The 45386-nt window shown below is 67.0% G+C and carries 35 protein-coding genes and 2 pseudogenes; 25 read left to right on the forward strand and 12 right to left on the reverse strand.

From position 1 onward, the window contains the following. Nucleotides 1–224 precede the first annotated feature (224 nt). From ACAH41_RS08770 to ACAH41_RS08795, 6 genes and pseudogenes are all read left to right on the forward strand, one after another. Nucleotides 225–523, forward strand: a pseudogene (locus ACAH41_RS08770) (cyclic-phosphate processing receiver domain-containing protein). 132 nt (nucleotides 524–655) lie between these two features. Next, nucleotides 656–1459 carry a DUF2971 domain-containing protein gene (locus tag ACAH41_RS08775; RefSeq protein WP_325648137.1) on the forward strand — a complete coding sequence of 268 codons (804 nt, stop codon included), beginning with the start codon at nucleotides 656–658 and terminating at the stop codon, nucleotides 1457–1459. Between the two features lie 291 nt (nucleotides 1460–1750). Beyond that, nucleotides 1751–2431: a hypothetical protein gene (locus ACAH41_RS08780; RefSeq protein WP_325648136.1), complete on the forward strand. Its 681-nt coding sequence runs from the start codon at nucleotides 1751–1753 to the stop codon at nucleotides 2429–2431. Between the two features lie 215 nt (nucleotides 2432–2646). After that, a complete protein-coding gene (locus ACAH41_RS08785; RefSeq protein ID WP_325648135.1) occupies nucleotides 2647–3024 on the forward strand; it encodes a hypothetical protein in 378 nt (125 codons plus the stop codon). Between the two features lie 98 nt (nucleotides 3025–3122). Then, nucleotides 3123–3656 carry a GNAT family N-acetyltransferase gene (locus ACAH41_RS08790; RefSeq protein ID WP_325648134.1) on the forward strand — a complete coding sequence of 178 codons (534 nt, stop codon included), beginning with the start codon at nucleotides 3123–3125 and terminating at the stop codon, nucleotides 3654–3656. 237 nt (nucleotides 3657–3893) lie between these two features. Continuing rightward, nucleotides 3894–5462 (forward strand): hypothetical protein, encoded by a 1569-nt coding sequence (locus ACAH41_RS08795; protein WP_325648133.1) that lies wholly within the window; start codon nucleotides 3894–3896, stop codon nucleotides 5460–5462. Between the two features lie 49 nt (nucleotides 5463–5511). Here the strand turns inward: ACAH41_RS08795 and ACAH41_RS08800 are convergent, their stop codons facing one another. After that, nucleotides 5512–6546 carry a helix-turn-helix transcriptional regulator gene (locus tag ACAH41_RS08800; protein WP_325648132.1) on the reverse strand — a complete coding sequence of 345 codons (1035 nt, stop codon included), beginning with the start codon at nucleotides 6544–6546 and terminating at the stop codon, nucleotides 5512–5514. Between the two features lie 153 nt (nucleotides 6547–6699). Here ACAH41_RS08800 and ACAH41_RS08805 point away from each other — a divergent pair, with 153 nt between their 5' ends. After that, the gene (locus tag ACAH41_RS08805) at nucleotides 6700–7662 is read left to right on the forward strand and encodes an NYN domain-containing protein (protein WP_325648131.1); all 963 of its coding nucleotides are present in this window, start codon (nucleotides 6700–6702) and stop codon (nucleotides 7660–7662) included. On the opposite strand, the gene ACAH41_RS08810 is transcribed toward ACAH41_RS08805, so the two are convergent. After that, the gene (locus tag ACAH41_RS08810; RefSeq protein ID WP_325648130.1) at nucleotides 7663–8916 is read right to left on the reverse strand and encodes a DUF445 domain-containing protein; all 1254 of its coding nucleotides are present in this window, start codon (nucleotides 8914–8916) and stop codon (nucleotides 7663–7665) included. It lies immediately after the preceding gene. Nucleotides 8917–9105: 189 nt separating this feature from the next. Continuing rightward, nucleotides 9106–12399: a fused isobutyryl-CoA mutase/GTPase IcmF gene (gene icmF / locus ACAH41_RS08815; RefSeq protein ID WP_325648129.1), complete on the reverse strand. Its 3294-nt coding sequence runs from the start codon at nucleotides 12397–12399 to the stop codon at nucleotides 9106–9108. 177 nt (nucleotides 12400–12576) lie between these two features. Between icmF and ACAH41_RS08820 the strand changes: the two genes are divergently transcribed. Then, complete coding sequence (locus ACAH41_RS08820; RefSeq protein WP_325648128.1) at nucleotides 12577–13347, forward strand: type III pantothenate kinase; 771 nt, start codon at nucleotides 12577–12579, stop codon at nucleotides 13345–13347. Between the two features lie 129 nt (nucleotides 13348–13476). Here the strand turns inward: ACAH41_RS08820 and hslU are convergent, their stop codons facing one another. The 5 genes from hslU to ACAH41_RS08845 all read right to left on the reverse strand — a co-directional run bounded on the left by hslU (nucleotide 13477) and on the right by ACAH41_RS08845 (nucleotide 19583). Further along, on the reverse strand, nucleotides 13477–14829 hold the full coding sequence (gene hslU / locus ACAH41_RS08825) for an ATP-dependent protease ATPase subunit HslU (protein WP_370538258.1): 1353 nt from the start codon (nucleotides 14827–14829) through the stop codon (nucleotides 13477–13479). 106 nt (nucleotides 14830–14935) lie between these two features. Then, the gene (gene hslV / locus ACAH41_RS08830; protein ID WP_325655856.1) at nucleotides 14936–15487 is read right to left on the reverse strand and encodes an ATP-dependent protease subunit HslV; all 552 of its coding nucleotides are present in this window, start codon (nucleotides 15485–15487) and stop codon (nucleotides 14936–14938) included. Nucleotides 15488–15692: 205 nt separating this feature from the next. After that, entirely contained in the window at nucleotides 15693–17513 is a 1821-nt protein-coding gene (locus tag ACAH41_RS08835; RefSeq protein ID WP_325655857.1) for an STAS domain-containing protein, read from the reverse strand. Between the two features lie 69 nt (nucleotides 17514–17582). Then, entirely contained in the window at nucleotides 17583–18326 is a 744-nt protein-coding gene (gene dksA / locus ACAH41_RS08840) for an RNA polymerase-binding protein DksA (protein ID WP_370538259.1), read from the reverse strand. A 207-nt stretch (nucleotides 18327–18533) separates the two neighbouring features. Then, entirely contained in the window at nucleotides 18534–19583 is a 1050-nt protein-coding gene (locus ACAH41_RS08845; protein WP_141290148.1) for a GTP-binding protein, read from the reverse strand. Nucleotides 19584–19843: 260 nt separating this feature from the next. Here ACAH41_RS08845 and ACAH41_RS08850 point away from each other — a divergent pair, with 260 nt between their 5' ends. The 7 genes from ACAH41_RS08850 to ACAH41_RS08880 all read left to right on the forward strand — a co-directional run bounded on the left by ACAH41_RS08850 (nucleotide 19844) and on the right by ACAH41_RS08880 (nucleotide 27942). Beyond that, nucleotides 19844–20758 (forward strand): HlyC/CorC family transporter, encoded by a 915-nt coding sequence (locus ACAH41_RS08850; protein WP_370538260.1) that lies wholly within the window; start codon nucleotides 19844–19846, stop codon nucleotides 20756–20758. Further along, entirely contained in the window at nucleotides 20755–22308 is a 1554-nt protein-coding gene (lnt, locus tag ACAH41_RS08855) for an apolipoprotein N-acyltransferase (protein WP_325655858.1), read from the forward strand. The genes ACAH41_RS08850 and lnt overlap by 4 nt, the downstream gene beginning before the upstream one ends. An 84-nt stretch (nucleotides 22309–22392) precedes the next feature. Continuing rightward, nucleotides 22393–23346 (forward strand): glycine--tRNA ligase subunit alpha, encoded by a 954-nt coding sequence (glyQ, locus tag ACAH41_RS08860; RefSeq protein ID WP_370538261.1) that lies wholly within the window; start codon nucleotides 22393–22395, stop codon nucleotides 23344–23346. A gap of 5 nt (nucleotides 23347–23351) precedes the next feature. Continuing rightward, a complete protein-coding gene (gene glyS, locus ACAH41_RS08865) occupies nucleotides 23352–25493 on the forward strand; it encodes a glycine--tRNA ligase subunit beta (RefSeq protein WP_325655660.1) in 2142 nt (713 codons plus the stop codon). A 7-nt stretch (nucleotides 25494–25500) separates the two neighbouring features. Further along, nucleotides 25501–26151 carry a D-glycero-beta-D-manno-heptose 1,7-bisphosphate 7-phosphatase gene (gene gmhB / locus ACAH41_RS08870; protein ID WP_325655651.1) on the forward strand — a complete coding sequence of 217 codons (651 nt, stop codon included), beginning with the start codon at nucleotides 25501–25503 and terminating at the stop codon, nucleotides 26149–26151. Nucleotides 26152–26225: 74 nt separating this feature from the next. Further along, a complete protein-coding gene (locus ACAH41_RS08875) occupies nucleotides 26226–26984 on the forward strand; it encodes a lysophospholipid acyltransferase family protein (RefSeq protein ID WP_325655650.1) in 759 nt (252 codons plus the stop codon). A gap of 19 nt (nucleotides 26985–27003) precedes the next feature. Beyond that, nucleotides 27004–27942, forward strand: coding sequence for a SprT family zinc-dependent metalloprotease (locus tag ACAH41_RS08880; RefSeq protein WP_325655649.1), 939 nt, complete (start codon nucleotides 27004–27006; stop codon nucleotides 27940–27942). A gap of 1 nt (nucleotide 27943) precedes the next feature. On the opposite strand, the gene ACAH41_RS08885 is transcribed toward ACAH41_RS08880, so the two are convergent. Next, nucleotides 27944–29779, reverse strand: a complete 1836-nt coding sequence (locus ACAH41_RS08885; RefSeq protein WP_325655659.1) for a sigma-54-dependent Fis family transcriptional regulator — start codon at nucleotides 29777–29779, stop codon at nucleotides 27944–27946. Nucleotides 29780–30067: 288 nt separating this feature from the next. Here ACAH41_RS08885 and ACAH41_RS08890 point away from each other — a divergent pair, with 288 nt between their 5' ends. The 7 genes from ACAH41_RS08890 to ACAH41_RS08920 all read left to right on the forward strand — a co-directional run bounded on the left by ACAH41_RS08890 (nucleotide 30068) and on the right by ACAH41_RS08920 (nucleotide 39957). Next, nucleotides 30068–31531: a benzaldehyde dehydrogenase gene (locus ACAH41_RS08890; RefSeq protein ID WP_325655648.1), complete on the forward strand. Its 1464-nt coding sequence runs from the start codon at nucleotides 30068–30070 to the stop codon at nucleotides 31529–31531. A 31-nt stretch (nucleotides 31532–31562) separates the two neighbouring features. Beyond that, nucleotides 31563–32330, forward strand: coding sequence for a coniferyl-alcohol dehydrogenase (locus ACAH41_RS08895; RefSeq protein WP_325655647.1), 768 nt, complete (start codon nucleotides 31563–31565; stop codon nucleotides 32328–32330). A 96-nt stretch (nucleotides 32331–32426) separates the two neighbouring features. Continuing rightward, nucleotides 32427–34145 carry a DUF1302 domain-containing protein gene (locus tag ACAH41_RS08900; protein ID WP_325655646.1) on the forward strand — a complete coding sequence of 573 codons (1719 nt, stop codon included), beginning with the start codon at nucleotides 32427–32429 and terminating at the stop codon, nucleotides 34143–34145. Nucleotides 34146–34159: 14 nt separating this feature from the next. Further along, the gene (locus tag ACAH41_RS08905; RefSeq protein WP_325655645.1) at nucleotides 34160–35515 is read left to right on the forward strand and encodes a DUF1329 domain-containing protein; all 1356 of its coding nucleotides are present in this window, start codon (nucleotides 34160–34162) and stop codon (nucleotides 35513–35515) included. Then, entirely contained in the window at nucleotides 35515–36534 is a 1020-nt protein-coding gene (locus ACAH41_RS08910) for a YCF48-related protein (protein ID WP_325655644.1), read from the forward strand. The genes ACAH41_RS08905 and ACAH41_RS08910 overlap by 1 nt, the downstream gene beginning before the upstream one ends. Before the next feature lie 11 nt (nucleotides 36535–36545). Beyond that, entirely contained in the window at nucleotides 36546–38963 is a 2418-nt protein-coding gene (locus tag ACAH41_RS08915; RefSeq protein WP_370538262.1) for an RND family transporter, read from the forward strand. Between the two features lie 55 nt (nucleotides 38964–39018). Then, complete coding sequence (locus ACAH41_RS08920; RefSeq protein ID WP_325648765.1) at nucleotides 39019–39957, forward strand: alpha/beta hydrolase; 939 nt, start codon at nucleotides 39019–39021, stop codon at nucleotides 39955–39957. On the opposite strand, the gene ACAH41_RS08925 is transcribed toward ACAH41_RS08920, so the two are convergent. Continuing rightward, nucleotides 39954–40940: a PDR/VanB family oxidoreductase gene (locus ACAH41_RS08925; protein WP_325648767.1), complete on the reverse strand. Its 987-nt coding sequence runs from the start codon at nucleotides 40938–40940 to the stop codon at nucleotides 39954–39956. The two genes, ACAH41_RS08920 and ACAH41_RS08925, sit on opposite strands and share 4 nt — an antisense overlap. 8 nt (nucleotides 40941–40948) lie before the next feature. Further along, a complete protein-coding gene (locus tag ACAH41_RS08930) occupies nucleotides 40949–41992 on the reverse strand; it encodes an aromatic ring-hydroxylating dioxygenase subunit alpha (protein WP_325648769.1) in 1044 nt (347 codons plus the stop codon). A gap of 84 nt (nucleotides 41993–42076) precedes the next feature. On the opposite strand from ACAH41_RS08930, the gene ACAH41_RS08935 reads away from it, so the two are divergent. After that, nucleotides 42077–42793 carry a GntR family transcriptional regulator gene (locus ACAH41_RS08935; RefSeq protein ID WP_325648771.1) on the forward strand — a complete coding sequence of 239 codons (717 nt, stop codon included), beginning with the start codon at nucleotides 42077–42079 and terminating at the stop codon, nucleotides 42791–42793. Between the two features lie 190 nt (nucleotides 42794–42983). Here the strand turns inward: ACAH41_RS08935 and ACAH41_RS08940 are convergent, their stop codons facing one another. After that, entirely contained in the window at nucleotides 42984–43712 is a 729-nt protein-coding gene (locus ACAH41_RS08940; protein WP_325648773.1) for an aspartate/glutamate racemase family protein, read from the reverse strand. Nucleotides 43713–43867: 155 nt separating this feature from the next. Between ACAH41_RS08940 and ACAH41_RS08945 the strand changes: the two genes are divergently transcribed. Continuing rightward, on the forward strand, nucleotides 43868–44887 hold the full coding sequence (locus ACAH41_RS08945) for an ABC transporter ATP-binding protein (protein ID WP_325648775.1): 1020 nt from the start codon (nucleotides 43868–43870) through the stop codon (nucleotides 44885–44887). Between the two features lie 63 nt (nucleotides 44888–44950). Next, a pseudogene (locus ACAH41_RS08950) lies at nucleotides 44951–45386 on the forward strand (ABC transporter substrate-binding protein); the annotation flags it as partial.

Consider the following 45386-nt stretch of genomic DNA (forward strand, 5'->3'; position numbering starts at 1 on the left):
CCAGGTCCACGCCTACCCGAACGATCTCGCCTCGTGTAATCTCGCCCATGACTTCCCCTTTCCGCTCAGATTGGACTTCCGCAACGAGTCAATCTTGGTACCTCGATACCGCAACAGGACTGGGGAAGTCCCTTCGTATTCAGTCGAGAGGGACGGCCACAAGCTGCGCTTGTGGTTCCCTACGCTTCTACGTTAGCCGTCGCAAGAGCACCTCGGAGTACGAAATGCGCGTCTTCCTCGACGATGAGCGGAACACCCCTGAAGGATGGTCCGTGTCTACTGGCCCGATGAGGCGATCAAACTGCTTGAGAGCGGAGAGGTGTCAGAGATCAGTCTTGATCATGACCTCGGCGATGACAATCGAGGAACTGGGTACGACGTAGTGCTGTGGGTAGAAGAAGCCGTGGCGCTACGGGGCTTCAAGCCACCGAAGATCTCGGTCCACTCCGCCAATTCGTCAGCTCGAGAGAAGATGACTGCGGGAATTCGATCAATCGAACGGCTCGCGCAGCGGAAGGCTTAGCAGTATGGCTTCGTACGAGAAGACACCAAGACAAGTTCAATATGCTGTTCACCGCCCGACGGCTAACCATTCCTTCAAGCGGACCCGCCTACGGCGGTCCGCTTAAGTCAAACGTTAGGCATCAACTCAACTATGACGCGTCCGCCACGTCTTTTCAAATACGAGCCGTTCTCCGCACGCTCTCTTCAAAACCTGAAGGAGCAAGTGATCTACTTCGGTTCGCCCCTTCACTTCAACGATCCCTATGATTGCGCTTTGACCCCGAGAATCAAGCCACCGTCGGATTCAGACATCGCGCGGTTGCGGAAGCAGTATGGGTCGGATCCAGCAGTTCCTGAAGTCACGCGCGAGAAGTTCAAGACAATGCCTGAAGAGAAGCTGCGCGAGCTGATTCTCCGCACGGGACTGAATCAACTACAGCAAGGAGTATCCGAGTTTCTTTCTAGCAATGGTGTTTCGTGCTTCTCTGAGGTTAACGACAGCCTGCTAATGTGGTCGCACTATGCCGATAGCGGGAAGGGTTTCTGCTTGGAGTTCCGAACGGACAAATCTCCATTTGAGAAGTTGCATCAGGTCCAATACACCAAGCAGATGCCAGAAGTTGACATCGTGTCAATTCTTTGTGGTGACTCCAGATCGGAGATTATTGATCTGTACAGAACGAAAGCGGAAGACTGGCGATACGAGCAAGAGTGGCGCTGCATTCATACGAAGGCTGGCACCGCATTCGGTTACGAAAGCGAAACTCTCACTGGCGTTTACCTTGGAGCCGATATGCCCTTCTCTCAGTTTGAGATCATTGCCATGGTTCTGGCCGGTCAGAATAACTCTGTGCAACTTTGGCAGGGATTCCGCAGCGAGTCGGATTTCAAAGTCGAATTTCGCGCAGTCACCTACACGACATACCTTGAAGCACAACGCCTGGGCCTCCGCTGAAACGAGAAATGCCTCTCAAAAAACTCCAGCCAAGTGATTGATCTCCAAGGGATATTTCAGACTGGCTCAGGACGTCCGGACTCCCCCACGCCATGCACGGCAAAAACGTTCTTGGCGAGATCAATGCCCACGGTCAGAATCGTCATGGACTTCCCCTTCCGAAAGAGTTGATGAGAGATCGCACTTCCCATCGTGGCACTTTGTTGCCGGTTGCCGCTACGCGGCGGGTTCGGATCGGGGAAGTCCCTTTCATTCGTTTGGCGGCCTAAAGTCGACTTTTGGAGATCACCCATGTCAAACGGAGCAACTGCGCCAAAGCCCGAGAAGGAAAAGTCGGAGTCCGGACTGTCGTCATTGATGAACTTCGTTCCCAGCGCCTACTACGATCTGATAGCGCGCGTTTGCCCAGGAATGGCGTTCTGGGTTGCACTTTCCTTCAAAGCTTCTCTGATCTCGGGCGTCAATCCAAAGGCGCTGATTGAGTTCTCAGGGGCCATGCTCTTTGTCCTCATTGCGTTGAGCTACGTATCGGGCATCGTGCTAACCGGTTTCACCGTCGTATGGGATTGGGTATCACTCATGTGCCTGTCAACGACGAAGATGATGCGAAAGCACTTGGGACTTGAAGCACCAAGATCCACTCCGTTCAGCAGTCGCTGGAAGGCTGTGTCGCTGCACATTGACGCCGTAGTGAAAGAAGACGATGGCGCCGGGCGGGTGCTGGTCAAAGCAATGGCTGAGGTGACGCTTTGCCAAAACCTACTTTCGGGATTGCTGGTCCTTGCCTGCATTGGTCACTATTCGCAAGATCAACGCTTCTTTGCCCCACTCCGCTACATGGAGTTCTACATCCCCATCGCTTTTGCATTGTTCCTATCAATGCTCTTTCGACAAGCCATGTTCTTGGGTCGCGTCAAGGATCTCTATGAGCTATACGTACCGGAAGAGCTCAAGTTTCCAGCAGCCGCCTAACCCTTCCATCGAGAGGACGCTTTTCCGGCCTTCGACCTCCAAGCGCATCTCATGTCAAACGTTAGGCTGCTACAAGTTGTGAGAATAATGTTATAGGCCATTCATTAAGTAAACGTAGATACCTATACATGTCAAGTACCGCATAAATCGCAAATTATCAACTTGAATTTAAGTGTTCGCTGCTCGCCAATTTGTTGATCAACAAAGGAACCTAAATGTTGCCCGTTCGTAAGAGTAACTTCGCATTGGCCTATTCCATGCTAGCATTAATTTTAGGCGCGCAGGCGTCAGTGTCTTTCGCTGCAGGGCAAATCTTATATGAGACAAATATTTTAACGGTCGCAGTGAACGGAGGGGCAGACAGTACCAATCCTGGAACAAGCTGTATTCAGGTTACTTCCGCTGTATCTGCAACGTGTCAAGGTGGCTTTGTTGCAATCCTCAACAACAACAAGCAATTGATTGCCGCCGCGCTACTAAACAAGGCAACGATGGGGAAAATTATTTTGTATTATGAGGACTCTAGTACATTAAACCAATGCCCTGGTTTTGCCACAACACCATGCGTCGTCAATACAATTTTAAGTAAGTAAGAATATGCCTAACCCTTCGTTCAAGCGATTCAACTCCGACAATTTGGTTGTCTGGCGACGTGAAAGGGCCAAGTCGCCGTGAACCCTGACATTTCTGCATGAGCCAGGATTTCATCTACCGCACGGCCACGCCCGAGGACGCGCTCTGCCTGAGCGTGCTGGCCACGCAGGTGTTTCTGGACACCTACGCCACCAACGGCATCAACACCGACCTGGCGCGGGAGGCGAGCCAGGTCTATTCGGTGGCAGCGTTCGAGGTGCGCTTGCGCGACCCAAACGTGGAGATCACGGTCGCGCAGCGTGGGGAATGGCTGGTGGGGTTCTTGGACCTGGCTTTTGACACGGTCTGCCCGGTTCCGGCCATCGAGGGCTTAGAAGTCCTGCGGTTGTACGTGCAGGCACCGTTTCAGGGTTGCGGCATCGGCAGGCGGCTGATGGCGATGGCCGAGCGCAAGGCGCAGGAGAGGGCGGCTGCGCATGTGTGGCTCACGGCCTGGGTTGGCAATGCGCGGGCGTTGAAGGTCTACCCGGCCCTGGGCTACCAGGACGTGGGGGCTACGCAGTACGTCATTGAAGGCAAGGCGTATGAAAACCGCGTCTTCGCCAAATCCATGGCTGCGGAAAGAACCTGAGCGCGCACGTTCGGAAACCGGCAGGGCATCGGCGCAATGCGGCTTTGCGCTGGTCCGTCGCTGACAGGGTGGTGAACCTGGCCTGACCATCTTCTGCCATGGCAGAAGACGGCCGTGCCGCTGTGCCGGCAGATGCCTGAACATCGGTCCACGACCCCGGTGCCCCATCGGGCCTGGTGGCGGACCTGCCGCAGGCTTGGCCACCGGCCTTCCGGCACACCCACCAGGATTCTTCCCATGCTGTTTTCCCTTCACTCCCGTGCCCTGGGCGCTGCGGCGCTGCTGGGCGCGATGGCCGCTGGCGCGGCGCACGCTGGCGGCGCCGTCAGCGGCACGCTGCTCGATGACCAGGGCCACGCCATTGACGCTTCGCTGTGGCCGTTTGTCGCGCTGTATCAGTGCGACGCTTCGGGCATCGAGCAGGACTTCTGCACGGCCTTCGCCAATGGCGGCGGGGTGCTGGACGACGGCACCTGGGCCATTGCGACCGATGGCCTGCCAGCCGGCAAATACCAGCTGGTGGCCGGTGCCAACGACTTCAGCACCAAGTACACCCAGCACTTCAAGCTGGAGGCCGAAGGCACGCTGCAGCAGGCGCTGCTGCTCAAGCCGCTGAAGATCGCGTTTGCCGAGTTCAACCCGTGCACGACGCTGAACAACGGCTGGTGCGACATCGGCTACCGGGTCACCAATCAATCGACCAAGGACGTGAAGACGCAGGTCTGGGCGCAGGTGACGGCCCGCACCAACATGCCCACGCCCGACACCCAGTACAGCAGCGGCAACGGCAATTACAAGCCGATGGTGCTGACGCTGGCGGCTGGCGAGACGCGCCAGGTCACGCAGTCCGTCTACGTGGGCACGCGCGACACCGGCGCGTATTCCATCGTGAGTTTCTTCGCTTCGCCCCCGGGCCAGCCGGACCAGACGACCGGCTTCAGCCAGGGCGTGCGGCTGGCGCAGACGGCGGGCGGCGTCGAGTCGCAGCTGCAAGGCGTGGCGCAGCAACTGGCGGCGCAGCAGCCAGGCAAGACCGCCGCGGCCAAGGCGCGCCAGGGCGCGTTGCAAGCCAGCAAGGCCGCTGCCGCCAAGGGAACGTTCATCGTCGGCACGCTGACGGCCGCCGACACCGGCGTGCCGTTGCCGGTGGCGCTGTCGCCGCGCATGAACCTGTGGATCTGCCTGCGCGTGACGGACGAGTTCTGCTCGCAGGAGCCGGGTGAGTTCGTCTACCTGGACGAGAGCGGCAAGTACCAGCTCAACACCACGCAGGTGCCGGCCGGCCGCTACCAGTTCGAGGCCCAGGCGCGTGGTGGCTACGGCATTGCGCGCAGCCCGGCGTTTGACGCACCGATCAGCGGCAACGTGCGCATGGACCTGTCGCTCTCGCTGCCGCCGATGGCCGTGGCCAATGTGAGTGGCTGCGAAACGGTCAGCACCGAAGCGGGCGCCTGCACGCTGTCGGTCGACCTGACCAACACCACCGGCGCGGCGCTGGAAATGTGGACCTGGGTGAACGTGAACGCCTACATGTCCGGCTCGCCGCTGGGCGTGGCGATCTTCACCGCCGGTAGCGAGCAGTCGATGAAGCCCAGCCTGGTCAAGCTGGAGGTGGGCCAGACCAAGACGCTGCAGTTCCCGCTGGCACTGTCCAAGAAGCTGAAGAGCGGCGCCGAGGGTGGCTTGCGCCTGTACATGGGCCGCAAGAGCGACCCGTCGTATGCCGAGGCCTCGGTCGTGATCGGCAACTTCTTCGTGACGGCGGACGGCAGCCTGCAGCGCCGCGCGGTGAAGGCGCAGAAGTAAGCGTCGGCCGCGCAACCCCACCCAAGGCCCCTCGCGGGCCTTTTTCAATTCAGGGCGGGAGCGGAGGCGAGGGGGAGGGCGGCGGTTGACCGGCCGCCCGCCAGGCCGCCAGCCAGCCAGCCTGGAAGCGGGAGCGCGCGTCCAGCGAGCGGTACAGGCCGTCGATGCGGCGCATCAGCGTGCGCTCGGAAATGCCCAGTTGCTCGGCGATCTTCTTGTCCTTCATGCCGGCAGCCAGCAGCGGCAGCAGCGCGTCCGGCTCGGTGTCGGCCGCCGTGCCCAGCGTCATCTCGCCGTTGGGGCTGAAGCGCAGCGGCGCGGCGCGCTGCCACAGCGTTTCGAACAGCTCGCACAGCGCGTCCAGCACGGCCGAGCCGCGCAGCAGCAGCATCGGGCCTTCGGGCTCGTCGATGTTCAGCGGCAGCAGGCCGAAGCCGCGGTCGGCCACGATCATCTTGAATGGCAGCTGCGACAGCAGGCGCAGTTCCTCGCCTGCTTCGCTCACGCGCCGCAGCGCCTCGGGCCAGCCGGGCAGTTGCAGTGTGTCCGGGTGAATGATGTTGCGGTAGCGCACGCCGCGGGCGCGGGCCTCGGCGCGAGCGGTTTCCAGCCGGTCTGGTGCGGACACCAGGAACGGCGGCCGCACCAGCACCATGACTTCCTTGACCGCGCCGCGGTGGCTTTGCTCGTAAGGCTGCCACTGCGCGGCCGGGTCGGCGTCGATCACCTCGACGATGGGCGCGCCGGCCGGCGCCGCGCCGCCCACGCGCTGCAAGGCCGGAATGGCCAGCCGCGCCAGCTGCAGCTCCTGCTGGCGCTGCAGCAGCAGCGACTCGATGGCGATGTCCGGCGGCGACGCGAACAGCCGCGGCACGCGCTCCGGCGCATGCGTCACGAAACCCATTCGCGCCAGCTCCTGCGCCGCGGTCGTGACGCTGGCCGCATCGCTGCCCAGCCGCTCGGCCAGCGCGTCCACCGTGCTGCCGGGCCGCCGCAGCAGCTCGCGATAGACGGCCTCCTCCAGCGCGCCAATGCCCAGCATCGCCAGCGACGGGCTCAGGTCCTCGCGCAACGGGCTGTTCATGCCGGTGCCGCGGTGGCGGGGAAGGGTGAGGTGGACATCGGCGTGGAATCCTGGCGGGCAAGGGCGGTAGAAACCGATTCTGCGCAGCCGGCCCGCGGCGCCGCATCCTCCTTTCGGGTAGATGCAACTCTGGGGTCGCCGACAATGGCCGCCATGAAAAGTGCGCTGTTCGTCGATTTCGACAATGTCTACTCCGGCCTGCGTGAACTGGATCCCGCCGCGGCCGACCAGTTCGCCCGCCAGCCCATGCGCTGGGTGGACTGGCTGCTGCACAGCCTGCCGGCGCCCGAGCACGCGCTGCCGGATGCCAGGCGACGGCTGCTGGCGCGCCGCTGCTACCTGAATCCGCAGGCCTACCAGCGTTACCGAACGGCGTTCAACCAAACCGGTTTCGATGTCATCGACTGCCCGCCGCTGACCAGCGAAGGCAAGACCGCCACCGACATCCACCTGGTGCTGGACGTCGTCGACCTGATGCACAACGAGCCGGCATTCGACGAGTTCATCCTCTTCTCGGCCGACGCTGACTTCACGCCGGTGCTGCGCAAGCTGCGCCGCGCCGACCGCCGCACCACCGTGCTGGCCATCGGGTTCCCCGCCGCGGCCTATCGCGCCTCGGCCGACCTGCTGATCGACCCGGCCGTCTTCGTGCGTGAGGCGCTGGGCATCGAGCTGCCCGCGCCGACGCCGGCAATCCCGTCATTGACGAACCTGCCGCCGGACGACGAGCGCCTGGCCGGCGTGGAGCCGCCCTTGCGCGCGCTGATCCTGCAAGTGCACCAGCACACCGGCGCGCCGGCGCTGGCGCCTGCGGCCTTCCGCGCGCTGCTCGAAGCGGTGGCGGAAACCGCGTCCGGCGGGGCAGAGGGCCACGCGGCGCGTGCGCAGGATCGGTTGCGCGCCAACGGCTTTGACATTGCGGCCAGCGAGATCGAATGGACGCTGCAAAACCTGCTGCAGGCGGGTCACTTCTTCCAGGACGGCCAGGACGACCTGCGCGCGCTGTCGTACAAGCTGGCCGGCTACCTGGTGAACCTGTGCCGGCGCGAGCAGGTGCAGACCGAAGAAGGCTTTGCCGGCGCGGTGCACCGCTGGCTCAGCGGCAAGGCGGCTTGATCAATGCCGCAACAGCGGCAACAGCAGCAACGCACCGTGCAGCAGCAGCCCGATCAGCCCGCCCACCAGCGTGCCGTTCAGGCGGATGAACTGCAGGTCGCGGCCGACGCCGAGTTCGATCTGCTCGACCAGGTGCGGCGTGTCCCAGCCCTTGATGGTCTGCGAGATGTGATGCGTCAGCGTGAAGCGCATCGACTCGGCCATGCGGCCGGCGACGGACAGCACGTGGCGGTTGATGGCCTCGCGCAGCGCTGGGTCGCGGCCCAGCTCCTTGGCCAGCCGCGCCATCGCTTGCTGCAGGCGCTCGGCCATCGGTGAATCTGCGGCGGAGAGGTTGGCCTGCAGGTGGGCTTTCAGGTCAGTCCACAGGCTGCCCACGTAGTCGCGCAGCGCAGGGTGCTGCAGCAGTTCGGCTTTCAGGGCCTGGGCCTTGTCGCGCAGCGCAGGGTCGTGCTGCAGGCGTTCGATGAAGCCTTCGAACCAGGCGTGGTAACGCTGCCGGAGCGGGTGGCCGGGTTCGTTCAGCACCGCGGCCATTTCGTCCAGCAGCGCGTCGGTCAGCTTCACGGCGAAGTCGTCGGCCATGCTGTCGGGGGACTTGACCCAGCCGACCACCGCCAGCATCTTGGGCCACTCGCGGCGGGCATATTTCAGCACCATGTCCGAGACCTGTTCCCTGACGTCGGGCTGCTGGATGTAGACGCCGGCCTGCTTCAGCGCGCTGTCCAGCAGCTCGTGGTGGCGGCCGTCCTGCGTCAGCAGCTGCAGCAGGCGGCTGGCCGCGCCGGGTGCGTCCCAGCGTTCCACCAGCCGGGCCAGCTGCTTGTCGATCAGCCGGCGCACCGCATCGTCGTCCAGCAGCGCCAGCCCTTCGCTGACGGTGGCCTGCAGGATGCCGGTCAGCCGCTGGGTGTTGCCCGGCTCGGCCAACCATTCGGCCAGCTTGGCCGCGGGGTCCGCCTGTTCCAGCTTCGCCAGCAGCGTGCCGGGTTCGAGGAAATGGTCGCGAACAAAGGCCGCCAGGTTGTCGGCAATGCGGTCCTTGCTCTCCGGGACGATGGCGGTGTGCGGAATCGGCAGGCCCAGCGGATGGCGGAACAGCGCCACGACCGCGAACCAGTCCGCCATCGCGCCGACGGCTGCCGCCTCGCAAAACGCCTTGACCCAGGCCCAGGTGCCTTGCCCGCCTTGCCATTCGGCGAGCAACAGCCCGAGGATCGCCAGCAACAGCATGCCTGCGGCAATGAGTTTCATGCGGCGCAGATCGGCCCGCCGCGCCTCCACCGTCTGTGAGGCCGGCGTGCTGTCTCCGCCGGGCCGCGAGGCCGTTTCGCTTGCCGCCATCGTGCTTGCACCCCAACCGGGAACGCCCGGCTGCCATGCCGATTGTGGCGGCGTCCGCCGCACAGTCTTGTCAGCGAAGCGCTTGTTTCTCAGTCTGCCTCACATGCTGCGCCGGTACTGCCCGCCCACCTCGAACAGCGCGGCGGTGACCTGGCCCAGGGAGCAGACGCGCACGGCGTCCATCAGCACCTCGAAGACGTTATCGTTGGCGATCACGGCTTGCTGCAGGCGCTGCAGCATGGCTGGCGCTTCGCCGGCGTGGCGGGCGTGGAAGTCCTGCAGGCGGGTGAGCTGGCTTTGTTTTTCGTCGTCGGTGGAGCGGGCCAGCTCGATCTGCTGAGGCACTGCGTCTGCGTGCGGCGAGCGGAAGGTGTTCACGCCGATGATGGGGTACTCGCCGGTGTGCTTGAGCATCTCGTAATGCATGCTCTCTTCCTGGATCTTGCTGCGCTGGTAGCCGGTTTCCATGGCGCCCAGCACGCCGCCGCGCTCTGCGATCTTCTCGAACTCGGCCAGCACGGCTTCTTCGACCAGCTCGGTCAGCTCCTCGATGATGAAGGCGCCCTGGCTGGGGTTCTCGTTCTTGGCCAGGCCCCACTCGCGGTTGATGATCAGCTGGATGGCCATCGCGCGGCGCACGCTGTCTTCGGTGGGCGTCGTGATCGCCTCGTCGAAGGCGTTGGTGTGCAGGCTGTTGCAGTTGTCGTAGACGGCGATCAGCGCCTGCAGCGTGGTGCGGATGTCGTTGAACTGGATCTCCTGCGCGTGCAGGCTGCGGCCAGACGTTTGCACGTGGTACTTCAGCTTCTGCGAACGTTCGTTGGCGCCGTACTTTTCCTTCATCGCCACCGCCCAGATGCGACGCGCCACGCGGCCCAGCACGGTGTATTCCGGGTCCATGCCGTTGCTGAAGAAGAAGCTCAGGTTGGGCGCGAAGTCGTCGATGTGCATGCCACGCGCCAGGTAGGCTTCGACGAAGGTGAAGCCGTTGGAGAGCGTGAAGGCCAGCTGGCTGATCGGGTTCGCGCCGGCCTCGGCGATGTGATAGCCGGAGATGCTGACCGAGTAGAAGTTGCGCACCTGGTTTTGCACGAAGTACTGGGCCACGTCGCCCATCACCTTCAGCGAAAACTCGGTCGAGAAGATGCAGGTGTTCTGGCCCTGGTCTTCCTTCAGGATGTCGGCCTGCACCGTGCCGCGCACATTGGCCTGGGCCCAGGCGCGCAGCTTCGCCAGCTCGGCGGCGTCCGGCGCGCGGCCGTGTTCGGCCTCGAACTTGGCGAGCTGCTGGTCGATGGCGGTGTTCATGAACATCGCCAGGATGGTCGGCGCCGGGCCGTTGATCGTCATGCTGACGGAGGTCGTCGGGCTGCACAGGTCGAAGCCCGAATACAGCACCTTCATGTCGTCCAGCGTGGCAATAGAAACACCTGAATTGCCGACCTTGCCGTAGATGTCCGGCCGCAGGTCCGGGTCGTGGCCGTACAGCGTGACCGAGTCAAACGCGGTGGACAGACGGTGCGCCGGCATGCCTTCGCTGACCAGCTTGAAGCGCCGGTTGGTGCGGAACGCATCGCCTTCGCCTGCGAACATGCGCGTCGGGTCTTCGCCCTCGCGCTTGAAGGCGAAGGTGCCGGCGGTGTAGGGGTAGCGGCCGGGCACGTTGTCCAGCATCAGCCACTTGAGGATCTCGCCGTGATCCTCGTACTGCGGCAGCGCAACCTTGCGGATCTTGCTGCCCGAGAGGGACGTGGTGGTCAGCGCGGAGCGGATCTCCTTGTCGCGCACCTTGACCACCAGTTCGTCGGCCGCGTAGGCCTCGCGCAGCGCGGGCCAGTCGGCGAGCAGGGCGCGGGCGTCGGCGTCCTGCCGGGCTTCTCGCTGCTGCGCCTGGTCGGCCAGCGCGGTGGTGGCGCCTGTCTTGTCGGGGTTGGCCTCGCGCAGCATGCGGGCGCTTTCGCGCAGCTGCTGGATCTCGCGGGCCAGCCTGGCCTGGCTGCGGGCGCGGGCCTTGTAGCCGCGCACCGTGTCGCTGATCTCGGCCAGGTAGCGCACGCGCGCGCCGGGCACGATGGGCACCTGGTGCGTGCTGTGGCGGGTGTTCACCGCCGGCAGGCGGCCGTCTTTCAGTGGCAGGCCGAGGGCAGTCAGCCGTGGTTTCAGCGCCTGGTACAGCGCCGTCACGCCGTCGTCGTTGAAGCGGCTGGCCATGGTGCCGAAGACCGGCATCTGGTCGGGCATGACGTTGAAGGCTTCGCGGTTGCGCTGCACCTGCTTGGCCACGTCGCGCAGCGCGTCGGCCGCGCCCTTGCGGTCGAACTTGTTGATCGCGACGAACTCGGCGAAGTCCAGCATGTCGATCTTTTCGAGCTGGCTGGCGGCACCGAACTCGGGTGTCATCACGTACATCGGCACGTCCACCAGCGGCACGATGGCCGCGTCGCCCTGGCCGATGCCGGAGGTCTCGACGATGATCAGGTCGAAGCCCGCGGCCTGGCACGCGGACAGCACGGCGGGCAGCGCCGCGGAAACTTCCGAGCCAGTGTCGCGCGTTGCCAAACTCCGCATGTAGACCTTCGCGCCCTTGCCCCAGGGCTGGATCGCGTTCATGCGGATGCGGTCACCCAGCAGTGCGCCACCGCTCTTGCGGCGCGACGGGTCGATGCTGATGACGGCGATCTGCAGCGCGTCGTCCTGGTCCAGCCGCAGCCGGCGGATCAGCTCGTCGGTCAGGCTGCTCTTGCCTGCGCCGCCCGTGCCGGTGATGCCCAGCACCGGGGCGTGGCGCTGCGCGGCGGCGGTCTGCACGGCGTCCACCACGGCAGGTGCCGCCTCGCCGTTTTCCAGCAGCGTGATGAGCTGGGCCAGAGCGCGCCATCGAACGGGCGTGTCGGCCGCATGCAGGCCCTGCAGAAGCGCGGCCGGGTCCGAAGAGAGCCGCTGGTCGCAGCGCATCAGCATCTCGCCGATCATGCCCTGCAGCCCCATGCGCTGGCCGTCTTCGGGGCTGAAGATGCGCACGCCGACATCCGCCAGCGCGCGGATCTCCTGCGGCACGATGACGCCGCCGCCGCCGCCGAAGACCTGGATCTGCTCGCCGCCGCGGGCCTTCAGCAGCTCGACCATGTAGCGGAAGTATTCGGTGTGGCCGCCCTGGTAGCTGGAGACCGCGATGCCTTGCACGTCTTCCTGCAGCGCCGCGGTGACGACTTCGTCGACCGAGCGGTTGTGCCCCAGGTGGATGACCTCGGCGCCCATGCCCTGCAGGATGCGCCGCATGATGTTGATCGCGGCGTCGTGGCCGTCGAACAGGCTGGCGGCCGTGACGATGCGCACCTTGTGCGTGGGCTTGTAGTGGGCCAGGGCCTGGTGGGCGGCAGAGAGATCGGTCATGGAAATGCCTGTGCAGATCGGGGAATCCGGGAGTCTGGGGCCAGTTGACGTTAACGTAAACGTCAACCGAAATCATGCCACTGTCCGGACTGCGGCCGCTTGGCCAAAGACCGGGCGCGCCCTGGTGCTTTCCCTTAAGCAATCAGCCCAGCCTAACGCGCTGTTACGCTCGCGCCCATGAGTTTTCTGGCGATCGACATCGGCAACACCCGGCTGAAGTGGGCGCAGTACGCGTCACCGCAGCCGGGCGCCGCGCTGCTGGCGCATGGCGCACGCTTCCTGGAGACCATCGACACGCTGGCAGAGCAGGACTGGCGCACGCTGGCCGTGCCGTCCTCCATCCTGGGCTGCGTGGTCGCGGGTGAAGCGGTGCGGCGGCGGGTCGAGGAGCAGCTGGAGCTGTGGGACCTGACGCCGCGCTGGGTGGTGCCGGGCAACCACGAGGCGGGCGTGACCAATGGCTACGACCACCCGATGCGGCTGGGCGCGGACCGCTGGGTGGCGCTGATCGGTGCGCGCGGCCATGTGCTGGCGCGCGGCCCGGCACGGCCGGCGCTGGTGGTGATGGTGGGCACGGCGGTCACGGTGGATGCGCTGGACCGCGACGGCAAGTTCCTCGGCGGGCTGATCCTGCCGGGCCACGGCATCATGCTGCGCGCGCTGGAAAGCGGAACGGCCGGCCTGCGCGTGCCGACCGGCGAAGTCATGCCGTTTCCGTCCAACACTTCGGACGCGCTGACCAGCGGCGGCACCTACGCCATCACCGGCGCCATCGCCCGCATGCGCGCCCACCTGGCGGCCCACAGCGGCGGCGAGGAGCCGGTGCTGCTGATGACCGGCGGCGCGGGCTGGAAGGTCGCGCCTTATCTGGACGTGCCGCACGAACTCATCGAGTCGCTGATCTTCGACGGGCTGCTGCACATCCAGTCGCACCGGCTGGCCTTGTGATTCGCCAACCGTGAGCGGAGCGCTGCACGCAGTCCGGCGCCGGGCCGCCCCAAGCCGGCCTGCGCAACTCGCCTGGCAGGTGGTTCTGCGTATTCGCAGAACCGGGTGCCCCAATGCCGAGGCCAGGGCTCACAAAATGTAGCGAGAGAGATCTTCGTTGTGCGCGAGTTCACCAAGCTTGGCGTTCACGGCGTCGGCATTGATCTGCACGGTCTGGCCTGAGAGATTCGGCGCGTCGAAGCTCAGGTCTTCCAGCAGCCGCTCCATCACCGTGGCGAGCCGGCGCGCGCCGATGTTCTCTGTGCGTTCGTTGACCTCGAAGGCGATCTGCGCGAGGCGGCGGATGCCGTCGGGGGCCAGGTCCAGTGTCACGCCTTCGGTGGCCAGCAGCGCCTGGTACTGGCGCACCAGGTTCGCGTGCGTGCTGCCGAGGATGGCCTCGAAATCGTCCACGCTGAGGGCCTGCAGTTCGACCCGGATCGGGAACCGGCCCTGCAGCTCGGGGATCAGGTCGCTGGGCTTGGCCAGGTGGAAGGCGCCGGAGGCAATGAACAGCATGTGGTCGGTCTTGACCATGCCGTACTTGGTGTGCACGGTCGTGCCTTCGACCAGCGGCAGCAGGTCGCGCTGCACGCCCTGGCGCGAAACGTCCGCCCCTTGGGTGTTGCTGCGCGAGGCCACCTTGTCGATCTCGTCGATGAAGACAATGCCGTTCTGCTCGGCGTTGTGCAGCGCCTTGGCTCGTATCTCATCCTCGTTGACCAGCTTGGCGGCTTCTTCGTCGGTGAGGATCTGCAGCGCCTCGGCAATTTTCAGCTTGCGCTGGCTCTTGCGCTGCTGGCCCATTTGCGAGAACAGGCCTTGCAGCTGCTCGGCCATGGCTTCCATGCCGGGCGGGCTGACGATGTCGACGTTGGCCCGCGGCTCGGCCACTTCCAGCTCGACTTCCTTGTCGGCCAGCGAGCCTTCGCGCAGGCGCTTGCGCATGACTTGGCGCGCGGTGTTGTCCGGCGTGGGCGCGGGCGGCGGCGGCGTGAAGCCGAAGGCGTCACCGCTTTGGCTGCTGCGCGGCGGCGGCACCAGGATGTCCAGGATGCGGTCTTCGGCGGCATCCTCGGCTTTCAGCCGGGCGCGCTTCAGCGCTGCTTCGCGTTCCTGCTTGATCGCGATGTCCATCAGGTCGCGCACGATGGTGTCCACGTCCTTGCCGACATAGCCGACCTCGGTGAACTTGGTCGCCTCGACCTTGATGAAGGGCGCGTCGGCCAGCTGAGCCAGGCGGCGCGCGATCTCCGTCTTGCCCACGCCGGTCGGCCCGATCATCAGGATGTTCTTCGGCGTGATCTCGGCGCGCAGCTTCTCGTCGACCTGCTGCCGGCGCCAGCGGTTGCGCAGTGCAATGGCGACCGCGCGCTTGGCACCCTGCTGCCCGACGATGTGCCTGTCCAGCTCAGACACGATTTCCTGCGGTGTCATGCTCATTGGAGCCCCTCGTTCGACGGGTACGTCGCCCGATCCCCCGAGGGGATGCGGGCCGGCTTGGGAGCGGCCCGGCGCTCGGCCCGTCCGCGCAAGAAAGGCTTTGCGCTCATTCCAACACCTCGATCGTGTGGTTCTGGTTCGTGTAGATGCACAGGTCGCCGGCGATTTCCAGCGACTTCTTGACGATCTCGGCGGCGCCCATTTCGGTGTGGGCCAGCAGCGCGCGGGCGGCGGCCTGGGCATAGGCGCCGCCGGAGCCGATGGTGACCAGGCCCAGCTCGGGCTCCAGCACGTCGCCATTGCCGGTGATGATCAGCGAGGCATCGCGGTCGGCCACGGCCAGCATGGCTTCGAGGTTGCGCAGGACCTTGTCGGTGCGCCAGTCGCGCGTCAACTCGATGGCCGCGCGCACCAGGTGGCCGGAGTGCTTCTCCAGTTTTGACTCGAAACGCTCGAACAGCGTGAAGGCATCCGCCGTGGCGCCGGCAAACCCGGCCAGCACCTTGTCGTGATGCAGCCGGCGCACTTTGCGCGCACTCGCCTTGACGACGATGTGCCCCAGCGTGACCTGACCGTCACCGCCCAGCGCAACCTGCCATTCACCGGCCGCCGTGCGCCGCCTCACGCTGATGATCGTGGTGCCGTGGTATGAGTCCATGGATTGTTTTGGAAGCGAAAACGTGGGTTAGCTGAGGGCGCCGACCTTGGAATGCAAGCCGCCATGCAAGTTCTCAGACAGGGAATGCGAAACCGACAGCAAGCTGGATCAGCGCGGAGCGCAGGCAGCGCCGGGCCGCCCCAAGCGGCCTGCGCAACCCGCCCGGCGGGTGGTTTCGCGTACTTGCGAAACCGGGTGCACCAGATCAGGCTTGTCTAAGCTGGGCGTAGGCGTGCTCGACGATGCCCATCGCGCCAAACATCAAGGCCACCAGGCGATGGACTTCGGTGAAGCGCACGTTGCGGCCTTCGGCGCGCTTGGCAATGACCCAGTTCAGCAGGTCACCAGCGGCAATGAAGTCGACCCGGATCAGCAGTGCGCAGGAGATGTGCACCATGCGCGCGGTGCCCAGCCGGTTGTCCAGCATGCCCAGCAGCGGGCCGATGTCGCCTGACAGCTGACCTGAGAGTTCCAGCGAGGTCACGCTGTAGCCGGTCTTGCCTTCGGTGGCGCCCTGGATGGTGGTGATGGGTTCACTGAGCACCGACATCGGCGCCGACTGGGTGTTGGCCGACGAGCTGCCGACGCGGGCCGAGCAGCGCGTGGGCTCCCAGCTGGGCGGCGACACTTCGTAGGTCACGCAGTAGTCGATCGCCACTTCGTCGAACTGGTCCGGCCGGTTGACCATGCGCAGCGCTTCCAGCCGCGTCATCCAGTAGGCCGGATCGGCATCGCGCACGCCCACGGGCGCGGCGTCCTGCAGCGTCATGAACAGGCGGTCGGACGACAGCCAGCGCATTTCCAGCACCTGCCGGGCCCAGCCTTGCATCAGGCGGTACAGCCGCGCTGCAGCATCGGGGTCGATCTTCTGCAGCTGGGTCCAGTCCAGCACCCATGGCAGAGGCAGTTGCAGGGTTTGCGAGTTCAGCTGGGTGACCGCGTCCACATCCAGGTGGGGCGGGCAGACCCAGGCCACCTCGGCGCCGGTGCTGGCGGTGGCCGGCGCCTGGCTGGCGGCTTCGGCCACCAGCTTGGGCAGCGAAAACCACTGCGGCGACGAGCGCTGGAAGCGCTGCAGGTAGTCATTGGCCAACGCGTCGAAGCTGGCCTGCTGGCCGGTGGCGCGGAACAGGTCGAACAGCACCAGCCAGGTGTCGTTGTGGTTCTGCCGTGCGCCGCCAGCAGCGGTAAGTTGCACCAGTGCGCGTTCGCAGAGGGCGAAGTCGGCATTGGCAAAGGCGATCACGGCTTCGTCGAGCTCGTGGTCGTGGGTGATTTCCTGCACCTCGACCAGACCCGTGTCGATGGCCCCGCTGGCAGCCGCCGCGGCGGCCGGCTCGGGCGCCTTGCCCAGGCCAACGGATTGCTGCAGCACCGGTGGGCTGTTGATCAGGCCGGTCATCGGTGGCGCGGCCATCAGGCGGCTGGCGGCCGAAGCCGCCGGGCGGGCGCTGGCGGCGGGCGCGGCAACGCCTGTTGCGGCAGGCGGCGCCGCCACCGGGGGCGCGACGCGGAATTCCAGCCGTTCGGGCAGCAGCGACATCGGCCGGGTCGGCTCCATCGGCATGTCGCCCGAGCCCGGCACAGGCACCGTGGTCTGGTTCTCGATCGGCGTGGTCAGCGTGGGCGGCATGGTCACGCCGCGCGGCAGCCGGGCCGAGCCGCTGCTGCCGACCATCTGCTTCTCGATCGCGTCGATCTTGGCCTTCATGCCCGGGTCAGGAGCGCCGGGCAGGTGCGTGGGCCGCACGTCGGAGTCGTCCAGCCGGGAGCTGGCACCCAGGGCGCTGGCCTGCTCGGGGCTCAGGCCTTCGCGGCGGATGCGGCGCAGCATGTCGAGCTCGCGCTTGCGCACGAAGTCGTTGCGCCGCTTGCGCTCGATCATGGCCTTCAGCTCGGCCTTTTCGACGTCGGCGAACTGGCTGGCCCCGGCATCGGTGGGCAGACCCATCAGGTCGCGCGCCGGTGAAGACACCATCTTCACCATGCGGCGCAGCACGCCACCGTTGTCGTTACTGCTGGCCATCGTGCGGTTTGCCCGGCTGAAGGATCACGCGAGGGGAAGGGGCGACTCTGGGAAAGCGCGAGTGCCGGCTCAGTCGCCGAACATTTTCTGCTTGAGTTCGCGGCGCTGCTGCGCTTCGAGCGACAGCGTGGCCGTCGGGCGGGCCAGCAGGCGGCCCAGGCCGATCGGCTCGCCGGTCTCGTCGCAGAAGCCGTAGTCGCCGGCATCGATGCGGCCGATGGACTGCGAGATCTTCTTCAGCAGCTTGCGTTCGCGGTCGCGGGTGCGCAGCTCCAGCGCATGCTCTTCCTCGATCGTCGCCCGGTCGGCCGGGTCCGGCACGATGGAGGTGTCTTCGCGCAGGTGCTCGGTGGTTTCGCCGGCATTCGACAGCAGCGCGTCTTTCTGCTCCTGCAGCTTGGCCCGGAAGAACTCCAGCTGCTTCTCGTTCATGTACTCGGCTTCCGGCATGGCCATCAGCTCGGCTTCGGTCAGGTCGCGGCCGGCCTTGGTTTTCCAGGCGTTGGCCAGCTTGGGGTCTGCTTTGGCGGCAGGCTTCACAGCATTCATGGGTTCAGGATAGGGTTTAGCCGAAGGCTTGGGAGGAGAAAAGCGCTCAGCAAAACTGGCGGTGGAACTGACCGGACCGCTGCCACTGCGTGGGCGGCTGATGGTGGACACCGGCGGGCTCACCGCGGTCTTCACCGGCGCGGGTTTGTCGGCACTCTTGTCAGCGCTCTTGCTGGCAGCGCTTTTGGCGGCTGCTGGCTTCTTGGCGGATTCCGCATCGGACGCCAGACTGGAATCGGAAGTCTTGGCCGGGGTCTTGCTCACGGTCGGTCTCCTCACCACAACGCACGTGAAAGGGCGGTTATACCCCGCGGTAGCGCTTGATTGTGGTGCACATGCCACGTCGCGGGCCGGGTCGGGGCGCGCGGATTGTAGCCACGCGGTCTGAGTTCACGGTAAGACCTTTTTCCACTGCGTTCAAGCAGCGGCCATGTGTTGGCAGAACTGCTGGCGGCTTGGCCGCGGAGGGCCTCAGGCAACACAGCCTTCCAGGCCTTGCAGCAGGATTTCCTTGGGCAAGTCGATGCCGATGAACACCATCTTGCTGACCTTGGCTTCGCCCGGCGCCCACTTCGGGCCCAGGTCGCTGCCCATCAACTGGTGCACGCCCTGGAAGATGACCTTGCGCTCGCTGCCCTTGACGTTCAGCACGCCCTTGTAGCGCAGCATCTTCGGCCCGTAGACCTGCACGATGGCGCCCAGGAAGTCTTCCAGCTTGGTGGGCGACAGCGGCTTGGTGGCGCGGAAGACAAAGGACTTCACGTCGTCGTCATGCTGGTGGTGGTGCGGGTGGTCGCAGTGCTCGCCGTGTTCGTGGTCATGGTGGTCATGACCGTGGTGATCGTGGGCATGGTCATGGCCGCCGTCGTTCAGGAACTCCGGGTCGATGTCCAGCTTGGCGTTCAGGTTGAAACCCTTCAGGTCGAACACGCTGGCCAGTGGCACCTCGCCGAAGTGCACGCGCTGCTGCGGTGCCCGCGGATTCATGTGCTTCAAGCGGTGGGCCAGCGCGTCGGCCGAGGCTTCGTCGACCAGGTCGGTCTTGCTGATGAAGATCTGGTCGGCAAAGCCCACCTGGCGCTGGGCTTCGACGCGGTCGTTGAGCTGCTGGTCGGCGTGCTTGGCGTCCACCAGCGTCAGGATGGAATCCAGCTGGTAGCTCTCGGCGACCTCGTCGTCCATGAAAAACGTCTGGGCGACCGGGCCCGGGTCGGCCAGGCCGGTGGTTTCGATCACCACGCGCTCGAAATCCAGCTCACCTTTGCGGCGGCGTGCTGCCAGGTCGGCCAGCGTGGTGCGCAAGTCTTCGCGGATGGTGCAGCAGACGCAGCCGTTGTTCATCTGGATCACCTGCTCCTTGGTCTCGGTGACCAGGATGTCGGTGTCGATGTTTTCCTCGCCGAACTCGTTTTCGATCACGGCAATCTTCTGGCCGTGGGCTTCCGTCAGCACGCGCTTGAGCAAGGTGGTCTTGCCAGAGCCGAGGAAGCCGGTGAGGATGGTGGCGGGGATCAGGGACATGGCGGCGCTTCTGTAGGTGAAGGGTTTCGATCGCGGAGGTTCTGGCGGAGCAGGGCTCCGGATCGGCGTCACTTGGGGGTCAGGCGGGCATTTTCAATGCCCAGAAAGATTGCCCGTTTCTTGCTTGGCAAACCTTGCCCAGCGCGGGGGGCGGACTCTGAGGCCTGGCCCCGGCGCTGTCAAGCCGAACGCGCGCCGCTGCCCTGCGGCTGAAAAACGAATCGAGTATTCTCCCGCTTCCTCCACTGCCGGCACCCCTTGTGTCCGAACCCCAGTCTTCTCGGCCCTCGCGGCCGGGTCATGCCGCTGCCGGCGCCGCCCAGCGCGCCGGCTCCGAAAGCGGTGGCCGCAGCTTGTTCGAGCGCGTGGTCGAATTCCTCTCTCCTGGTCCGGATTCCAGGGCCGAACTGATCGAAACCCTGGCCAGCGCCGAGCAGCGCGAGCTGATCGAGCCGCAGTCGCGGGCGATGCTGGAAGGCGTGCTGCGCCTGGCCGACATGGCTGCCGGGGACGCCATGGTGGCCGCCCCGCGCATGGACGTGCTGGACATCGGCATGAGCTACGAGACCTTGCTGGCCGAGGTCATCGCCACCGGGCACTCGCGCTTCCCGGTCACCGAGGGCGGGCGCGACAACATCATCGGCATCCTGCTGAGCAAGGACCTGCTCAAGCTGCAGCGGGCGCCCGAGCTGAACCTGCGCACCTTGCTGCGCCCGGCGATCTTCGTGCCGGAGTCCAAGAGCCTGAACGAGCTGCTGCGCGACTTCCGCTCCAACCGCAACCACCTGGCCATCGTGATCGACGAGTTCGGCACCACGGCCGGGCTGATCACGATCGAGGACGTGCTGGAAGTCATCGTCGGCCAGATCGAGGACGAGTTCGACGATGCCGACGCGCCCAGTGGCGTCTATACCCTGGCCGACGGCAGCTACCGCGTGGCCGGCGACGCCGAGATCGCCGCCGTCAACGAAGCCCTGGTGCTGACGCTGCCGGAGCAGGATTTCGACACCATCGGTGGCCTGATCGCCCATGAACTGGGCCACGTGCCGCGGCGCGGCGAGACGGTGATGACCCACGGCCTGAGCTTCAGCGTGATGCTGACCCGCGGCGGCGCGGTGCGCTGGTTCAAGGTGCGGCGCGCGCCGAACGGCGTCATCGCCGAAGACGCCGCGTGAAGCTGGGCTGGCTGGCCGCGCCTGCCTGGCGCCTGGGGCTGCCGATGCTGGCCGCGGGGGCACTGCAGGTCGCCTCGTTTGCGCCGCTGGGCTGGTGGTGGCTGCAGCCGCTGTGCCTGGCCTTGCTGGCCGGCACGGTGCAGCGCGCCACGCCGCGTCGCGCCGCCTGGGCCGGCTGGTGCTACGGCCTGGGCTGGCTGGTGGCGGGCCTTTGGTGGCTCTACATCAGCATGCACGACTTCGGCGGCATGCCGATGCCGCTGGCCGCGCTTGCCGTGCTGCTGCTGGCCGGGCTGCTGTCGCTCTACCTCGCGCTGGCGATGGCCGCGGCTGCGTGGCTGGGGCGTGGGCACTCGCCGCTGTTGCGCGGCCTGGTGTTCGCCGCCTGCTGGCTGATGGCCGAACTGGCGCGGGCCCAGTTGCTCACCGGCTTCCCGTGGATCGCCTCGGGCTATGCCCACAGCGAGGGCTTGCTGGCGCCGCTGGCGCCGTGGGTGGGTGTCTACGGCATGGGTGCGGTGGCGGCCTTGCTGGCGGCGGCACTGGCCGGGCTGGTCATGGCGCCGCGCCGCGCGCCGGCCTTGCTGGGCGTGGCGCTGCTGCTGCCGGTGTTCGGCTGGCTGGCGCCCAAGGAATTCACCGAGCCGGCCGGCGAGTTGAAGGTCAGCCTGCTGCAACCCAACGTGCCGCAGGACATCAAGTTCGACCCGGCCCGCTTTGGCGAGAACATGGCGGCGCTGCAGGCGCAGTTGCTGGGCGCGACAGGCCAGCTCGTCGTCACGCCCGAATCGGTGCTGCCGGTGCCGCGGGCCGACCTGGACCCGGCCTACTGGGCTTCGCTGGTGCAGCCGTTTTCGCAGGGCGAACGCGCCGCCTTGATCGGCACCTTCCTCGGTGACGCGCAGGAGGGCTACGTCAATTCGATGGCCGGCGTCTCGGCCCGGCAACTGGCCAGCGGTGGTTTCTACGGCTATGGCAAGCGGCATTTGCTGCCGTTTGGCGAATTCATCCCGCCGGGTTTCGGCTGGTTCGTCGAGCTGATGCAGATCCCGCTGGGCGACCAGGCGCATGGCACCAACGAAGCGGTGTTCGAGGTCGGTGGCCAGCGCGTGCGGCCTTTGATCTGCTACGAAGACCTGTTTGGCGAGGACTTCGCCGGCAGCGCGGTCGGCCCGCAGTCGGCGACGATGTTCGTCAACGCCAGCAACCTGGCCTGGTTCGGCAAGCACATGATGCAGGAACAGCACCTGCAGTTCTCGCAGCTGCGGGCAATGGAGTTCCAGCGCCCGCTGGTGCGCGCGACCAACACCGGCATGACGGCCGCCATCGACCACCACGGCGTGGTCACGCAGGCGCTGCAGCCCTGGACCACCGGCGTGCTGGACGTGACGGTGCAGGGCCGCCAGGGCGACACGCCTTATGCGCGCTGGCTGTCCCGCTTGGGGTTGTGGCCGCTGTGGGTGCTCGTCGCCGCCGTGCTGATGGCGGCCCGGCTGATGCCGCGGCGGGAGGGCACATCCCCCACTCGCGCCTCTGCAGCCGACACTTAGAATCGATCCTCCTGACGCCGTCCTGCGGCTCCTAGGCTTGGCCATGTGCAGCGGTGCGCGTGGCCGCCGCTTCCTGCGCCCACCATGCTCAGCTTCCAGCAACTCATTCTTCGCCTCCAGGACTACTGGGGCCAGCAAGGCTGTGCCTTGCTGCAGCCCTACGACATGGAGGTCGGCGCCGGCACCAGCCACACCGCCACCTTCCTGCGCGCGCTCGGCCCAGAGCCGTGGAAGGCCGCCTACGTGCAGCCCAGCCGCCGGCCCAAGGACGGCCGCTACGGCAACAACCCGAACCGCCTGCAGCACTACTACCAGTTCCAGGTTGTGCTCAAGCCCGCACCGGCCAACATCCTGGAGCTGTACCTGGGCTCGCTCGAAGCGCTGGGCTTCGACCTGAAGAAAAACGACGTGCGCTTCGTCGAGGACGATTGGGAAAACCCGACGCTGGGCGCCTGGGGCCTGGGCTGGGAGGTCTGGCTCAACGGCATGGAAGTGACCCAGTTCACCTACTTCCAGCAGGTCGGCGGCATCGACTGCAAACCCATCACCGGCGAGATCACCTACGGGTTGGAGCGGCTGGCGATGTACCTGCAGGGCGTCGAAAACGTCTATGACCTCGTGTACACGGATGGCCTGAAATATGGCGACGTGTTCCTGCAGAACGAGGTCGAGCAGTCGACCTACAACTTCGAGCACAGCAACGTCGAGTTCCTGCTGACGGCCTTTGGCGCGCACGAGGGCAATGCCCAGCAGCTGATCGCCGCGCAGCTGGCGCTGCCGGCCTATGAGCAGGTGCTGAAGGCCGCGCACACCTTCAACCTGCTGGACGCGCGTGGCGCGATCAGCGTGACCGAACGCGCCGCCTACATCGGCCGCATCCGCAACCTGGCGCGCGCCGTCGCCGCGGGCTACCTGGACAGCCGCGCCCGCCTGGGCTTCCCGATGGCACCGAAGGCCTGGGCCGAAGAGGTGCAGGCCCAACTGGTGGCCAAGGCCGAAGCGGAAGCCAGGAAAAACGATTCGAAGAAGGCGGCTTGAGCACCATGACCACCCAGAACCTGCTCGTCGAACTCTTCGTCGAAGAATTGCCGCCCAAGGCGCTGAAGAAACTCGGCCAATCCTTTGCCGGCACGCTGGCCGAAAGCCTGAAGGTGCAAGGCCTGGCCGGGGCCACCAGCGTGGCCACCGCGTATGCCTCGCCGCGCCGGCTGGCGCTGCATCTGACCGACGTTGGCACCAAGGCGGCAGACAAGCCGGTGCAGCACAAGCTGATGCCGGTCGCCGTGGCGTTGACGGCCACCGGTGAAGCCACGCCTGCGCTGCTGAAAAAGCTGCTCGGCCTGGGCCTCACGGCTGACGTGGTGCCGCAGCTGCAGCGCCGCGTGGACGGCAAGGCGGAAACCCTGTTCCTGGACGCCGTGGCCCCCGGCGTGCCGCTGGAAGAAGGCCTGCAGAAGGCGCTGGACGAAGCGCTGGCCAAGCTGCCGATCCCCAAGGTCATGACCTACCAGCTGGCCGATGGCTGGAGCGACGTCAAGTTCGTGCGCCCGGCTCACGGCCTCGTGGCGCTGCATGGCGAACAGCTCCTGAAGCTGTATGCGCTTGGCCTCACGGCCGGCCGCGAGACCCAAGGCCACCGTTTCGAGGCGGCCGTCAGCCCGGTGGTGCTGCAGAACGCCGACAGCTACGCCACGCAGCTGCGCGAGCAGGGCGCGGTGATCGCCAGCTTCGACGAGCGGCGCGACGAGATCCGCCGCCAGCTGGACGCTGCGGCCGCCAAGCTGGGCCTCAAACCCATCGAGGACGACGCGCTGCTGGACGAAGTGACCGCACTGGTCGAGCGGCCCAACGTGCTGACCTGCCAGTTCGAGGCCGAGTATCTGGCCGTGCCGCAGGAATGCCTGATCCTGACGATGAAGGCCAACCAGAAGTACTTCCCGCTGCTCGACGGCCACGGCAAGCTGACGAACCACTTCCTGCTGGTCAGCAACATCAGCCCGGAAGACGCCAGCGCGGTGATTGGCGGCAATGAGCGCGTGGTGCGCCCGCGCCTGGCTGACGCCAAGTTCTTCTTCGACCAGGATCGCAAGAAGACGCTGGCCTCGCGCGTGCCGGGTCTGGCCAAGGTGGTCTACCACGGCAAGCTCGGCACGCAAGGCGAGCGCAGCGAGCGCGTGGCCCGCATTGCGCACGAGATCGTGCAGCAGCTGCGCATGGCCGTGTACCCGTACACCGTGCTGGCCAAGGATGAGCTGGACATGCTCGAACACAAGGCCCACGAAGCCGCGCTGCTGGCCAAGACCGACCTGCTGACCGACATGGTCGGCGAGTTCCCCGAGCTGCAAGGCATCATGGGCGGCTACTACGCCCGGGCCGAAGGCCTGCGCGACGGCGTGGCCATCGCCATCGAGGACCACTACAAGCCGCGTTTTGCCGGCGACGCGCTGCCGCGCAACCACACCGGCACCGTGCTGGCGCTGGCCGACAAGCTGGAGACGCTGATCGGCCTGTTCGGCATCGGCCAGCTGCCCACCGGCGACAAGGATCCGTTTGCACTGCGCCGCCATGCGCTGGGCGTGATCCGGCTGCTGATCGAGAAGAACCTGTCGCTGGAACTGCCGGCGCTGGTCAAGGCTGCGGTGCCGGTGTTTGGTGAGCTGATCCAGGACCCGAGTGCCGCGCTGACCACCTTCCTGGCCGACCGCCTGGCCGTGGGCCTGCGCGACCAGGGCTACAGCGCGCAGGAAGTCGACGCCGTGCTGGCGCTGGCGCCGGCGCGCCTGGGCGACGTGCCGCGCCGGCTCGAAGCGGTGCGTGCGTTTGCCGCGCTGCCCGAAGCGGCTTCGCTGGCCGCTGCCAACAAGCGCGTGGGCAACATCCTGAAGAAGGTCGAAGGCACGCTGCCGACAGAGGTCTCGGCCGAGCTGCTGAAGGAGCCGGCCGAGCAGGCGCTGGCCGCCACGCTGGCCGAGCTGGGCCCCAAGGCCGATGCGTTGTTCGAAGCGCACGACTACGCCGCCAGCCTGCAGGCGCTGGCCGGGCTGAAGGCGCCGGTGGATGCGTTTTTCGATGACGTGATGGTCAACGCCGAAGATGTGGCGCTGCGCAACAACCGCCTGGCGCTGCTGGGCCGGCTGCACGCGGCCATGAACCGCGTGGCCGACCTGTCGCGCCTGGCGAGCTGAGAGCACCATGCAGGCGCCCAAGCTCATCATCATCGGCCGCGACGGCATCCTCAATCGCTTCCGCGAGGACCACGTCAAGGAACCGGACGAATGGGAGCCGATTCCCGGCGCGCTGGAAGCGGTGGCGCAGCTCAACCATGCCGGCTGGCACGTGGTGCTGGCGACCAACCAGTCCGGCATCGGCCGCGGGCTGGTCGACATGGCCTCGGTCAATGCGGTGCACCAGCACATGATGAAGCTGCTGATGGCCAAGGGCGGCCGCATCGACGCGGTCTTCTTCTGCCCGCACACGCCCGAAGAGGCCTGCGACTGCCGCAAGCCGCTGCCGGGCATGATGCACGACATTGCGCTGCGCTACGGCGTGGACCTGAAGCTGGTGCCCATGGTGGCCGACACGCCGCGCGACCTCGAAGCCGCGCGCGCGGCGGGCTGCCCGCCGCACCTGGTGCGCAGTGGCCGCGCCACGCTGGTCACCGAACAGGAACTGGCGCAGTGGATGGCCGCGGTGCCCACGACCGAAGTGCACGACGACCTGGCTTCGTTCGCGCGCTGGCTGCTGGCGAAAGAGGCGGCCCAAAAGCTGCTCAACCCTGCCGGCACGCACGGCCACCGGGCACCTGCCGCGGGGCTGAAACCCGTGTCCGGCCCCGCGGCCTGAAGCCGTTGGCCGGCAGGCTGCCGGCCGCGCTCGACAACACCACAAGAACCCGCAAGGCAGGAGCCTGAAAGCACATGCAACGTCTGGGATGGATGATTCGATCGGCCCTGTTTTTCCTCTGGATGACCGTCACGGTGATGCCCTGGGCGCTGGCCGTGGTGCTGGTCTCGGTGGTGATGAAGGGCACGCCGCTGTACTGGATGTGCGCCGGCTGGCTCAGCACGGCCATCTGGGGCGCCAAGGTGATCTGCGGCGTGAAGTACCGCATCACCGGCATGGAACATGTGCCGACCGCAGCCGACAGCAAGGCGGCGGTGATCCTGGCACCCAAGCACCAGTCGACCTGGGAGACCTTTGCCTTCCCGGCGATCATGCCGCACCCGCTGTGCTACGTGTTCAAGCGCGAGCTGCTGTGGATTCCGTTTTTCGGCTGGGCCATCGGCAGCCTGGACATGATCCACATCGACCGCAGCAAGCGCAACCAGGCCTGGAGCAAAGTGGCCGAGCAGGGCCAGCAGCACATGGCCAAGGGCAACTGGGTCATCATGTTCCCGGAAGGCACCCGCTCGGCGCGTGGCGAGAAGGGCGACTACAAGACCGGCGCCTCACGGCTGGCCATCACCGCGGGCGTGCCCGTCGTGCCCATCGCCGTCAGTTCGGCCAAGTGCTGGCCGCGCAAGAGCTTCCTGCTGCGGCCCGGCATGATCGACGTGTCCATCGGCCCACCCATCCCCTCCGTTGGCCGCAAGCCCGACGAGCTGATGCGCGAAGTCGAGGCCTGGATCGAGGCCGAAATGCGGCGCATCGATCCCGAAGCCTACGCCGGCCGTTGAGTCACTAGAATCCGCGCTCATGGCCTCTAGCCGTGATGCCGCTCCGCCGCGCCAGATGTCCTTGTTCGACCTGATCGACGCGGCGTTCCCGTCGCTGACCGGCGCGTTCACCGCGCCTTCGACCCCGGCACCCGTCGCGCGGTCCCAGCCGCCAGCTGCCCAGCCCCCGGCGCCCGCGCCGGCCCCCGGTCCTCGGCCGTTTGATTACACCCACGCCAAGGCGGACCGCGAGATCCGGCTGGGCGACTGCCGCGTCGGCTACCTGCTGCGCCGTGCACGCCGCAAGTCCATCGGTTTTTCCATCGGGCCGGACGGGCTGGCCGTCAGCGCGCCGCGCTGGGTCGGCATTGGCGACATCGAGCAGGCGCTGCGCGACAAGTCTGGCTGGATCCTGCGCAAGCTGGCCGAGCAGCGCGAGCGTGGCCGCCGGCTTGAGGCCGCGCGCATCGAGTGGCATGACGGCACCAGCCTGCCTTACCTCGGCGAGACCCTGATCGTCGTGCTGGACCCGCGCGCCACCGGCGCCCGCCTGAACAGCGACGCCCAGGCCCTGCCCGGCGTGCCGCGGCTCACGCTGCACCTGGGCCTGCCGCAAAGCGCCACGCCCGAGCAGATCCGCGACACGGTGCAGGCCTGGCTGCAGCGCGAGGCCCGCAAGCTGTTCGAGGCCCGCTGTGCCCACTTCGCGCAGCGCCTGGGCGTGCGGGTCACGCGCATGCGGCTGTCGTCTGCCCAGACGCGCTGGGGCAGTGCGTCGGCCGATGGCTCGATCCGCCTGAACTGGCGGCTGATGCACTTCGGCCTGTCGGTGATCGACTATGTGGTGGCGCACGAACTGGCCCACCTGCGCGAGATGAACCACAGCCCCGCCTTCTGGGAGGTGGTGCGTTCGGTCATCCCGGACCTGGAAGAGCGCAAGGCGCAGCTGCGCTCGCCTGTGGTGCCGCTGCTGGACTGAATCACTGCCCCGCGGCAGGGTCGCGTGCCCGCTCCAGCCGGTAGGCGAACTGCGCGCGGGTCAAGCCCAGCCGGCGCGCCGCTGCTGCCAGGTTGCCGTGTTCCGCCTCGGCGGCCTCGTTGAGCAGCCGCCGCTCCAGTGCTTCGAGTGAAAACGGGTCGCCGCCAGCACCGCCGCCGGTGCTGCCATTGAGCGCGCCGCTGAGCAGCGCCAGCAGGGGCCGGGGTTCGCTGCCGTCCTTGGCCGTGGTCAGCGTGCCATGTGCGCCGATGGCCAGCAGCGCCTCATCGCTGAGCTGTTCGCGGCGGAACATGTGGGCCACGTCGATGGCCGCGCCGTCCTCGGCCGAGATCACGCCACGCTCGATCAGGTTCTGCAGCTCGCGGATGTTGCCGGGAAACGCGTAGTGCAGCATCGCGCGCACGGCGCGCGGCGTGAAGCCGGTGGGGTGGCGGCCGTGGCGCTCGGCTTCGCGGCGCAGGAAGTGGTTCATCAGCAGCGGCACGTCGTCGCGCCGCTCGCGCAGCGGCGGCAGGTGGATCGGGTAGACGTTCAGCCGGTAGTAGAGGTCCTCGCGAAAACGCCCGCCCCGCACTTCCGCCTGCAGGTCCACATTGGTGGCCGCCACCACGCGCACGTCCACGCGCAAGGTGCGGGTGCCACCCACCCGTTCCACCTCGCCCTCCTGCAGCGCGCGCAGCAGCTTGCCCTGGCTGACCAGGCTCAGCGTGCCGACCTCATCGAGGAACAGGGTGCCGCCGTCGGCGCGCTCGAAACGGCCGGGGCGGGATTGGCTGGCGCCGGTGAAGGCGCCGCGCTCGACCCCGAACAGCTCGCTCTCGATCAGGGTTTCAGGGATGGCGGCACAGTTCACCGCGACAAACGGTTGCTCGGCGCGCGCGCTGATGCGGTGCAACCGGCGTGCAAAAACCTCCTTGCCGACACCCGACTCGCCGGTGAACAAGACCGTGGCGCGGGTGGCGGCCACGCGGGCGAGCTGGTGGCAGGCCGAGTTGAAGGCCGAAGACGCGCCGACGATCTGGTGGCGGTCGTCGCTGGTGGCTGCGGCCGGCGCGTGGCTGGCCATCATGTCGGCCAGCGGGCGCGTCTCGTCGGCCGAGCCGGCCTGTGCCGCGCCCAGCCGGCGGAAGTCCTTGGCCTCCAGGTAGCGCAAGTCTTCGCTGATGTCGCCCCAGGCGGCGGCATGGCGGCCCACCACGCGGCAAGCGCTGGCGCCCATCGAGCGGCATTCGATCTCGCGGAAGATCACCAGTTGGCCGAACAGGCTGGTGACGTAGCCGGTGGCGTAGCCGACCTGGGACCAGCAGGCCGGCTCGGTGCCGATGCCGTAGGCGCTGATGTGTTCGTCGTCCTCGCTGGAATGCTCCCAGAGGAATTCGCCTTCGTAGGTGCCGCCGTCGATGTCGAAGGCGAAGCTCAGCGGCGTGACCTTGACCGCGCCTTCCAGCGCATGCAGCCGGGTGCCGGCCATGAAGACATTGGCGGCTTCGCCCTGCGGCCAGCGCTCGCGCACCAGCTGAGCGTCGCGGGCGCCGGCCACGTAGCCCGCGCGGGTCAGCAGGCCGCGCGTGCGTTCCGTGCCCAGCGTGTCGATCAACTCGCGCCGCATGTGGCCCATGGCCGAGCTGTGCATCAGCAGCATGCGCTGGTCGTTCAGCCAGATCCGGCCATCGCCGGGCGAGAAGAACAGCGACTCGGTCAGGTCGGCCAGCGTGGGCGTCTGGGCGTCGACGTAGTGGCCGCTGTCGCCGCGCCGCAGCATCGCACCGGTTTGCCGGGCCACTTCGGCGAGGGAAATGCGCGGGGGCTTGGCCATACTTTGTCTGTTCATCAAATCGTCAATTCCGCGGGTTGCGGCGGTTCGAAATTGTTTTCAATTCATAAACATTCAGCCTCCGGCAAAACCCTTTGACGCGACGCAATAACGGGTATCAGGGTAAGTGCCTGGTTTGGCAATGATTTCACTCTGAAAACAAAGCGCGGCAGGCTCGCCATGCCGGCGGGCAGCTGCCGCCGCGCCGGTCCATGGCACAGGCGTTGCACTTTGGGCCTTGAGCGAGCAGCGCCTCGCCTGCATCAGCCAACCCTCAGGAAGCCCTGCCTCATGACGACGACTTCTCTCCTTCAACCCGCGCCGTGGCGTGAGCACGTGTTCAGCGGCGGCTGGCGCGAGGCCTCGGCGGCGGCCGACGTGGTGGAGCCGGCCACCGGCGAAACCCTGGTCCGTGCCGGCCTGGCTTTGCCTGGCGACGTGGCCACAGCGGCACAGGCCGCCGCGGCTGCCCAGCGGTCCTGGGCCGCGATGGCGCCGCGTGAGCGTGCGGCCGTGTTCCACCGGGCCGCAGCGCTGTTCCAGCAGCATTTTGATGAGTTGGCCCTCTACGTGACCCGTGAAACCGGTGGCATCCTGCCCAAGGGCCAGCACGAAGTGCGGGAGGCGGTGGCCTTCTGCCAGGTTGCCGCGGCGATGCCGCTGCAGGCCCAGGGCCAGGTGCTGCCCGGCACGCCGGGCCGCCTCAGCCTGGCGCGGCGAGTGCCGCACGGCGTGATCGGCGTGATCTCGCCGTTCAACTTCCCTTTGGTCCTGACGCTGCGCGTGGTGGCACCGGCGCTGGCCGCGGGCAATGCGGTGATCATCAAGCCGGACCCGCGCACGCCGGTCAGCGGCGGCTTCCTGATCGCCCGCATCTTCGAGTTGGCCGGGCTGCCGGCCGACCTGCTGCATGTGCTGCCGGGCGGAGCCGAGGTGGGTGAAGCGCTGGTGACCGATCCGCAGGTGGCGATGATCTCTTTCACCGGCTCGGTCGGCGTGGGCCGCCACATCGGCCAACTGGCCGGGCAGCACCTGAAGAAGGTGTCGCTGGAATTGGGCGGCAGCAATTCGCTGATCGTGCTGGACGACGCCGACCTGGACATCGCCGCCAGCAACATTGCCTGGGGCGCGTGGCTGCACCAGGGCCAGATCTGCATGGCCAGCAACCGGGTGCTGGTGCATGCCGCGATCGCGCCTGCGATTGCGGAGCGCCTGGTGGCCAAGGCCAGGCACTTGCCGGTGGGCAATGGCGCCACCGGCCAGGTCGCCATCGGCCCGCTGATCGATGCTCGCCAGCGCGACCGGGTGCATGCCGCCGTGATGGCCAGCGTGCAGGCCGGCGCTCAGTTGCTGGCCGGTGGCCACTGCGAGCAGCTGTTCTACCAGCCCACGGTGCTGGCCGGCGTGCGGCCCGGCATGCCCACCTTCGACCACGAGACGTTTGGCCCGGTGGTCAACCTGGTCAGCTTCCAGACCGACGAAGAGGCCGTGGCCCTGGCCAACCTCGGCCAGGGCGGTTTGGCGGCCGGCGTCATCTCGGCCTCGGTGGGCAGGGCCATGGCGCTGGGCCGGCAGCTGCGTGCCGGCATGGTCCACATCAACGACCAGACGGTGAACGACGACGCGGTGAACCCCTTCGGCGGCCCCGGCATCGCCGGCAATGGCAGCTCGCACGGCGGCCCCGGCGACTGGGAGCAGTTCTCCACCTGGCAATGGCTGACGGTGAAGGACGCCGCCACGCCGTTCCCGTTCTGACCCTTCTTCCAAAGACCCCAAGGAGACCGCCATGAACTTCCAAGGCAAGACCATCGTCATCACCGGCGCCAGCTCCGGCATCGGTGCCGAAACCGCCCGCTTCCTGCGCCTGAAGGGTGCCCGCGTGATCGGCATGGACCGCAATGAGCCGGCCCTCACGCTGGATGGCTTCATCAAGGCCGACCTGTCGGAGCAGGCCGCGATCGATGCGGCCTTCCGCCAGCTGCCCGAGCGTTTCGACGCGCTGTGCAACGTGGCCGGCGTGCCCGGCACCGCGCCGGTCGACCTGGTGGCGCGCGTCAACTACCTGGGCCTGCGCCACCTCTGCGGCCTGGCGCTGGCGCGGCTGCCGGCCGGCGGCGCCATCGTCAACATCGCCTCCATCCTCGGCGCCGAATGGCCGGCACGGCTGGCGCAGCACAAGGCGCTGGCCGAAGCCGCCAGCTTCGAGGCCGGCCTGGCCTTCCTGGCCCGGCATCCGGTGCCGCAGGAAAGCTGCTACCAGTACTTCAAGGAAGCGCTGATCGTCTGGAGCGCCGTGCAGTCGCAGCCCTGGTTCCTGAGCAGGGGAGTGCGCATGAACTGCGTCGCCCCCGGGCCGGTGATGACGCCCATCCTCGGCGATTTTGTGCAGATGCTGGGCGAGGCGCGGGTGCAGAAAGACGCGCACCGGATGAAGCGCCCGGCCCTGGCCGACGAGGTCGCGCCGGTGGTGGCCTTCCTCTGCGCCGACGCATCGCGCTGGGTCAGCGGCGTCAACCTGCCGGTGGATGGCGGCCTCGCCTCGACCTACCTCTGATCCCAGGCCAGGGACGGAACAAGGCCGGCGCGCCTGCGCCCGTCCGAAACAAGCGGCGCACCAGAAGCCGTTCGACTCAAAACCACGGAGACTCCCATGCAACCTACCCGCCGCGTGATCGCGGTGGCGGCCGCGCTCGCGCTGCCCGCTGCCAGCCACGCTTTCCAGATCGACATGCCAGCCGACAGCGAGCTCAAGCTGCGCCTGGACCTGACGCCCAAATACAGCGCCGGCTACCGGCTGAAAGACCCCTCGGCTGCGCTGACGCGGCTCGACGTGGCGGCCGACCCGGGCACCGTCAACGAAGACGATGGCGACCACAATTTCAACAAAGGCCTGATCTCCAGCCGCTGGGACTTGCTCGGCGAGCTGGACTTGACCGGGCCGAACTACGGCATGCGGCTGTCGGGCAACGCCTGGCACGACAGCGTCTACCTGCGCCGCAGCGGCTACGACGGCAGCCCGATCTACGCTGGCGGCGTGCCCGTCGGCGCCAGCACCTCGACCTCGAACAACTTCAGCGACCAGGCTGCCAACGAGTTCCTGCCCGACACGGTGCGCCAGCACGGCCGCGGCAGCGAGCTGTTGGACGCCTTCGTCTATGTCAAGGGCGACCTCGACGGCATGAAGGGCACGCTGCGCCTGGGCAAGCACACGCTGCAGTGGGGCGAGAGCCTGTTCTTCGGCCAGAACGGCATTGCCAACGCGCAAGGACCCGTCGATGTCGCGAAGATCGTCTCGGTGCCCGGCTGGCAGTTCAAGGAAGTGCTGCTGCCGGTGGAGCAGGTCTCGGGCTCGCTGCAGGTCGCTGAAGGGCTGTCGCTCGGCGCGTACTACCAGTTCAAGTGGCGGCCGAGCAAGATCCCCGGCGTCGGCAGCTACTTCTCGAACCAGGACTACGTGGGCACCGGCATCGTCAACTTCGGCGCAGGCGGCAACCTGGCTTACGACGAGTCCAGGGACCTGAAACCCAAGGACTCGGGGCAGGGCGGTGTGCAGGTGCGCTGGAGCCCGACCGGCAGCGATTTCGAGTTTGGTGTCTACGCGGCGCAATACCACGACAAGACGCCGGAGGTGCCGGTGTTCGACTTCGTCAACGGCAACGTGCACCTGGCCTATGCGAGCGACATCCGCACCTTCGGCGCGAGCGTGACCTCGTCCGTCGGCCAGCTGAACTGGGCGCTCGAAGGCTCGATGCGCACCAACGCGCCGCTGACCAGCGACCCGGCGGTGCTTGGCCTCGGGCCGATCCTCACCTGCGGCAACTCCGACGACGACCCGTGCTATGCCGTGGGCCGCACCGGGCACCTGCAGCTCTCGGGCATCTACGTGCTGCAGCCGAATGGCCTGTGGCAGGGCGGGGCGCTGGTGGGCGAGCTGGCCTACAACCGCACGCTCAAGGTGACGAAGGACATCTTCGCGCCCTATGCGGGCTCGGGCCTCGGCGGCGCCGATCCGAACACGACCAAGGGCGCGTTCGCCTACCGCATGATCTTCGAGCCGCAGTACTTCCAGGTGCTGCCGGGCCTCGACCTGTCGGTCCCGGTGAGCGTGGGCTACAACTTCGGCGGCCGCTCTTCGGCGATCTTCAACTTCGCGGGCGGCGCCTCGAACGCGGGCGACTACAGCATCGGCCTGAAGGGCAAGTACCAGAACGCCTGGAACGTGGCCCTGACCTACACCGACTACTTCGGCACGGCCAAGACCTTCACCGAGACCATGGTGGCGGGCTCGGGCACGCCGCGGCAACTCACCTTCGGCCAGACGCTCAAGGACCGCGCCTACGTGGCCTTCAGCGTCTCGCGCACCTTCTGAACCGGAGTCTCACCATGCATTGCAAACACCTGCTTGCTGCGCTCGTCGCGGGCATGTCCATCGCCCCGCTGGCCCAGGCCGCGGTCTCGGCCGAAGAAGCGGCCAAGCTCAAGGCCACGCTGACGCCGCTTGGGGCTGAGCGCGCCGGCAACAAGGACGCCAGCATCCCCGCGTGGGACGGCGGCGCGACCAGGGCGCCCGCCGGCTACAAGAGCGGCGAGCCACGCCCCGACCTCTTCGCTGGCGAGAAGCCTGTGCTCTCGATCAATGCGAAAACCATGGACCAGCACGCCGCCCGCCTGAGCGACGGCGTGAAGGCGCTGATGAAGAAGTACCCCGACTTCCGCATCGACGTCTACCCGACGCACCGCACCGCGGCCGCGCCGCAATGGGTCTACGACAACACCTTCAAGAACGCGACACGCGCCAAGCTTGTCGACAACGGGCAGGGCACCGAGGGCGCTTACGGCGGCACGCCATTCCCGATCCCAAAAGACGGCTACGAGGTGTTCCAGAACCACCGCCTGGCCTGGACCGGCACCTACATCCAGGCGCCGGTGCGGGTCTGGGTCGTCACGGCCGACGGCCGGCGCGCGATGGCCTCGGGTGGCACGCAAAGCTTCCGCAAGCAGTACTACGACCCGGAAGGCAGCCTCGAGAAGTTCGATGGCTACTACCAGCTCGGCAAGTTCGTGGTCAGCGAGCCGGGCTCGAAGGCGGGCGAGGCGATCCTCGCGCAAGACAACATCAACGCGGCCAACCCGCGCGGCCTGTGGCAGTACCTGGTCGGCCAGCGCCGCGTGCGCAAGGCGCCGTCGGTGGCCTATGACACGCCGGACTCGGTGACCTCGGGCATCGGCCTGTTCGACGAGGCCTTCAACCTGTTCGGGCCGATCGACAAATACGAGCTCAAGCTGGTCGGCAAGAAGGAGTTGTACATCCCGTACAACAACAACAAGGCCGCGAGCGCCAAGGTCGCCGACCTGGTGACGCCGAACACGCTGAACCCGGCGCAGGTGCGCTGGGAACTGCACCGCGTGTGGGAGGTCGAGGCCACGCTGGCGGCCGGCAAGCGCCACGTCGTGCCCAAGCGCAAGTACTACATCGATGAAGACAGCTGGCAGATCATCCTGTTCGATGGTTGGGACGCCAAGGACGAACTCTGGCGCACCAACTACACGCTGACGCTGCTCGCACCGGACATCCCGGCCATCGTCGGCAACATGATGTGGGGCGGCTACGACCTGCAGACCGGCGCTTACTACCTCAACATGGCGTCGAACGAGCTGACTTCGCAGTACAAGCCGGTGGCGCCGATTCCGCGTTCGTTCTTCAGCCCTGAAGAACTGGCGAACGAGGGCACGCGCTGATGGCTCGGCTTGCCGCACTGTTGCTGGCCGCAGCGTCTGCGGCGGCGGCCCAGGGCCTGCCGGCACCGCTCCCGCCGGCCGCGCTGGGCGAGCCGGCGCTGCACAGCCCGAAGGCGTTGAACGCGGCGATGCTCGCCGTCACGCAGGCCGGGCCACGCCTGGTCGCAGTCGGCGAACGCGGCACGGTGCTGCTGTCGGACGACGCGGGGAAGCGCTGGCGCCAGGCCAAGGTGCCGGTGCAGGTCTCGCTGACGGCCGTGCGCTTCGTCGACGATCGCACCGGGTGGGCGGTCGGCCACCTGGGCGTGATCCTGAAGAGCGGCGACGGCGGCGAGAGCTGGGTCAAGCAGCTCGATGGCGTGCAGGCTGCACAGCGGGTGGCCGCCAGCGGCGACGAACGCACCAAGCGCTTCGCCGAGGAGGGCCCCGACAAGCCCTTCTTCGACCTCGACTTCACCGACGCTCAGCATGGCTTCGCGGTCGGTGCCTACAACCTCGCGTTCGAGACCCGCGACGGCGGCCAGCACTGGACGCCGATGTTGAGCCGCTTGCCGAACCCGAAGGGCCTGCACCTCTATGGCGTGCGTGCGTCGGGTGGCCATGTCTACATCGCTGGCGAGCAAGGCCTGCTGATGGCGTCTGCCGATGGTGGCGCGAACTTCACCGCGCTGGCTTCGGCCTACAAGGGCAGCTACTTCGGCTTGCTCGCCGCGCGCTCGGGTGCGCTGATCGCCTACGGCCTGCGCGGCAACGCCTGGCGCAGCGGCGACCAAGGCGCGAGCTGGACCCGGCTCGACACCGGCCTGAAAACCTCCATCAGCGCCGCGCTCAAACTCGACGGCGGTGAACTCGCGCTGCTCGCCCAGACCGGCGAGCTGCTGCGCAGCCGCGACGACGGGCGCAGCTTCACGAAGACGCTGCCGACTGGCGGGCCACTGCCGGCTGCAGGCCTCGCCTCAACCGATGGCGCACTCGTCATCGCCAGCCTGCGCGGCATGCGCCGTCAATCCGCTCCTTGAATCATCCGAACATGCACGCCGACACCTCCCTAGACGCCCAGCCGGTCGTCGCCCGCCTCGAAGACTTCGACACCGCCTCGGGCTCGAGCGTCGAGCGCGCTTTCTTCAACCACCGCGTGTGGGTGATGGCGGTGTGCCTGCTGCTCACGCTGCTGCTCGGCTGGCAGGCCACCAAGCTCAAGCTCAACGCGAGCTTCGAGAAGACCATTCCGACGGCGCACGCCTACATCGTCAACTACTTTGCCAACAAGGCGAACCTGGCGGGGCAAACGAACGCGATGCGCATCGCGGTCGAAACGACGGGCAACTCGATCTTCGACAAGGCCTACCTCGAGACGCTGCAAAAGCTCAGCGACGAGATCTTCCTGCTGCCCGGCGTCGACCGGCCGTTCATGAAGTCGCTGTGGACCAGCAACACGCGCTGGGTCGCGGTGACCGAAGACGGCCTGGACGGCAACACCGTGATGGGCGACAGCTATGACGGCTCGCCCGCCGCGCTGGCCGAGGTGCGCACGAACGTCGAACGCTCCGGCGAGATCGGCCAGCTGGTCGCGGGCGACTTCAAGTCCAGCATCATCTTCGTGCCGCTGCTCGACAAGAACCCCAAGACCGGCGAGGCGCTGGACTACGGCGAACTCTCGCGCCAGGTCGAAGCCTTGCGCAACAAGTACCAGAACGACCACATCCGCATCCACGTCACCGGCTTCGCCAAGGTCGTCGGTGACCTGATCGAAGGCCTGCAGCAGGTGCTGATGTTCTTCGGCCTCGCGCTGGCCATCTGCGCCGCGGTCCTGTTCGGCTACACGCGCTGCTCGCGCAGCACTGCGCTGGTGGTGGCGTGCTCGGTGATCGCGGTGGTGTGGCAGTTCGGGCTGCTCGCGCTGCTGCACTACGAGCTTGACCCGTACTCGGTGCTGGTGCCGTTTCTCGTGTTCGCGATCGGCATGAGCCATGGCGCGCAGAAGATGAACGGCATCATGCAAGACATCGGCCGCGGCACGCACCGCGTGGTGGCCGCGCGCTACACCTTCCGGCGCCTGTTCGTCGCAGGCCTCACCGCGCTGCTGTGCGATGCGGTCGGCTTCGCAGTGCTGGCGCTGATCAAGATCCAGGTCATTCAAGACCTGGCCGCGGTGGCGAGCATCGGCGTTGCCGTGCTGATCTTCACGAACCTGGTGCTGCTGCCGATCCTGCTGTCCTACGTGGGCGTCAGCCCGGTGGCGGCGCAGCGCAGCCTGCGGCTGGAGTCGGCCGACAACGGCGCGGCGCAGCGGCCCTGGCTGTGGACGCAGCTCGACCGCTTCACGCAGCGCGGCCCGGCCATCGCGGCGATCGCGGTGAGCCTGGTGCTGGCGGTGCTCGGCTATGCGATCAGCCTCAAGCTCAACATCGGCGACCTCGACCCAGGTGCGCCCGAGCTGCGCGCCGACTCGCGCTACAACCGCGACAACGGCTTCATGGCGAGCCACTACGCGGCCAGCAGCGACATCCTGGTCGTGATGGTCGCGACGCCCGAGGACCAGTGCACCCGCTATGGCACGCTGGCCAAGGTCGACCAGCTGGCCTGGCGCCTGGAGCAGCTGCCCGGTGTCGAGTCGACCAACTCGATGGCGGCGCTTTCGAAGCTGGCGATGGTCGGCTACAACGAAGGCAACCTGAAGTGGTTCGAGCTGATTCCGAACGCCAGCGTGCTCGGCGGCGTGCAGACGCGCGCACCACGAGAGCTGTTCAACCAGGGCTGTTCGTTCCTGTCGCTGTACGTCTACCTGAGGGACCACAAGGCACAGACACTGACGCGCGTCGTCGACGAGGTCGAACACTTCATCGCCACAAATCCGGCACCCGACGAGCGCTTCATGCTGGCCGCCGGCTCCGCTGGTATCGACGCGGCGACCAACATCGTCGTCAAGCAGGCGATGCGCGAGATGCTGCTGTGGGTCTACGGCGCGGTCTTGCTGCTGTGCTGGGTCACCTTCCGCTCGTGGCGCGCGGTGGTCTGCGCGGTGCTGCCGCTGGTGCTGACCTCCATCTTGTGCGAGGCGCTGATGGTGGCCCTGAACATGGGCGTGAAGGTTGCGACGCTGCCGGTGATCGCGCTCGGTGTCGGCATCGGTGTCGACTACGCGCTCTATGTGCTGAGCGTGATGCTGGCGCGGCTGCGTGCCGGTGACAGCCTCTCGGCCGCCTACCACCACGCGCTGCAGTTCACCGGCCGCGTCGTGATGCTGACCGGCATCACGCTCGCGCTGGCCGTCGGCACCTGGGCCTTCTCTTCCATCAAGTTCCAGGCCGACATGGGCATCCTGCTCGCCTTCATGTTCGTCTGGAACATGGTCGGCGCGCTGGTGCTGCTGCCGGCGCTGGCGCACTTCCTGTTGCGGCCCGCTGCTCGCGCCGTGGCGGCGCAGCCCGCTTGTGCCTTGGCCTGAGATCGGCCTGCGCGGCCGTGACGCTGAATTGAGACCCTGAACAAAGGAGAGACCGATGCTTGATCTTCAACTTGGCGCCATGATGGCGCAGGCCCGGGCCGCCGGCATGCCGGACCTGTGCGAGCTGCCACCCGAGGCCGCGCGCGGCCTGTACCGGCAGATCCTGGCGGCCGCCGACGTGGCGCCGGCCGATGTGGCCGTGAGCGAGTTTCGCGACCAGGTCGGTGACTCGCCGGTGCAGCTGCGGGTCTACACGCCGCACGGCGCCACCGCCGCGCTGCCAGTCATCGTGTACTGGCATGGCGGCGGCTATGCGCTGGGCGATCTCGACGGATACGACGCTGTCTGCCGGCAGCTGTGCCACGACACCGGTGCGATCGTCGCTTCGGCCAGCTACCGTCTTGCCCCCGAGCACCCTTTCCCGGCGGCGCCGGACGACGCCTGGGCTGCGTTGAACTGGGTGGCCGAGCACGCGCATCGCTTCGGTGGCGACGCCTCTCGCCTGGCCGTGGCCGGTGACAGCGCCGGCGCTGCGCTGGCCACGGTGGCGGCGATCCGGGCGCGCGATGCCGGTGGCCCCGCCATCGCCTACCAGGCCATGCTGTACCCCCCGGCAGCCGGCGGCCACGACGGCGACTTCCCGTCGCGCGAGGCGCATGCGGCAGGCCCCACGCTGACGCTGCGCACGGTCGCGTACTTCAACGCGCTGTACTTCGGCGCTGCGGCCAAGGCGGCCGACTACCGCGGCGCGCCGCTGCTGGCGCCCAGCCTGGCCGGCCTGCCGCCAGCGCTGCTGCAGCTGGCCGCCCACGACCCGCTGCGCGACGAAGCCATGGCCTACGGCCAAGCCTTGCTCGCGGCCGGCAACGCGGTGTGCATCGTCGAATACCACGGCCTGGCCCACGGCTTCGTCAGCATGGGCGGCGGTATCGGCGCAGCGCGGCTGGCGCAATTGCAACTGGCCGCGGCGCTGCGGCAGGCGCTGGGTGCCTAGAGCCCCAGCACCAGGCGGGCCGATTTCGAGCGTGAGCAGCAAATCAGCATCTGGTCGTTGGCGGCCTGTTCTTCGGGGGTGAGGTAGGCGTCGCGGTGGTCCGGCAGGCCGGCCTTGACGCCGGTCAGGCAGGTGCCGCAAACGCCTTGTTCGCACGAGACCATCACCGGCTCGCCTGCGGCTGCCAGGGCCTGCGCAATGCTCTGCCCCTTGGGCACATGCACCACCCGGCCGCTGCTTGCCAGTTCGACCTCGAAGGCGGCATCGCCATCGCGCGGGCCGGCATCGGCACTGAAGAATTCGCAGTGCAGCTGAGCCTCGGGCCAGCCCTGCGCCCGCGCAGTGCCCAGCACCGCCTCGATGAAGCCCTTGGGACCGCAGACGTAGAGATGGGTGCCTGGTGGCTGCACGGCCAGCAGGGCCTCCAGCTGCAGCCGTTGCGCGGGCGCTTCGTCGTCGAAATGCAGCACAACCTGGGCTGCATGGCGCGCGCTGTCCAGCCGGTCGATGAAGGCCGCGCGGCTGCGCGAGCGGGCGCAGTAGTGCAGCGTGAAGGCTTCGCCCGCTGCTGCCAGATGTTCGGCCATGGCCAGCATGGGCGTGATGCCGATGCCGCCGGCCAGCAGCAGGCTGTGGCTGGCCTGCGGCACCAGCGGAAAGTGGTTCCTGGGCGCGCTGATGCTCAGCAGCTGGCCTTCCCGCACTTCGTCGTGCAGCGTGCGCGAGCCGCCGCGCGAACTGGCCTCGCGCAGCACGCCGATCTGGTAGCGGTGGGTTTCGCCTGGCGCATTGCAAAGCGAATACTGGCGCACCAATGCGCTGGCGCCGGCCGGGGCCAGGTGCACGTCGATGTGCGCGCCCGCGCTGAAAGCCGGCAGCGCTGCGCCGTCCGCGGGCACCAGATCGAAGCTGCAGATGTCGTCCGCCACGGCCTGCTTGCGGGCCACCCTGACGCGCAGCAGCGGCAGATCCGGGGTTTTCATCGCGGCGCTCATCCGGCAATCGGGGCTGATTGCTCGGCGGCCAACAGTCGCTCGATGACCCGGCGCGACTGCACGCCGCCAGCGTCGATGTTGAGCATCAGCAGCTTGCGCTCGGGCCAGCGCAGCAGATTGGCCTGCTGGCGTTCCAGCATTTCCCGGTCCTCGGCAAAGATGCGGCCCTGGCCTTCGCGCACCTGCGCGGTCAGCGCCTCGTCGTCAGGCCGGAAGTGGCGGGCCATGCCCCAGAAGTACCAGTGCGACTGATCGGTTTCAGGTGTGATGAAGTCCACCACGATGCTGGAGACCTTGCAGTCGTCCGGCGCGTCGTGGCCGCCGCGGCCGGCCAGTGCCACGCCCACTTCGATCATCACGTGCGAAGGCGGCGTGAAGTGGCAGATCTGCCAGCGGTCCACCGCTTGATCGTCGGGCAGGCCGTTGGCGCGCAGCGCCATCTTCCAGAACGGCGGCGCTTCGATGCCTTGCATGAAGCGGCTGGTGATGACCTCGTCGCCTTCGACCCGCGTGGTGCAGGGCGCTTCGTCGATCTCCTTCTGGCCGATGCTGCTGGCGTGCACATAGGTTTCATGCGTCAGGTCCATCAGGTTGTCGACCATCAGCCGGTATTCGCAGCCAATGTGGTACAGCCCGCCGCCGTAGGCCCAGCCCGGGTCTTCCGCCCAGTGCAGGTAAGGGATCTTCGCCGAGTCGGCCTGGGCCGCGTCGCCAGGCCAGACCCAGACGAAGCCGTGGCGCTCCGCCACGGGGAAGCTGCGGATCGCCGGGAAGCCGCGCACCCGCTGGCCGGGCATGGCCACGGTCTTGCCGTCGCAGCCCATCTCCAGCCCGTGGTAGCCGCAGACCAACTGGCCTTCACAGACCCGGCCCAGCGACAGCGGCGCGCCGCGGTGCGGGCAGTAGTCTTCCAGCGCATGCACCTGGCCTTGCTCGCCGCGGTAGAACACCAGGCGCTCGTTGCAGATCGTGCGGCCCAGCGGCTGCCCGGCCAACTCGGCCGAGGTGGCGGCCACGTACCAGGCGTTTTGAGGGAACATGCGGGTCTCCGGTTTCATTGGATCCATTCGAATGGATCCAATTGTGAGTAGTAGACGAGCTGACAGCAAGACAAAAGGCGTTTGATGGATCCAATTGGCGCTCAGGATTTACCCTCGGGTGGTGCGCCCAGCGTGGTGGCTTCGCTGCGCCAGCTGATCATGGCGGGGCGTTATGCCGCCGGCACGCGTCTGGCCGAGGTGGCCGTGGCCGAGGTGCTGGGGGTCTCGCGCACGCCGGTGCGCCTGGCCTTTCGCACGCTGGCTCAGGAGGGCTTGCTGCAGCCTGCGGGCAAGCGGGGCTTTGTCGTGCGGGCGTTTTCGGAGGCCGACGTGCTGTGTGGCATCGAGGTGCGCGGGGTGCTGGAAGGGCTGGCGGCGCGCCGCTTGGCGGAACGGGGATTGGATCCCGTCACCCGCGCGACGCTGGCGGACTGCCTGGCCGAGGGTGAGGCGGTGCTGGCTGGCGGCACGCTGGGCGAACCCGAGATCAACCGCTGGTCCCGTCTCAACGAGCGCTTCCATGGCGCCATCGTGCATGCCGTCGGCAGCCAGGTGATTGCCGACGCGATTGCCCGCAACAACCACCTGCCGTTTGCCTCGGCCGACTCCATCGTCATCGACCGTTCCGCGTTGGCCAATGAGTACGAAAAGATCCGCCTGGCGCAGATGCACCATCGCCTGATCGTCGATGCGCTGGGGCGCGGCGAGTCGGCCCGGGCGGAGATGCTGATGCGTGAGCATGCCTACGTCGGCCTGCGCTACGCGCCACTGTTCGGCCTGCAGGGCGCCTCGGCTGCGTGACTCGTGGAATGCGCTGCCTGTCATCGAGTGTGAGGATTACCGAACCCTCCAAAGGGGGATGGTTCGCAACAGGTCTTACAGGCAAAGTACAGACATCGCTGTCAACCGCGAACAAGCGTGATCAGGGAAGGTCGCACTGAGTCAGGCCGGTCAGATTTCTGACCGGCCTTTTTTTCGCCCGGCCGTTTGTTCACCAACCCAGTGGCGCCGCCCAGCCGGTGTAGGCCTTGGGCAGCGGCGGTGCATAGTCGCCCACCGCGCTGGTCTTCAAGCCCAGGCCGTGCAGCGCCTGCGCCAGTTGCACCGCGGCGGCCACGCCGTCGATCACCGGCACGCCCAGCTTCTGTTGCAGTGCCGCGCACAGGCCTGCCATGCCGGCGCAGCCCAGCACGATGGCGCCGCTGCGGTCGCGCGCCAGCGCCTCGCGGGCGCAGTCCTCGATCTGCGCCATGCTGGCCAGGCCGCCGTCTTCCAGCGCCAGCACCGGGATGTCGGTGCCATGCACGCCACGGCAGCGCCGCTCGAAGCCGTATTTGTGCAGCAGGTGCTCGGCGATCACGCAGGTGCGCGTCATCGTCGTCACGACCGAAAAGCCGGTGGCGATCATCGAGGCTACGTGGAAGGCCGCCTCGGCGATGCCCAGCACCGGCGCCCGCGTGGCTTCGCGCGCGGCGTCCAGGCCGGGGTCGCCGAAGCAGGCGATGACGGCGGCATCGATGCCGTCGCCAGCCAGCCGCATTTGCTCGGCCACGCCGGCCGTGGCAATCGCCTCGTCGAAGAAACCTTCGATGGACGCCGGGCCGAAGCTGGGCTGCACCGCCAGCACCTCGGTGCCCGGCGAAGCGGCGGCGCGCGCGGCCTCGGCAATGTTCGCGGTCATCGCCGCGGTGGTGTTCGGATTGATCAGCAGCAGCTTCATGGTGGTGCGATTTTGCATACAAAAAGAGAGCGACGCACCAAGTCGGCTGGCACCTGCCGCGGCCTTGCCGTGGACTTTCGCTCACCGCCGAGGTGCAGCAAGACATGGGCCGGGTGGGCCATGAGCTGGCACACGCATTGCATACAAAGTGACGCATGAATGCACGCACCGACTTGGAACTCGTGGGCCTGGTCAAACACTACGGCGACGCCGTGGCGGTGGCGGGCATCGACCTCAAAATCGCCGGCGGCGCCTACTGCTGCCTGCTCGGCCCCTCGGGCTGCGGCAAGACCTCGACGCTGCGCATGATCGCCGGCCACGAGCTGCCGACCGAAGGCAGCGTGCTGCTGGCCGGCCGCGAGATCACCGAGCTCTCGCCGGCCGAACGCGGCACCGCGATGATGTTCCAGAGCTACGCGCTGTTCCCGCACCTCACGGTGCTGCAGAACGTGGCCTTCAGCGCGCAGATGAAGGGCGTGGCCAAGGCAGAGCGCGAAGCCAAGGCCGGGCAGTTGCTGGACCTGGTGGCGATGACGCCTTACGCCCAGCGCCTGCCCGCGGCGCTCTCCGGCGGCCAGCAGCAGCGCGTGGCGCTGGCGCGCGCGCTGATGACCCAGCCGCGCGTGCTGCTGCTGGACGAGCCGCTGTCGGCACTCGACCCGTTCCTGCGCATCAAGATGCGGGCCGAGCTGCAGCGCTGGCACCGTGAACTGGGGATGACGTTTGTCCATGTGACCCATTCCCAGGAAGAGGCGATGGCGCTGGCCGACCTGGTGGTCGTGATGAACCACGGCCGCATCGAGCAAGCCGGCCCGGCGCGCGAGGTCTTCGAGCGCCCGCGCACCGAATTTGTCGCCCGCTTCATCGGCGCGCACAACGTGATCGACACGCCTGGCGGCAAGCTCGCGGTGCGCAGCGACCGCTGCGAACTCTCGGGCGCCCAAGCTTCGGCTGGCGGCCTGCCGGTCATCGTGCGCGCCATCGAATACCAGGGCAACCACGTGCTGGTGCACCTGGTGCAGCCCGGCACCACCGAGACCGCCGACGACGACGCGCCGTCCGCCGCCTGGGTCGCCAGCCTGCCCGACGCCAAGTTCCACCAACAGCCCATCGCGCCCGGCCAGCAGCTTTCTCTGCACTGGACCGAGGCCGACGCGCACCTGCTGGCCGCCTGAGCCCGCGCCGACTTCAAACTTTTCGCCCCACCCACAGCCCCCGTTTGTTTGCTGGAGATTTCGATGAGTGACATGGACCAGACTCCGCCGCAGTCCGATGACGCGACGCCCGCCACCAACGCTACCGGCGAGGCCTCGTCGGCCGGCCGCCGCAGTTTCCTGAAAAACGCCAGCGTTGCGGCCGTCGGCATCACCGGCTTCCCCTACGTGCACGCGCAGGAAAAGATCACGCTGCGCTACCTGGGCACCGCGGTGAACCAGGACAAGAAGATCGCCGAGAAGTTCGAGGCCGACACCGGCATCAAGATCCAGTACATCCCGGTCACGACCGACGACGTGACCAAGCGCGCCGTCACCGCGCCGAACAGCTTCGACCTGATCGACACCGAGTACTTCTCGCTGAAGAAGATCATCCCCACCGGCAACCTGCTGGGCATCGACGTCAAGCGCATCAAGAACGCCGACAAGATCACCTCGCTGTTCACCAAGGGCGAAGTCG

Source organism: Ideonella sp., assembly GCF_041287625.1.
In the GTDB taxonomy this organism is placed as follows: Bacteria; Pseudomonadota; Gammaproteobacteria; order Burkholderiales; family Burkholderiaceae_C; genus Ideonella.

What these genes read in the sequence shown, in the direction of transcription:
- ACAH41_RS08775 (WP_325648137.1), top strand. Translation starts at nt 656, where the DNA reads ATGACGCGTCCGCCACGTCTTTTCAAATACGAGCCGTTCTCCGCACGC.
- ACAH41_RS08780 (WP_325648136.1), top strand. Translation starts at nt 1,751, where the DNA reads ATGTCAAACGGAGCAACTGCGCCAAAGCCCGAGAAGGAAAAGTCGGAG.
- ACAH41_RS08785 (WP_325648135.1), top strand. Translation starts at nt 2,647, where the DNA reads ATGTTGCCCGTTCGTAAGAGTAACTTCGCATTGGCCTATTCCATGCTA.
- ACAH41_RS08790 (WP_325648134.1), top strand. Translation starts at nt 3,123, where the DNA reads ATGAGCCAGGATTTCATCTACCGCACGGCCACGCCCGAGGACGCGCTC.
- ACAH41_RS08795 (WP_325648133.1), top strand. Translation starts at nt 3,894, where the DNA reads ATGCTGTTTTCCCTTCACTCCCGTGCCCTGGGCGCTGCGGCGCTGCTG.
- ACAH41_RS08800 (WP_325648132.1), bottom strand. Translation starts at nt 6,546, where the DNA reads ATGAACAGCCCGTTGCGCGAGGACCTGAGCCCGTCGCTGGCGATGCTG.
- ACAH41_RS08805 (WP_325648131.1), top strand. Translation starts at nt 6,700, where the DNA reads ATGAAAAGTGCGCTGTTCGTCGATTTCGACAATGTCTACTCCGGCCTG.
- ACAH41_RS08810 (WP_325648130.1), bottom strand. Translation starts at nt 8,916, where the DNA reads ATGAAACTCATTGCCGCAGGCATGCTGTTGCTGGCGATCCTCGGGCTG.
- icmF (WP_325648129.1), bottom strand. Translation starts at nt 12,399, where the DNA reads ATGACCGATCTCTCTGCCGCCCACCAGGCCCTGGCCCACTACAAGCCC.
- ACAH41_RS08820 (WP_325648128.1), top strand. Translation starts at nt 12,577, where the DNA reads ATGAGTTTTCTGGCGATCGACATCGGCAACACCCGGCTGAAGTGGGCG.
- hslU (WP_370538258.1), bottom strand. Translation starts at nt 14,829, where the DNA reads ATGAGCATGACACCGCAGGAAATCGTGTCTGAGCTGGACAGGCACATC.
- hslV (WP_325655856.1), bottom strand. Translation starts at nt 15,487, where the DNA reads ATGGACTCATACCACGGCACCACGATCATCAGCGTGAGGCGGCGCACG.
- ACAH41_RS08835 (WP_325655857.1), bottom strand. Translation starts at nt 17,513, where the DNA reads ATGGCCAGCAGTAACGACAACGGTGGCGTGCTGCGCCGCATGGTGAAG.
- ACAH41_RS08845 (WP_141290148.1), bottom strand. Translation starts at nt 19,583, where the DNA reads ATGTCCCTGATCCCCGCCACCATCCTCACCGGCTTCCTCGGCTCTGGC.
- glyQ (WP_370538261.1), top strand. Translation starts at nt 22,393, where the DNA reads ATGCTCAGCTTCCAGCAACTCATTCTTCGCCTCCAGGACTACTGGGGC.
- glyS (WP_325655660.1), top strand. Translation starts at nt 23,352, where the DNA reads ATGACCACCCAGAACCTGCTCGTCGAACTCTTCGTCGAAGAATTGCCG.
- gmhB (WP_325655651.1), top strand. Translation starts at nt 25,501, where the DNA reads ATGCAGGCGCCCAAGCTCATCATCATCGGCCGCGACGGCATCCTCAAT.
- ACAH41_RS08875 (WP_325655650.1), top strand. Translation starts at nt 26,226, where the DNA reads ATGCAACGTCTGGGATGGATGATTCGATCGGCCCTGTTTTTCCTCTGG.
- ACAH41_RS08880 (WP_325655649.1), top strand. Translation starts at nt 27,004, where the DNA reads ATGGCCTCTAGCCGTGATGCCGCTCCGCCGCGCCAGATGTCCTTGTTC.
- ACAH41_RS08885 (WP_325655659.1), bottom strand. Translation starts at nt 29,779, where the DNA reads ATGGCCAAGCCCCCGCGCATTTCCCTCGCCGAAGTGGCCCGGCAAACC.
- ACAH41_RS08890 (WP_325655648.1), top strand. Translation starts at nt 30,068, where the DNA reads ATGACGACGACTTCTCTCCTTCAACCCGCGCCGTGGCGTGAGCACGTG.
- ACAH41_RS08895 (WP_325655647.1), top strand. Translation starts at nt 31,563, where the DNA reads ATGAACTTCCAAGGCAAGACCATCGTCATCACCGGCGCCAGCTCCGGC.
- ACAH41_RS08900 (WP_325655646.1), top strand. Translation starts at nt 32,427, where the DNA reads ATGCAACCTACCCGCCGCGTGATCGCGGTGGCGGCCGCGCTCGCGCTG.
- ACAH41_RS08905 (WP_325655645.1), top strand. Translation starts at nt 34,160, where the DNA reads ATGCATTGCAAACACCTGCTTGCTGCGCTCGTCGCGGGCATGTCCATC.
- ACAH41_RS08910 (WP_325655644.1), top strand. Translation starts at nt 35,515, where the DNA reads ATGGCTCGGCTTGCCGCACTGTTGCTGGCCGCAGCGTCTGCGGCGGCG.
- ACAH41_RS08915 (WP_370538262.1), top strand. Translation starts at nt 36,546, where the DNA reads ATGCACGCCGACACCTCCCTAGACGCCCAGCCGGTCGTCGCCCGCCTC.
- ACAH41_RS08920 (WP_325648765.1), top strand. Translation starts at nt 39,019, where the DNA reads ATGCTTGATCTTCAACTTGGCGCCATGATGGCGCAGGCCCGGGCCGCC.
- ACAH41_RS08925 (WP_325648767.1), bottom strand. Translation starts at nt 40,940, where the DNA reads ATGAAAACCCCGGATCTGCCGCTGCTGCGCGTCAGGGTGGCCCGCAAG.
- ACAH41_RS08930 (WP_325648769.1), bottom strand. Translation starts at nt 41,992, where the DNA reads ATGTTCCCTCAAAACGCCTGGTACGTGGCCGCCACCTCGGCCGAGTTG.
- ACAH41_RS08935 (WP_325648771.1), top strand. Translation starts at nt 42,077, where the DNA reads ATGGATCCAATTGGCGCTCAGGATTTACCCTCGGGTGGTGCGCCCAGC.
- ACAH41_RS08940 (WP_325648773.1), bottom strand. Translation starts at nt 43,712, where the DNA reads ATGAAGCTGCTGCTGATCAATCCGAACACCACCGCGGCGATGACCGCG.
- ACAH41_RS08945 (WP_325648775.1), top strand. Translation starts at nt 43,868, where the DNA reads ATGAATGCACGCACCGACTTGGAACTCGTGGGCCTGGTCAAACACTAC.